The organism is Pseudomonas sp. BCRC 81390, from assembly GCF_030341915.1.
Lineage (GTDB): Bacteria > Pseudomonadota > Gammaproteobacteria > Pseudomonadales > Pseudomonadaceae > Aquipseudomonas.
The window spans coordinates 430060-487730 of sequence record NZ_JATAAG010000066.1 but is presented as its reverse complement, the minus strand read 5'-3'; the positions used below and the strand labels follow the sequence as shown (position 1 = coordinate 487730).

48 protein-coding genes, 2 tRNA genes, 1 pseudogene and 1 riboswitch (2 of these 52 only partly in view) are annotated in these 57671 nt (G+C 63.5%); of the genes and pseudogenes, 13 read left to right on the top strand and 38 right to left on the bottom strand.

Annotated features, from left to right (window positions below; translation table 11 throughout):
• Window positions 1-2348 carry the 3' portion of a hypothetical protein gene (locus tag QSV36_RS18810; RefSeq protein WP_289133703.1) on the top strand. Its footprint begins 1852 nt before the window's first position, so 2348 of the gene's 4200 nt are visible here — the last part of the coding sequence; the start codon falls outside the window, past its left edge; its stop codon occupies window positions 2346-2348.
• Between the two features lie 8 nt (window positions 2349-2356).
• On the opposite strand, the gene QSV36_RS18805 is transcribed toward QSV36_RS18810, so the two are convergent.
• From QSV36_RS18805 to rnr, 8 genes are all read right to left on the bottom strand, one after another.
• On the bottom strand, window positions 2357-4654 hold the full coding sequence (locus QSV36_RS18805) for a YgiQ family radical SAM protein (RefSeq protein WP_225779426.1): 2298 nt from the start codon (window positions 4652-4654) through the stop codon (window positions 2357-2359).
• A gap of 128 nt (window positions 4655-4782) precedes the next feature.
• Window positions 4783-6180 carry a replicative DNA helicase gene (gene dnaB, locus QSV36_RS18800; protein WP_170033000.1) on the bottom strand — a complete coding sequence of 466 codons (1398 nt, stop codon included), beginning with the start codon at window positions 6178-6180 and terminating at the stop codon, window positions 4783-4785.
• Window positions 6181-6293: 113 nt separating this feature from the next.
• Entirely contained in the window at window positions 6294-6740 is a 447-nt protein-coding gene (rplI, locus tag QSV36_RS18795; protein ID WP_003249568.1) for a 50S ribosomal protein L9, read from the bottom strand.
• Between the two features lie 20 nt (window positions 6741-6760).
• On the bottom strand, window positions 6761-7624 hold the full coding sequence (locus tag QSV36_RS18790) for a hypothetical protein (RefSeq protein WP_225779427.1): 864 nt from the start codon (window positions 7622-7624) through the stop codon (window positions 6761-6763).
• A gap of 33 nt (window positions 7625-7657) precedes the next feature.
• Entirely contained in the window at window positions 7658-7888 is a 231-nt protein-coding gene (gene rpsR / locus QSV36_RS18785; RefSeq protein WP_003249563.1) for a 30S ribosomal protein S18, read from the bottom strand.
• A 28-nt stretch (window positions 7889-7916) separates the two neighbouring features.
• Window positions 7917-8342 carry a 30S ribosomal protein S6 gene (gene rpsF / locus QSV36_RS18780; RefSeq protein ID WP_013974420.1) on the bottom strand — a complete coding sequence of 142 codons (426 nt, stop codon included), beginning with the start codon at window positions 8340-8342 and terminating at the stop codon, window positions 7917-7919.
• Window positions 8343-8649: 307 nt separating this feature from the next.
• Window positions 8650-9396, bottom strand: a complete 747-nt coding sequence (gene rlmB / locus QSV36_RS18775; RefSeq protein WP_170033004.1) for a 23S rRNA (guanosine(2251)-2'-O)-methyltransferase RlmB — start codon at window positions 9394-9396, stop codon at window positions 8650-8652.
• On the bottom strand, window positions 9393-11969 hold the full coding sequence (gene rnr / locus QSV36_RS18770; protein WP_289133702.1) for a ribonuclease R: 2577 nt from the start codon (window positions 11967-11969) through the stop codon (window positions 9393-9395). The genes rlmB and rnr overlap by 4 nt, the downstream gene beginning before the upstream one ends.
• A 271-nt stretch (window positions 11970-12240) precedes the next feature.
• On the opposite strand from rnr, the gene QSV36_RS18765 reads away from it, so the two are divergent.
• The 4 genes from QSV36_RS18765 to QSV36_RS18750 all read left to right on the top strand — a co-directional run bounded on the left by QSV36_RS18765 (window position 12241) and on the right by QSV36_RS18750 (window position 15350).
• Window positions 12241-12327: transfer RNA gene (locus tag QSV36_RS18765), tRNA-Leu, on the top strand.
• An 88-nt stretch (window positions 12328-12415) separates the two neighbouring features.
• Window positions 12416-12502: transfer RNA gene (locus QSV36_RS18760), tRNA-Leu, on the top strand.
• 269 nt (window positions 12503-12771) lie between these two features.
• Window positions 12772-13785, top strand: a complete 1014-nt coding sequence (locus QSV36_RS18755; RefSeq protein WP_289133701.1) for an extracellular solute-binding protein — start codon at window positions 12772-12774, stop codon at window positions 13783-13785.
• Entirely contained in the window at window positions 13785-15350 is a 1566-nt protein-coding gene (locus QSV36_RS18750; protein ID WP_289133700.1) for an ABC transporter permease, read from the top strand. Before QSV36_RS18755 ends, QSV36_RS18750 begins: the two co-directional genes overlap by 1 nt.
• Before the next feature lie 32 nt (window positions 15351-15382).
• Here QSV36_RS18750 and QSV36_RS18745 read toward each other — a convergent pair whose 3' ends face one another.
• The 14 genes and pseudogenes from QSV36_RS18745 to QSV36_RS18685 all read right to left on the bottom strand — a co-directional run bounded on the left by QSV36_RS18745 (window position 15383) and on the right by QSV36_RS18685 (window position 30355).
• Window positions 15383-15853: a DUF2867 domain-containing protein gene (locus QSV36_RS18745; RefSeq protein WP_289133699.1), complete on the bottom strand. Its 471-nt coding sequence runs from the start codon at window positions 15851-15853 to the stop codon at window positions 15383-15385.
• A gap of 60 nt (window positions 15854-15913) precedes the next feature.
• A complete protein-coding gene (locus tag QSV36_RS26140) occupies window positions 15914-16618 on the bottom strand; it encodes a methyl-accepting chemotaxis protein (protein WP_502945724.1) in 705 nt (234 codons plus the stop codon).
• A gap of 201 nt (window positions 16619-16819) precedes the next feature.
• Window positions 16820-17032, bottom strand: a pseudogene (locus QSV36_RS26135) (methyl-accepting chemotaxis protein); the annotation flags it as partial.
• A 1036-nt stretch (window positions 17033-18068) separates the two neighbouring features.
• On the bottom strand, window positions 18069-19361 hold the full coding sequence (locus QSV36_RS18735; protein ID WP_170033012.1) for an adenylosuccinate synthase: 1293 nt from the start codon (window positions 19359-19361) through the stop codon (window positions 18069-18071).
• 56 nt (window positions 19362-19417) lie between these two features.
• The gene (locus QSV36_RS18730) at window positions 19418-20605 is read right to left on the bottom strand and encodes an ATP phosphoribosyltransferase regulatory subunit (protein WP_225779432.1); all 1188 of its coding nucleotides are present in this window, start codon (window positions 20603-20605) and stop codon (window positions 19418-19420) included.
• A 302-nt stretch (window positions 20606-20907) separates the two neighbouring features.
• On the bottom strand, window positions 20908-21777 hold the full coding sequence (gene hflC, locus QSV36_RS18725; protein ID WP_225779433.1) for a protease modulator HflC: 870 nt from the start codon (window positions 21775-21777) through the stop codon (window positions 20908-20910).
• The gene (gene hflK, locus QSV36_RS18720) at window positions 21777-22958 is read right to left on the bottom strand and encodes an FtsH protease activity modulator HflK (RefSeq protein WP_225779434.1); all 1182 of its coding nucleotides are present in this window, start codon (window positions 22956-22958) and stop codon (window positions 21777-21779) included. Before hflK ends, hflC begins: the two co-directional genes overlap by 1 nt.
• A 96-nt stretch (window positions 22959-23054) precedes the next feature.
• Window positions 23055-24356 carry a ribosome rescue GTPase HflX gene (gene hflX, locus QSV36_RS18715; protein WP_225779435.1) on the bottom strand — a complete coding sequence of 434 codons (1302 nt, stop codon included), beginning with the start codon at window positions 24354-24356 and terminating at the stop codon, window positions 23055-23057.
• A 12-nt stretch (window positions 24357-24368) separates the two neighbouring features.
• A complete protein-coding gene (hfq, locus tag QSV36_RS18710) occupies window positions 24369-24629 on the bottom strand; it encodes an RNA chaperone Hfq (RefSeq protein ID WP_003258160.1) in 261 nt (86 codons plus the stop codon).
• A gap of 94 nt (window positions 24630-24723) precedes the next feature.
• Window positions 24724-25695 (bottom strand): tRNA (adenosine(37)-N6)-dimethylallyltransferase MiaA, encoded by a 972-nt coding sequence (gene miaA / locus QSV36_RS18705; RefSeq protein ID WP_289133697.1) that lies wholly within the window; start codon window positions 25693-25695, stop codon window positions 24724-24726.
• Between the two features lies 1 nt (window position 25696).
• Window positions 25697-27595, bottom strand: a complete 1899-nt coding sequence (gene mutL / locus QSV36_RS18700) for a DNA mismatch repair endonuclease MutL (RefSeq protein ID WP_289133696.1) — start codon at window positions 27593-27595, stop codon at window positions 25697-25699.
• Window positions 27592-29022, bottom strand: coding sequence for an N-acetylmuramoyl-L-alanine amidase (locus tag QSV36_RS18695; RefSeq protein WP_289133695.1), 1431 nt, complete (start codon window positions 29020-29022; stop codon window positions 27592-27594). Before QSV36_RS18695 ends, mutL begins: the two co-directional genes overlap by 4 nt.
• An 11-nt stretch (window positions 29023-29033) precedes the next feature.
• A complete protein-coding gene (gene tsaE, locus QSV36_RS18690; RefSeq protein WP_502945723.1) occupies window positions 29034-29492 on the bottom strand; it encodes a tRNA (adenosine(37)-N6)-threonylcarbamoyltransferase complex ATPase subunit type 1 TsaE in 459 nt (152 codons plus the stop codon).
• Between the two features lie 2 nt (window positions 29493-29494).
• Window positions 29495-30355 (bottom strand): NAD(P)H-hydrate dehydratase, encoded by an 861-nt coding sequence (locus QSV36_RS18685; protein ID WP_289133693.1) that lies wholly within the window; start codon window positions 30353-30355, stop codon window positions 29495-29497.
• Window positions 30356-30420: 65 nt separating this feature from the next.
• On the opposite strand from QSV36_RS18685, the gene queG reads away from it, so the two are divergent.
• Entirely contained in the window at window positions 30421-31485 is a 1065-nt protein-coding gene (queG, locus tag QSV36_RS18680; RefSeq protein ID WP_289134221.1) for a tRNA epoxyqueuosine(34) reductase QueG, read from the top strand.
• A 15-nt stretch (window positions 31486-31500) separates the two neighbouring features.
• On the opposite strand, the gene QSV36_RS18675 is transcribed toward queG, so the two are convergent.
• Window positions 31501-32112 (bottom strand): trimeric intracellular cation channel family protein, encoded by a 612-nt coding sequence (locus QSV36_RS18675; protein ID WP_170033022.1) that lies wholly within the window; start codon window positions 32110-32112, stop codon window positions 31501-31503.
• A 100-nt stretch (window positions 32113-32212) separates the two neighbouring features.
• The gene (gene orn, locus QSV36_RS18670) at window positions 32213-32755 is read right to left on the bottom strand and encodes an oligoribonuclease (protein ID WP_170033023.1); all 543 of its coding nucleotides are present in this window, start codon (window positions 32753-32755) and stop codon (window positions 32213-32215) included.
• Between the two features lie 144 nt (window positions 32756-32899).
• Between orn and rsgA the strand changes: the two genes are divergently transcribed.
• Window positions 32900-33931 (top strand): small ribosomal subunit biogenesis GTPase RsgA, encoded by a 1032-nt coding sequence (gene rsgA, locus QSV36_RS18665; protein WP_289133692.1) that lies wholly within the window; start codon window positions 32900-32902, stop codon window positions 33929-33931.
• Between the two features lie 148 nt (window positions 33932-34079).
• Here rsgA and motB read toward each other — a convergent pair whose 3' ends face one another.
• On the bottom strand, window positions 34080-35096 hold the full coding sequence (gene motB, locus QSV36_RS18660) for a flagellar motor protein MotB (protein ID WP_289133691.1): 1017 nt from the start codon (window positions 35094-35096) through the stop codon (window positions 34080-34082).
• A 3-nt stretch (window positions 35097-35099) separates the two neighbouring features.
• Window positions 35100-35951, bottom strand: a complete 852-nt coding sequence (gene motA, locus QSV36_RS18655) for a flagellar motor stator protein MotA (RefSeq protein ID WP_289133690.1) — start codon at window positions 35949-35951, stop codon at window positions 35100-35102.
• A gap of 130 nt (window positions 35952-36081) precedes the next feature.
• Between motA and QSV36_RS18650 the strand changes: the two genes are divergently transcribed.
• Genes QSV36_RS18650 through asd form a run of 3 tightly spaced genes read left to right on the top strand, consistent with a single transcriptional unit; the run spans window position 36082 to window position 39343 of the window.
• Window positions 36082-37617 (top strand): HDOD domain-containing protein, encoded by a 1536-nt coding sequence (locus QSV36_RS18650; protein WP_289133689.1) that lies wholly within the window; start codon window positions 36082-36084, stop codon window positions 37615-37617.
• Window positions 37618-37660: 43 nt separating this feature from the next.
• A complete protein-coding gene (locus QSV36_RS18645) occupies window positions 37661-38470 on the top strand; it encodes a rhodanese-like domain-containing protein (protein ID WP_289133688.1) in 810 nt (269 codons plus the stop codon).
• 9 nt (window positions 38471-38479) lie between these two features.
• A complete protein-coding gene (gene asd / locus QSV36_RS18640; protein WP_186672500.1) occupies window positions 38480-39343 on the top strand; it encodes an archaetidylserine decarboxylase in 864 nt (287 codons plus the stop codon).
• Window positions 39344-39475: 132 nt separating this feature from the next.
• Here asd and serB read toward each other — a convergent pair whose 3' ends face one another.
• Complete coding sequence (gene serB / locus QSV36_RS18635; protein WP_186672498.1) at window positions 39476-40690, bottom strand: phosphoserine phosphatase SerB; 1215 nt, start codon at window positions 40688-40690, stop codon at window positions 39476-39478.
• A 134-nt stretch (window positions 40691-40824) separates the two neighbouring features.
• On the opposite strand from serB, the gene QSV36_RS18630 reads away from it, so the two are divergent.
• On the top strand, window positions 40825-42282 hold the full coding sequence (locus tag QSV36_RS18630; RefSeq protein ID WP_289133687.1) for an AhpA/YtjB family protein: 1458 nt from the start codon (window positions 40825-40827) through the stop codon (window positions 42280-42282).
• A 78-nt stretch (window positions 42283-42360) separates the two neighbouring features.
• Here QSV36_RS18630 and QSV36_RS18625 read toward each other — a convergent pair whose 3' ends face one another.
• The 9 genes from QSV36_RS18625 to QSV36_RS18585 all read right to left on the bottom strand — a co-directional run bounded on the left by QSV36_RS18625 (window position 42361) and on the right by QSV36_RS18585 (window position 51651).
• On the bottom strand, window positions 42361-43071 hold the full coding sequence (locus QSV36_RS18625) for a PqiC family protein (protein ID WP_289133686.1): 711 nt from the start codon (window positions 43069-43071) through the stop codon (window positions 42361-42363).
• 172 nt (window positions 43072-43243) lie between these two features.
• Entirely contained in the window at window positions 43244-45502 is a 2259-nt protein-coding gene (parC, locus tag QSV36_RS18620) for a DNA topoisomerase IV subunit A (RefSeq protein WP_289133685.1), read from the bottom strand.
• A gap of 10 nt (window positions 45503-45512) precedes the next feature.
• Window positions 45513-46031: a retropepsin-like aspartic protease family protein gene (locus QSV36_RS18615; protein ID WP_289133684.1), complete on the bottom strand. Its 519-nt coding sequence runs from the start codon at window positions 46029-46031 to the stop codon at window positions 45513-45515.
• Window positions 46028-47014 carry an esterase-like activity of phytase family protein gene (locus QSV36_RS18610; protein ID WP_289133683.1) on the bottom strand — a complete coding sequence of 329 codons (987 nt, stop codon included), beginning with the start codon at window positions 47012-47014 and terminating at the stop codon, window positions 46028-46030. Before QSV36_RS18610 ends, QSV36_RS18615 begins: the two co-directional genes overlap by 4 nt.
• Window positions 47011-48915: a DNA topoisomerase IV subunit B gene (parE, locus tag QSV36_RS18605; RefSeq protein WP_225779454.1), complete on the bottom strand. Its 1905-nt coding sequence runs from the start codon at window positions 48913-48915 to the stop codon at window positions 47011-47013. The genes QSV36_RS18610 and parE overlap by 4 nt, the downstream gene beginning before the upstream one ends.
• Window positions 48916-48950: 35 nt before the next feature.
• Window positions 48951-49559 carry a YqiA/YcfP family alpha/beta fold hydrolase gene (locus QSV36_RS18600; RefSeq protein ID WP_225779455.1) on the bottom strand — a complete coding sequence of 203 codons (609 nt, stop codon included), beginning with the start codon at window positions 49557-49559 and terminating at the stop codon, window positions 48951-48953.
• Window positions 49560-49694: 135 nt separating this feature from the next.
• Window positions 49695-50495, bottom strand: coding sequence for a 3',5'-cyclic-AMP phosphodiesterase (cpdA, locus tag QSV36_RS18595; protein ID WP_289133682.1), 801 nt, complete (start codon window positions 50493-50495; stop codon window positions 49695-49697).
• A gap of 95 nt (window positions 50496-50590) precedes the next feature.
• On the bottom strand, window positions 50591-51043 hold the full coding sequence (locus QSV36_RS18590; RefSeq protein WP_114170587.1) for a DUF1249 domain-containing protein: 453 nt from the start codon (window positions 51041-51043) through the stop codon (window positions 50591-50593).
• Window positions 51034-51651, bottom strand: a complete 618-nt coding sequence (locus QSV36_RS18585; protein WP_289133681.1) for an NUDIX domain-containing protein — start codon at window positions 51649-51651, stop codon at window positions 51034-51036. The genes QSV36_RS18590 and QSV36_RS18585 overlap by 10 nt, the downstream gene beginning before the upstream one ends.
• Window positions 51652-51836: 185 nt before the next feature.
• On the opposite strand from QSV36_RS18585, the gene QSV36_RS18580 reads away from it, so the two are divergent.
• Window positions 51837-52583 (top strand): RsiV family protein, encoded by a 747-nt coding sequence (locus tag QSV36_RS18580; RefSeq protein ID WP_289133680.1) that lies wholly within the window; start codon window positions 51837-51839, stop codon window positions 52581-52583.
• Here QSV36_RS18580 and cytX read toward each other — a convergent pair.
• Window positions 52552-53835, bottom strand: a complete 1284-nt coding sequence (gene cytX, locus QSV36_RS18575; RefSeq protein WP_289133679.1) for a putative hydroxymethylpyrimidine transporter CytX — start codon at window positions 53833-53835, stop codon at window positions 52552-52554. The two genes, QSV36_RS18580 and cytX, sit on opposite strands and share 32 nt — an antisense overlap.
• A gap of 164 nt (window positions 53836-53999) precedes the next feature.
• On the bottom strand, window positions 54000-55880 hold the full coding sequence (gene thiC, locus QSV36_RS18570) for a phosphomethylpyrimidine synthase ThiC (protein ID WP_225779460.1): 1881 nt from the start codon (window positions 55878-55880) through the stop codon (window positions 54000-54002).
• 155 nt (window positions 55881-56035) lie between these two features.
• Window positions 56036-56142, bottom strand: a riboswitch (TPP riboswitch).
• A 162-nt stretch (window positions 56143-56304) separates the two neighbouring features.
• Here thiC and QSV36_RS18565 point away from each other — a divergent pair.
• Window positions 56305-57671, top strand: the 5' portion of a protein-coding gene (locus QSV36_RS18565) for a TolC family outer membrane protein (protein ID WP_289133678.1). 70 nt of this gene lie beyond the right edge of the window; the window shows 1367 of its 1437 coding nt (coding positions 1-1367); it begins with the start codon at window positions 56305-56307; its stop codon lies beyond the right edge, outside the window.

The following is a 57671-nucleotide window of genomic DNA, read 5'->3' as shown; positions in this document are numbered from 1 at the left end:
TGGCCTGCGCAACGCACTTCCTGGCAGACACGGCCAGCCTTCGCCAGCAGGCCAAGGGCATGACCGACAGTGAGGCGCCAAATCGGCTATACACCTTGCTCAAGGCCGCCATTCCATTCTGGAAGCCTGTCGAGGACATCCTCCAGGGAGTCAGGGAAGACCGGCCCGGGCTGGTACGCCAAGGCATCGGAACCGGCCTGATGGACCTGATCATGATTGGAGCGCCTTTGAGACAGATTGGCTCCGCCAGCCGTGTCGCCTTGCAGCAACTGCACGCCGCTGCCTTGCGTACCCTCATCACTGGTTCCCGATCCGGCCTTCGTGCAGCCTATATCAGCGCGCGCCTGTGTATGCCCGCCCTGACGCGGTCATTCACCCGACTGTCGATCGTCGCCAGCCACAACATCGCAGGGATGGTCATTCCGTTTTACGGGCTGGTACACCTGTTGGGCAGCGCTGGACCGAAGATCCTGCAATTGACGGCAAGCGCACTTCGTCAACTGCGTAATGCCGTGAAAACCGTCAGGAAAACATTGGACAGGGTGAACTACAGTGCCGGCATGACGCAGGTAAAGCCCACCCTTGCAGGCGACTACCCGGGAAAACAGCCTGGCTATCAATTACGGCGCGTGGAACAGTGCCCCAGGGTTGTCACCCAATGGGTGCACTCAAGCCAGGAGAGCGCCTCTGCCCTCTACCTGGTTGACCTCCACACAGCCAGGCCCTACGGGCCAAGGCTGGTGGAGATCGACGACTTCGGTAGCCTGAGCCTGAGGCCGCCCGAGGTGTTGCCGATCAATAGCAGTGGGGCAGCGGCGCAGATCGTCGATTCATTGCCTGGCTTGTCCAAGCAGTGGGTGCGCTGGGGGGACGATCTCTTTCTGCAGTCCAACGACTTGTTATACAAACGGGTCGGCATGCAGCTACAGCGAGTCGACCCCGCCTCGCTACAAATCCAGAAACCGCTGGCGAACCTGCCCCGCTGTCGCCGCCCGCGCTATGGCCGAGGCAGGACTGTCTGCCTGATCGGCAGCGGAACGTTTCCCCGCGAGCATACTCCAGGCCGTGATGTCGTGCCGTGGTTCAACGACCGGACAGTACAGACGCGAAACTACAAGTACGTTTTCGACGGCAAGCCATGGCGGCTTCGAAACTTGCGACCAGTACCGAAAAACAGGGCGCTGGGCTATGACCAGTACAACCCCACCCTCGTAGTAGAGGTACTCGGCGGCAACGAGGTGTTCAAGGCGATCAAGATCCGGGGCGGCATTTATACAGGCTTCAGCGAAAGCCACACGCTCTCTGCGGTGCTCGCCCCCCGCCGCTCGGATGGCGTCACATTCCTGGTGACACGTGTCGACCCGGGCGTTTACTACAGCGGGCGCTGGAGCCCGGGCGATGGCGCAGTAACGCTTGTGAAGTTCCGCCCAAGCAGCCCCATCCCGGCATCCCCCGATGAGAACGACACCCTCGCCTTGATCTACGCTGGCAGTTACGACGCCCATGTGAAGATCCTTCCGCTGAGCGCGGAAGAACTGGACGCACAGCTTGCGAAAGTCACCCAACACCTGGCGAACTATCGTGGCCTGCCGCAGTTCGATGTGTTCATGAGCAACCATTTCGACATGGGCACCACGGCAGCACAGGCTGCGCTGTATTGCCACTTTACCCAGCTGCGCCTCAACCAGACTGCGCGAGCCACGGCGACGTCATGGGGTACGGTCAGCCGACACACAGCTAGTCCGGACCTCAACGATATTGCCACCCAACTCAATCGGATTCTCAGCCCACGGCAACGCTGGGACATTGACCGCATAACCCGCCCCACGGCTGTCAGGGCCATTGCCGGGCAACAGAACCTGGCCTACCTGAAACTCACCTTCAATACCACGCCCACCACATCCGCAGTCTATTTCAGCGTGTCGGGACACGCAGGCAACGGGTTCGAAACGAAGCTTACGCGCTTCCTCAAAGGGGCAGATTCGCCAATCTTTTCCGGATGGCGGAGAGAAGGGAACGTCGCGGTCGGCCCGGACGGTACTCGCTATATCGATGCGCAACCAACCCGCGGCGAACTGAGAAGGCGCAAGCCCGCATTTGCGCTTCCCGATACATCGACGCCGTGGAAGTTCGTCAAAAGCAACCCGAACCCCAGAATGCGTGATTCGGAAAACCACATTCTGGAAAGGCTCAAGGCCGATGGCATCGACTTCGAAAGCATCAGTTCAGCAACCTTGTACTCCAAGCTGCCCGTTTGCCCGTCGTGCACCGAAGTGCTGTTCAAGTTGCAGAGCCTGATGCGCAACGGCAGCCTTCGGGTGTTCGAAGGCTTGCCGAATACGCCTTGAACCATTGATCAGCGCGGGATCACGGGCTGCCGCGGCTTCTTGCCCTTGCCGCCCTTGCCCGCTTCCTTGCGCTCCTTGGCCGCCTGCTGGTTACGCGCAAACGCCTCGGCCTTGGCCTTCTCGCGCTTGTCCCACGGCTTGCTGCCATCGCTGCCACGTGGCGGCAGGCCGGTGTGCTGAGTAAGGACCTTCTGCTCCTTGCCCACCTTGTGGCTACCCGCCGGGGTCGAGTTCTTGCGGCGCGCGCTCTGGTAACTGTCGGTCTGTGGCTGGTGCAACGGGATCAGCTGGTGCTTGCCCGGCCCGATCAGGTCGGCGCGGCCCATGCGCTGCAGCGCTTCACGCAGCATCGGCCAGCCCTTCGGGTCGTGGTAGCGCAGGAACGCCTTGTGCAGGCGACGCTGCTCCTCGCTCTTGACGATTTCCACGCCTTCGCTCTTGTAGGTCACCTTGCGCAGCGGGTTCTTGCCCGAGTGGTACATGGCCGTGGCCGAGGCCATCGGCGACGGGTAGAACGCCTGCACCTGGTCAGCGCGGAAGCCATTGCCCTTCAGCCACAGCGCCAGGTTCATCATGTCTTCGTCGGTGGTGCCCGGGTGCGCGGCAATGAAGTACGGGATCAGGTACTGCTCCTTGCCCGCCTCTTTCGAGAACTTCTCGAACATACGCTTGAAGCGGTCGTAGGTACCGATGCCCGGCTTCATCATCTTGTCCAGCGGGCCACGCTCGGTATGCTCCGGGGCGATCTTCAGGTAGCCGCCGACGTGGTGGGTGACCAGCTCCTTGACGTATTCCGGCGACTCCACGGCCAGGTCGTAACGCAGGCCCGAAGCAATCAGGATCTTCTTCACACCTGGCAGGGCACGCGCCTTGCGGTACAGCTCGATCAGCGAGCTGTGGTCGGTGTTGAGGTTCTCGCAGATGCCAGGGAACACGCACGACGGCTTGCGACAGTGCTTCTCGATGTCAGGGCTCTTGCAGGCGATGCGGTACATGTTGGCGGTCGGGCCGCCCAGGTCGGAGACCACGCCGGTAAAGCCCGGCACCTTGTCGCGCATCTCCTCGATCTCGTGCAGGATCGACTCGTGCGAACGGTTCTGGATGATGCGGCCTTCGTGCTCGGTGATCGAGCAGAAGGTGCAGCCACCGAAGCAGCCGCGCATGATGTTCACCGAGAAACGGATCATCTCGTAGGCCGGGATGCGCTCCTTGCCATAGGCCGGGTGAGGCACACGGGCGTACGGCATGCCGAACACGTAGTCCATTTCCTCGGTGGTCATGGGAATGGGTGGCGGGTTGAACCACACATCCACTTCACCATGTTTCTGCACCAGGGCACGGGCGTTGCCGGGGTTGGTTTCCAGGTGCAGCACCCGGTTGGCATGGGCATACAGCACCGGGTCGTTACGCACCTTCTCGAACGACGGCAGGCGGATGACCGACTTGTCGCGGGTCATGCGCGGGCTGTCGAGAATCTGCACCACCTTGGCTTCGTTCGGGTCTTCGACCTCGCCCTTGGCCTGCTCGATGGCGCAGGCCTGGGTGTCCTGGGTGTTCACGTACGGGTTGATGATCTTGTCCACGCGGCCCGGGCGGTCGATGCGCGTGGAATCGATCTCGTACCAGCCTTCGGGAGTATCGCGGCGCACGAAGGCAGTACCGCGTACGTCAGTGATGCTTTCGATCTTCTCGCCACTGGCCAGGCGCTGGGCCACCTCAACCACTGCACGCTCGGCGTTGCCGAACAACAGGATGTCGGCGCTGGCGTCGATCAGGATCGAATGGCGCACCTTGTCCTGCCAGTAGTCGTAGTGGGCGATCCGGCGCAGCGACGCTTCGATGCCACCCAGCACGATCGGAACGTGCTTGTAGGCTTCCTTGCAGCGCTGGCTGTAGACCAGGCTGGCGCGGTCGGGGCGCTTGCCGGCCAGGCCGCCGGGAGTGTAGGCGTCGTCGGAACGAATCTTCTTGTCCGCGGTGTAGCGATTGATCATCGAGTCCATGTTGCCCGCAGCCACGCCGAAGAACAGGTTCGGCTCGCCGAGCTTCATGAAGTCGTCTTTCGACTGCCAGTTCGGCTGGGCGATGATGCCCACGCGGAAGCCCTGGGCCTCCAGCAGGCGGCCGATGATGGCCATGCCGAACGATGGGTGGTCGACGTAGGCATCGCCGGTCACGATGATGATGTCGCAGGAATCCCAGCCGAGCAGATCCATCTCCTCCCTGCTCATTGGCAGGAAAGGTGCTGGCCCGAAGCATTCGGCCCAGTACTTGGGATAGTCGTAGAGTGGTTTGGCTGCTTGCATGTCAGTGACCGGTTCTGGTGTGCAGGAAAATCGCGGGCGCGGAATATAGCACAAATTTTGACCAAATCCGACGATGGTTGTCGGATTCACGGATACCGATGAACAACGCCGCTCCTGCGCGCGCCCCGTTACTCGTCGTCGTCGAAGTTGTACATGCCCGGCGCAAGGTTCTCGAAGCGGGTGTACTTGCCGATGAACGCCAGGCGCACGAAGCCGATGGGGCCGTTACGCTGCTTGCCGATGATGATCTCCGCCACGCCCTTGTGCTCGGTCTCGGGGTGATACACCTCGTCGCGGTAGACGAACATGATCACGTCGGCGTCCTGCTCGATCGCACCGGACTCACGCAAGTCGGAGTTCACCGGGCGTTTGTTCGGGCGCTGTTCCAGGGAGCGGTTCAGCTGCGACAGGGCGATGACCGGGCAGTTGAATTCCTTGGCCAGGGCCTTGAGCGAGCGGGAGATCTCGGAAATCTCGTTGGTACGGTTGTCACCGGCCGACCCGGGGATCTGCATCAGCTGCAGGTAGTCGACCATGATCATGGCGATTTCGCCATGTTCACGAGCCAGGCGCCGGGTGCGCGCGCGCATTTCCGAAGGGCTGATGCCGGCGGTGTCGTCGATGAACAGCTTGCGGTCGTTGAGCAGGTTCACTGCCGAAGTCAGGCGCGGCCAGTCGTCGTCGTCGAGCTGGCCGGAACGCACCTTGGTCTGGTCGATACGGCCCAGCGACGACAGCATACGCATGATCAGCGATTCACCTGGCATCTCGAGGGAGAACACCAGGACCGCCTTGTCGGTACGCAGCACGGCGTTCTCCACCAGGTTCATGGCGAAGGTGGTCTTGCCCATCGACGGACGGCCGGCAACGATGATCAGGTCGGCCGGCTGCAGGCCGCTGGTCTTCTCGTCCAGGTCGGTGAAGCCGGTGGAAACACCGGTGATGTCGCTGTCGGAGTTGAACAGCGTGTCGATACGGTCGATGGCCATGGTCAACAATTCGTTGACCCCTACCGGGCCGCCGGTTTTCGGCCGCGCCTCGGCGATCTGGAAGATCTGCCGCTCGGCATCGTCGAGAATCTCTTCGGCATTGCGCCCCTGCGGGTTGAATGCGTTGTCGGCGATATCGGTACTGATGCTGATCAGCTGACGCAGGGTGGCCCGCTCGCGAATGATCGCGGCGTAGGCCTTGATGTTGGCCACCGACGGGGTGTTCTTGGCCAGTTCGGCCAGGTACGCCAGGCCGCCGACCTGCGAGGACAAGCCTTCCTTGTCCAGCTGCTCATGCAACGTGACCACGTCGAAGGGCTGGTTGGCGTCCGCCAGCTTGTGCACGGCACGGAAGATCAGGCGGTGGTCATGCCGATAGAAATCGCCATCCGACACCTGGTCCAGTACGCGCTCCCAGGCATTGTTATCCAGCATCAAGCCACCGAGCACGGCCTGTTCGGCCTCGATGGAATGCGGCGGCACCTTCAGGGCTGCGGTTTGCAGGTCAAGCTGTTCGGGGGTGGTAATCTCGTTCATGGCCACGAAAGAATTCTTGAGGATGAAAAAGACAAAGGGCACGGCCTGTCAAAAACAGGACCGTGCCCGATGTTAACCGCCCGGCTCACGAGGAGCCAGCCAGTCAGCGCAGCTTAGGCAGCTACGACGACCACACGTACGGTGGCTTCAACGTCGCTGTGCAGGTGCACGGCTACGTCGTATTCGCCAACCTGACGGATGGTGCCGTTCGGCAGACGAACTTCAGCCTTGGCCACTTCAACGCCGGAGGCGGTCAGGGCGTCAGCGATGTCGTGGGTGCCGATCGAACCGAACAGCTTGCCTTCGTCGCCAGCGGTGGCAGTGATGGTCACTTCCAGCTCGGCCAGTTGGGCAGCGCGGCTTTCAGCCGAAGCTTTCTTGTCAGCGGCTGCTTTTTCCAGCTCGGCGCGACGCTCTTCGAACGCAGCCAGGTTGGCGGCGTTGGCAACGGTGGCCTTGCCGAATGGCAGCAGGAAGTTACGGCCGTAACCAGCCTTAACCTTTACTTTGTCGCCCAGGTTGCCCAGGTTAGCGACTTTTTCCAGCAGGATCAGTTCCATTTGGTAAAACCTCTTAACTTTTAACCTTCACCGTTCGCGGAGTCATTCCCCTTGGGGGACTTGCGACCGCGAAAATCAATCAGGCTGTCGACAATGGCCAAAACCACCAGCAACGGATAAATCAGCTGCATGATCAGCGGCAACGTCACGTACATCCCCACCAGCCAGAAACCGGCCAGTCGGCCCTGCGCCACCAGCCCGTGCATCAAGGCGATGCCGGCCAGCACCAGTACCAGGCTCGAGGCTGATGCCAGGACGATGAACTGCGGCCCGATGAACGGGGCCACCACCATCACTGCCACCAAGACCGCCATGGTCTGTTTCGGCAACTTCAGGGCGCGAAACTCGCGACCGAAGCCTCCAGGGTTGTACAACGCTGCCTGCCAGTAACGCGCCAGCACCAGGGCCAACACGCTGAACAATTGCACCGTCACTGCTGTGGAAGCGACCAGCACGGGGCGGATCAGCTCACCGGAAAGCACCGGTTGCCCTTCGATTTTCGGCATGGCGTCGGCAAACGCCTTGGCCAGCCCGTCGAAGGTTTGCGCCAGCGCCAGATCGAGCACGAGGCTGAAAGCCACGGCGAACACGGCACTGACCACCAACACCCGGCTCCAGGGATGCTCGGCACGCAGCAGCGCAGCCAGGCCCAGGGCACCCGCGATCACCAGGAAGGTGATCGGATCGCCCATGACCCACACGGCCAGCCCGGCCAGCAGGCCGCCGGCGATGACCGTTGTAGCATCCTTGAACCCACGCCGCAGCAGCACAAGGCTGCCGGCAGCGGCACTCAACCAGAACAGCAGCGGCAGTACCGCACTGATGACCACCACCAGGGTGGCCTGCACACGACCGCGCATGATGAAACTTGCTAACGCTCGCATGCTAATCCCTTACTGCTTGTCGACGACCCGGTCTCAGCGGCCGTGGCTGTCGGTGTAGGGCAGCAGGGCCAGGAAGCGGGCGCGCTTGATAGCGGTAGCCAGCTGACGCTGATAACGAGCTTTGGTACCGGTGATACGGCTTGGAACGATCTTGCCGGTTTCGGATACGTAAGCTTTCAGGGTGTTGAGATCTTTGAAGTCGATCTCTTTCACGTCTTCAGCAGTGAAGCGGCAGAATTTACGACGACGGAAGAAACGTGCCATTTAATAGGCTCCTCTAAAGGTCCGTGGATTACTCGTCAGCGTTATCGCTGGAGTCGCTGTCATTGCTGTCGTCGCCGTCGGCGGATTCAGCATGCTCAGGACGCTCACGACGCTCACGGCGCTCGCTGCGGTTTTCTTCAGCCTTCAGCATCTCGGACTGGCCGGTAACGGCTTCGTCGCGACGGATGACCAGGTTACGGATAACGGCATCGTTGTAGCGGAAGTTGTCTTCCAGCTCGGCCAGGGCCTTGCCGGTGCACTCAACGTTCAGCATCACGTAGTGAGCCTTGTGAACATTGTTGATTGCGTAGGCCAGTTGACGACGGCCCCAGTCTTCCAGGCGGTGGATCTTGCCACCATCTTCTTCGATCAGCTTGGTGTAACGCTCAACCATGCCGCCGACTTGCTCGCTCTGGTCCGGGTGAACCAGGAAGATGATTTCGTAATGACGCATGAATGCTCCTTACGGGTTAGTAGTCTGCCAGTGGATCTGGTCAGACAAGGAGTGAATGACACTGGTGTGTCTTGCCAGGGAGTAGAGGCACATGCGCACCTGCCAGCTCGGCAAGGGGCGCAATTGTAGAGAAGGCGGGACACACAAGCAAGGAAATTGGCGATTATTTGAACAGCCGGAAATACATTACAGACTGCCGGCCCTTTCGCGGGTAAACCCGCTCCCACAGGGATCGCACAAGGCCTGAGCCCTGCGGAGTACCTGTGGCAGCGGGTCTACCCGCGAAGAGGCCGGTACAGGCCGAAGATCAGCGCTTGGCCTGACGCTGACGCACCGCCTCGAACAGGCACACGCCAGTCGCCACCGACACGTTCAGGCTGCTGACGCTACCGGCCATCGGCAGCTTCACCAGGAAATCGCAATGTTCACGGGTCAGCCGGCGCATGCCCTTGCCTTCCGCGCCCATGATCATCACCAGCGGCCCGGTCAGGTCCTGCTGGTAGATCTCCTGCTCGGCTTCGCCAGCGGTACCGACCACCCACAGGCCTCGCTGCTGCAATTTTTCCAGGGTGCGCGCCAGGTTGGTCACGGCCACCAGCGGGATCACTTCCGCCGCACCGCAGGCCACCTTGCGCACCACCGGGGTCAGGGTTGCGGACTTGTCCTTGGGCACGATCACCGCCGTGGCACCGGCCGCATCGGCAGTACGCAGGCAGGCACCGAGGTTATGCGGGTCGGTGACGCCGTCCAGCACCAGGATCAGCGGCGGCGTTTCGCTGCGTTCGAGCAATTCCTCGAGCATCAGCTCGCCCCACACCTGGCTCGGGCTCACCTCGGCAACCACGCCCTGGTGCACGCCCTCGACCCAGGCATCCAGCTCACGACGCTCGGCCTGGCCAACCGCCACGCGGTTTTCGGCGGCCAGTGCCAGCAACGCCTGGATGCGCGGCTCGCTGCGCCCTTCCGACAGCCAGATCTGCTTGACCCGCTTCGGATGGTGCTGCAGCAACGCCTGCACGGCGTGCACGCCGTAGATCTTTTCCAGCTGACTCATGACTTGTTCTTGCCCTTGCGCGGCGCGCCGGACTTCGGCGGGCCTTTACGGTGCTTGGTCGGCTTGCCAGAGGCCTTGCCGCCCTTGTCCGACTTGCTGCCGGCATGGCCGCTGCTACGCGCCTCGCTCATCAGCGCCTTCTTCATTTCGCGGCTCTTGCGCACTTCGGCGTTACGCTGCACGGCGTCTTTCGGGAAGTATGCCTCGGCAGTCTCGCTCTTGCGGCTGCGCGGTTTCGGCGTGGCCTTGGCCTCGACCGGTGCCTGCTCGGCCTGGGCGGCAGCCGGCGCGGCGCCACGCTGCTTGCGGCCGATCGGTGCGGCAAGGGTGTTTTGCGACACCTCGAAGTCGATCTTGCGCTCGTCAAGGTCGACGCGCATCACCTTGACTTCGATCGTGTCACCCAGGCGGAAGCTGCGCCCGGTACGTTCGCCGGACAGACGGTGGTGCACCGGGTCGAAGTGGTAGTAGTCACCCGGCAGCGCACTGACGTGCACCAGGCCTTCTACATAGATGTCGGTCAGCTCGACGAACAGGCCGAACCCGGTCACTGCAGTGATCACGCCCGGGAAGGTCTCGCCCACGCGGTCTTTCATGAACTCGCACTTGAGCCAGTTGACCACGTCACGGGTGGCTTCGTCGGCCCGGCGCTCGGTCATCGAGCACTGCTCGCCGAGTTGCTCGAGCGTGTTCTCGTCGTACGGGTAGATACGTGCCTTGGGAATGCTCATCGCGCCAGCACGCTTGACGTGCGGTGTATCGACCCGGGAGCGGATGATACTGCGGATGGCGCGGTGCACCAGCAGGTCCGGGTAACGGCGGATCGGCGAGGTGAAGTGGGTGTACGCCTCGTAGTTCAGGCCGAAGTGGCCGTTGTTTTCGGTGCTGTACACCGCCTGGCTCAGCGAGCGCAGCATCACGGTCTGGATCAGGTGGAAGTCCGGGCGCCCGGCGATGCTTGCCAGCAGGGCCTGGTAATCCTTCGGCGACGGGTCCTTGCCCTTGTGCAGGGTCAGGCCCAGCTCGCCGAGGAAGGCGCGCAGCTTTTCCAGGCGTTCCGGCGGCGGGCCGTCGTGCACGCGGTACAACGCAGGCACGCCATGCTTCTGCAGGAATTCGGCGGTGGCCACGTTGGCCGCCAGCATGCACTCCTCGATCAGCTTGTGGGCGTCGTTGCGCACGGTCGGGCGGATTTCCGCGATCTTGCGCTCATCGCCGAAGATGATGCGGGTTTCCTGGGTTTCGAAGTCGATCGCACCTCGGGTGTGGCGGGCAGCTACCAGTACCTTGTAGAGGTTGTACAGGTTCTTCAGGTCCGGCACGACTGCCTTGTACTCCTCGCGCAGCGCCTTGCCCTCACGGGTACGGGAGTGCTCGAGCATGCTGCTGACCTTGTTGTAGGTCAGGCGGGCGTGGGAGTGGATGACGCCTTCGTAGAACTGGTAGTCGACCATCTGCCCGGCCTTGTTCATGGTCATTTCACAGACCATGGCCAGGCGATCGACATGCGGGTTCAGCGAGCACAGGCCGTTCGACAGCTCCTCGGGGAGCATCGGCACCACGCGCTCGGGGAAGTACACCGAGTTGCCGCGCTGCTGGGCTTCGACGTCCAGGGCCGAGCCCAGGCGTACGTAGCTGGACACATCGGCGATGGCCACATACAGGCGCCAGCCGCCGGAGAACAGGCGCAGCTTGCCCAGCGGCTCGCAATACACGGCGTCGTCGAAGTCGCGGGCATCCTCGCCGTCGATGGTAACGAACGGCAGGTGGCGCAGGTCGACCCGCTTCTCCTTGTCCTTCTCTTCGACTTCGGAGCGGAACTTGCGCGCTTCCTTGATCACTTCCTTGGGCCAGACGTGCGGGATGTCGTAGCTGCGCAGGGCAACGTCGATTTCCATGCCCGGCGCCATATAGTTGCCGATGACTTCGACCACATCGCCTTGCGGCTGGAAGCGCGGGGTTGGCCAGTGAGTGATCTTGATCTCGACGAACTGGCCGATCTTCGCGCCACCATTGCGCCCGGCGGTCACCAGCACTTCCTGCTGGATCTTCGGGTTGTCCGGGGTCACGTAGCCGATGCCGCCTTCTTCGAAGTAACGGCCAACCACACTTTCGTGGGCACGGGAAATGATCTCGACCAGCACGCCTTCGCGGCGGCCACGGCGGTCGACGCCAGAAACGCGGGCCAGGCCGCGGTCACCGTCGAATACCAGGCGCATCTGCGCCGGGCTGAGGAACAGGTCTTCGCTGCCGTCATCCGGGATCAGGAAGCCGAAGCCGTCACGGTGGCCAGAGACGCGGCCGCAGATCAGGTCCAGCTTGTCTACCGGGGCATAAGTGCCGCGCCGGGTATAGATAAGCTGGCCGTCACGCTCCATGGCGCGCAGGCGGCGGCGCAGGGCTTCGATCTGGTCTTCGTCATGAAGACCGAACTCGGCCGCCAGCTCCTCGCGCGCGGCCGGTTCGCCACGGTCGGCAAGGCGCTGCAGGATCAGCTCACGGCTGGGAATGGGGTTGTCGTATTTTTCCGCTTCGCGAGCGGCCTCGGGATCGAGGGATTGCCAATCGGCCATCAGAAGGGGTTCACCTTGGGGTATATAGATAGGAATTCTGGCATAGGCGTATTGAAACCGGAAATGTCAGCCTTGGACAGCCCCACCGGCACCTCCGGCGAGCAGGAATAGGCCTGCGGAATCAACAAGTTGAATTTTTTGAAATTTTTTTCGCTCAGGGGGTTTACAGCCCCCCGGACCGTCCGTATAGTGCGCACCACAACGACGGACAACCCCGAAGTTGTAGTAGAGATGAACGACGCTGTAAAGCATCTTTTAATCTCGAATGTGTGCCCAGGTGGCGGAATTGGTAGACGCGCTGGTTTCAGGTATCAGTGGCTTAACGGCCGTGGAAGTTCGAGTCTTCTCCTGGGCACCAAATATTTTCAAGTAATAGATGACCAAGGATCTGTTACTACTGTGTGAAAGCGAACGATAGTCGCCTTCTGCAGATGATGTAAAGCTTTGCCCAGGTGGCGGAATTGGTAGACGCGCTGGTTTCAGGTATCAGTGACTTAACGGTCGTGGAAGTTCGAGTCTTCTCCTGGGCACCATACAAAAACCCACTAGCTTGCTAGTGGGTTTTTTCTTGCCTGCGATTTTTGTGTCGCCCCCTCCTCGCTCGCTGAAATAGCTCCGGCGCCTATGAGATCGAGCGCCGCCCACGCGGCGCTGGATCTCACAGGCACAGCCTGCCTATCGGCAGCATCTTCCAACCCACGCCCAAAGTCTGCCCATGAATTTCTCCTCATCCGGCCACTTGAGAAACGATTTCGTTTACCATTGTTTCCAAATATGTAGCCGTAAGCGAGGAAGTACCCGCATGACGATCCGCCCGCAACCGCTGATGCGTACCTTGGCCGCCGCCGTGCTGGGCCTGGTCATCGGCGCTCCGGCCGCCATGGCAGATGCACCGGTCACCCTGACCATGTACAACGGCCAGCACAAGGAAATCGGCGAAGCCATCGCCAAGGCCTACGAGGCCAAGACCGGTATCCACATCAACATCCGCAAGGGCAGCAGCAACCAGCTGGCCAGCCAGATCATCGAGGAAGGCGACCGCTCACCGGCCGACATCATCTACACCGAAGAGTCCCCGCCGCTGAACAACCTGGGTGAGCTGGGCCTGCTGGCGAAGATCGACGATGCCACGCTGAACATGCTGCCCAAGGAGTACGTTGGCGCCAACGGCACCTGGATGGGCGTCACTGCACGCACCCGCGTCGTCGTGTACAACCCGAAGAAGATCGACGAGAAAGACCTGCCAACCACCGTCATGGATTTTGCCGGCCCTGAATGGGATGGCCGCGTCGGCTATGTACCCACCAGCGGTGCATTCCAGGAACAGGCCGTGGCCATCCTGAAGATGCACGGTCGCGAAGCCACCGAAGAATGGCTGACCGGCCTGAAAGCCTTCGGCAAGACCTACACCAACAACATGGTCGCCCTCAAGGCCGTGGAAAAAGGCGAAGTCGCTGCTGTACTGGTGAACAACTACTACTGGTATGCACTGGAACGCGAGCGCGGCAAGCTCGACTCCAAGTTGTACTACCTCGCCGATGGCGATGCCGGCAACCTGGTAACCATCTCCGGTGCAGCAGCGGTCAAGGCCAGCAAGCACCCGAAGGAAGCCCAGGCCCTGCTCAACTGGATGGCCAGCGAAGAAGGCCAGCGCGTGATCACCCAGACCACCGCCGAATACCCGCTGCACAAGGGCATGGTTTCCGACCGTGGCCTGAAACCGTTCGAAGAGCTGCGCCCGCCGAAGATTTCGCCGGCGGACCTGGGCAATGCCGAGGAAGCCATCGAGCTTGAACGCGAGGTCGGCCTGCTCTGATGACTGCCGCCCTGTCCGAGCCGGTGCCGGTACGCTTCGTACCGCGCCGCAAGCGCCCCTCCATCTGGGTAGTGCTGCCTGTGCTGTTCCTGGTGGCGATGAGCTTGCTGCCACTGCTGTATGTCGCCATCAAAGCCTGGGAAGCCGGCTGGCGCGAGGCGTTGCACCTGCTATGGCGGCCGTTTGTCTGGGGGCTGATGCGCAACACCCTGATGCTGATGGTCGGGGTGACGCTGGCCTGCATGGTGGTCGGCCTGGCCCTGGCCTGGTTGCTGGAGCGCAGCAACCTGGCCGGTCGCAGGCTGTGGGGCGTGGTGCTGTGCCTGCCGTTCGCCGTACCGTCGTTCGTCAGCAGCTTCACCTGGGTATCGCTGAGTTCGGACTTCGAAGGCCTGGGCGGGGCGATCCTGGTCATGGCCCTGTCCAAGTACCCGCTGGTTTTCCTGCCAGTGGCGGCAACCCTGCGCAACCTCGATACCTCGCTGGAGGAATCGGCACGCACCCTGGGTTGCAGCCGCTGGGGCGTATTCGTCAAGGTCACCCTGCCGCTGCTGTGGCCATCGATGCTCGGCGGTGCGCTGTTGATTGCCTTGCACATGCTGGTGGAGTTCGGCGCGCTGTCGATTCTTGGCCTGCAGACCTTCACCACGGCGATCTACCAGCAGTTCGAACTGGAGTTCAGCAATGCCAATGCGGCCATGCTCTCGGCAGTACTGCTGGCGCTGTGCCTGGTGATGCTGTGGCTGGAATTGCGCGTGCGCGGCAAGGCCCGCCACGTGCGCATCGGCCAAGGCGTGGCACGCCGCGCGCAGCCGGTGCGACTACGCGGCTGGGCCGTACTGGCGCAGCTGTTCTGTGTCGCCCTGGCAGTGCTGGGTAGCGGTATTCCGCTGGCCATGCTCGGCTACTGGCTGAGCGTGGGTTCATCAGCGGCCTTCCCGGTAGCGGCCATCTCCAAGGCGCTGTTCACCTCACTGTCGGTGTCGCTCGGTGGTGCCGGCTTCTGCGTGCTCCTGGCCTTGCCGATCAGCTTCCTGGTGGTGCGCTACAAAGGCCGCCTGGCGATCTGGGCCGAACGCCTGCCGTACCTGCTGCACGCCCTGCCCGGCCTGGTGATCGCCCTGACCCTGGTGTTCTTCGCCCTGCACTATGTACCGGCGCTGTACCAGACCACGGCCTTGTTGTTGCTCGCCTACGCGCTGCTGTTCCTGCCACTGGCCCAGTCGCCTGTACGTACTGCGCTGAACAAGGCTTCGCCGACGCTGGAGGAAGCCGCACGCACCTTGGGCGCGAACAGTTTTGCCGCGTTCTGCCGGGTGACCTTGCCGATCATCTTCCCGGCCATGGCCGCGGCCTTTGCCCTGGTGTTTCTGGATGCCATGAAGGAATTGACCGCGACATTGCTGCTCAGCCCTACCGGCATGACCACCCTGGCCACCGAGGTGTGGGCACATACGGCCAACGTCGAGTTCGCGGCAGCAGCGCCTTATGCCGCACTGCTGATCGTGGTGTCAGGGCTCCCGGTCTACCTGCTGACTACGCGGATGTATCTGAACAAGGCGTGACCTGCTTCGCGGGCTTGCCCGCGAAGAGGCCTTCAGGCCAAGTTACGCAGCATGCGCCGCACGATAGGCCCGTGAGCCTTGCCGACCGGCAGCATGTAGAGGCGGCCGAACCTGTTGAAGCACTGCACCGAGGTGGTTACGCGCACGTGTTGCCGCCCCTGCCCTGCTTCCGCCAGGTCCAGGCTGACCATGACCGCCAGGTGCGTGTCGCGCGAAGTCAGGACCAGTTGCTGGTCGCTGATCGCCTCGACAGTGAAGAAATCCAGAAGCTCGCCCACTGCCGGCACCTGCTCGGGGCTGCGTGATGAGAAACCGTGGATGGCGGCAACCTGGAACCGCCGCGAGATGCCATCACGCAGGCGGAAGGCCACGGCCAGCCAGCTCGGAACGTCCGAGGTCATGGCGCAGTAGGCCTGGAAGGCGGTCATTGGCGCAGTGACGATGATGCCATCGCAATGAAGAAAATCCAGCTCCGCCGGGGCGGCGACCAGTGGGGCAGACATTAACAACTCCCTTTGTCATCTGTCGCCGCCATCATAGCAACACCGCCCCTTGCAGGAGCGTCAGGCTCTGAACTGGCCCAGGCTTGCCCGCAGTTGCGCAGCCAGGTCATCCAGCACCTTGCTGCTGGCCGTGGTCTGCATCACCACCTCGGCCGAGCGCTCGGCCTGTGCATGGATGTTCTCCACTCGCCCCCGTACCGCCTGTGCACCATGGGCCTGCTGTTCGGCGGCCCGGGTCGCCAGGCCGATGGCCGCATGCACCTGCTCGACCGCCGCCTGCACTGACTGCTGACGACGTTCATTGTCACGCAGCACCAGCAACCCCTCACTGGCCTTGAGCCCGGCCTGGCTGATGGTCGCCACGGCTTCCTTGGCACCTTTCTGCAAGGCGGCGATATGCGCCTGGATGTCTCCGGTGGAGCTTTGCGTCTTGCTCGCCAACGCCCGCACTTCATCAGCCACAACGGCGAACCCGCGCCCGGTCTCGCCGGCCCGGGCGGCCTCGATGGCAGCGTTGAGGGCCAACAGGTTGGTCTGTTCGGCAATACCGTGGATCACCGTCAGCACCACTTCAATCTGTTCACTCTGCTTGGCCAGCCGCTCGATCACCTGCGAGCCGGTCTCCACCTGCCCGGCCAGGTTCTCGATCAAGCCGGCCAGTTGGGTCGAGGTGCGGCTGTTTTCATCGGTGGCCTGACGAATATCCACGACTTGTTGCAGCGCCGCCTGCATCGCATGGCTTTCGGCCTGCGCTTCATCAGCCATGCTCGACAGGTCGCGCAGGCTGGCCGCCACTTCATCGCGCTGCAGCGCAGCGGCAGCATCGGCGCCGGCATTGCGCTGGGCCATCGCGCCGATCTCGACTCCGGTACGCTGCGCCACCTCGCCGGCCTCGCGGACGATGGGTTGCAGCTTGTCGACGAAGCGGTTAACCGCCGAGGCCATGTCACCGATTTCGTCGCGGCTGTCGAGCGGCACGCGCTTGGTCAGGTCGCCTTCGCCGGCCGCCAGGTCATCGAGGGCGGCAATCAACAGGCGCAACTTGCTCAGCACCCGGCGACCCAGCACCACGGCCACCACCAGCAGAACGCCCAGCCCAACCAGTACCAGGCCCAGACCGATACGCCAGCGCAGCTCGGCAGCGGCATCGCGCACGGTCTGGGCGGTGTTGGCCTGCATGGCAGCGGCACTGCCCTGCGCCTTCTCCAGGCGCTCGCGCAGGGTCTTGCCACTCTCCGCAGCAGCACCGACCAGGCTATCGCCGACCAACTGCTCGCCGCTGGCGATCAGGGCGCTGAAGCGCTGGTCGAGGGCCTTGAGCTCTTGATCGATGCCGGCCGTGGAAACGCCCATGATCACCTTGCCGATTTCCGCGCCATTGGGGCTGATCGAGGCTTCGACGAAGTACACCGCCGGGTCACGTCGGGCGGCATCGATCACCTTGTCCAGCGCGCGCTCGCCCTGGCCTTTGTCCATCAACGCCTGGTTGATCGGGTTTTGCCGGTTCAAATAGCGGGTCAGGTGTTGGCCCTGGGCATCGTCATACACCACAAACAACACGTTGGGGTTGCGCTGGGCACGGCGGGCAAAGTCCGAGAGCACTGGCACATCGTTATCCCAGATCGCCCGCGGGGCGACCGAAGCCAGCAGCTCGGCCATGTCGTTGGCGGAGTCCTTGAGGTTCTTTTCCAGGGTACTGCGCAGTTGCTGCTGTTCGCTTTGCAGACGCGCCGACAAACCGGCGCTCAGGCGCTGGCGAGTGCTGCTGGACAGGCTGTCGAGGCCCGAGCGGACATCTTGCCCGGCTTGCTCGAGGTCGCCGGCGAGTTCGCGACTGTCGTTACCCAGGCGCTCGCCCAGTTCGGCCTCCAGGGCCGTGACCGTGCTGCGGGTGAGCGCAACGGCCACCAGCACCTGCACCAAAAGGGCGATACCAAGGGCAACAAACACAGGCCGCAAAAGGCGGCTTCGTAACAGTGAGAGGATGGCAGACACGGTGAAACCCTCGTGTATTCTGGCGCCACTACTTTGATGGCATCTTCAGAAACTTCTTACAGCAAGGGTTGTGCCGGGGGCAGCAGGGATAAGCGCCAAGGTTCAGCAAGGTTGCCTGGCAGCTCAGCGTGGGTGGTCCCGCTCGCAAGGGCGTGAGCCACAAATGAAAACGCCGCGGCCCCTTTCAGGACCACGGCGTCAGATCAGCCTGGCGGGCAGATCAGGCGAACGGATGACGCAGCACGATGGTCTCGTTGCGGTCCGGGCCGGTGGAGATGATGTCGATCGGTGCACCGATCAGCGCTTCGATGCGCTTGATGTAGGCACGCGCATTGGCTGGCAGTTCTTCCAGGGTTTTGGCGCCCAGGGTCGACTCGCTCCAGCCTGGCATCTCTTCGTACACCGGCTCCAGGCCGATGTAGCTGTCGGCATCGGAAGGCGCGTCGATGACGGCACCATTCTCGTTCTTGTAGCCCACGCAGATGTTGATGGTTTCCAGGCCGTCCAAAACGTCCAGCTTGGTCAGGCAGATGCCCGAGATGCTGTTGACGTCGATAGCGCGACGCAGGATGACGGCATCGAACCAGCCGCAACGGCGGGCACGGCCAGTGGTGGAACCGAACTCGTGGCCACGCTTGGCCAGGGTAGCGCCAGTCTCGTCGAACAGTTCGGTCGGGAACGGGCCGGAACCTACGCGAGTGGTGTAGGCCTTGGTGATACCGAGGATGTAGTCGAGGTACATCGGGCCAACGCCGGAGCCGGTGGAGATACCGCCAGCGGTGGTGTTGGAGCTGGTGACGTACGGGTAGGTACCGTGGTCGATGTCCAGCAACGAGCCCTGGGCGCCTTCGAACATGATGTCCTTGCCGGCGCGGCGCAGGTTGTGCAGCTCGGCAGTAACGTCGAGCATCATCGGCTTGAGCTGTTCGGCGTAGGCCATGCACTCGTCCAGGGTCTGCTGGAAGTCGATGGCCGGCTCTTTGTAGTAGTTCACCAGCTGGAAGTTGTGGTAGTCCAGCAGCTCACCCAGCTTGGCAGCGAAACGCTCGCGGTGGAACAGGTCGCCGACGCGCAGGCCACGACGCGCGACCTTGTCTTCATAGGCTGGGCCGATACCGCGGCCGGTGGTGCCGATCTTGGCTTCGCCACGGGCTTTTTCGCGGGCCTGGTCCAGGGCCACGTGGTACGACAGGATCAGCGGCGCAGCCGGGGAAATGCGCAGGCGCTCACGCACCGGTACGCCCTTCTCTTCCAGCTTGGTGATTTCACGCATCAGCGCGTCCGGTGCAACGACCACGCCGTTGCCGATCAGGCACTGTACGCCTTCACGCAGGATGCCCGAGGGAATCAGGTGCAGAACGGTCTTTTCACCATTGATCACCAGGGTGTGACCCGCGTTGTGGCCACCCTGGTAGCGCACTACGGCGGCAGCATGTTCGGTCAGCAGATCGACGATCTTGCCTTTGCCCTCATCACCCCACTGGGTGCCCAGGACGACGACATTCTTACCCATTACATTGGTCCTCATTCACGCAAACTTGGTTGTCGGCCTGTTGCCGACGCAGAAACTCACTGGGTCAGCGGCAGAACCTGCCAGCGCCCGTCTTGCTGAATCAATTGCCGATCACAATCCGCTTCGAGGGCAGCACTCAACGGCTGGCCAGGCAGGGCCTGGACCACACGCTGGCCCTCGTTGCGCAACTGGCAGACTTGCTGCCAGAGGGCCGCATCGCCACTGTCCGGCATCCAGATGCCGCCAGTTGGCAATACGACCTCCGCTCGCCCCAGTGTGACCAGGGTCTTCAAATCCGTGGAGAAACCGGTAGCCGGGCGCGCCCGGCCAAAGTCGGCGCCGATGTCGTCGTAGCGCCCGCCCTGGGCGATCGATTGGCCTTCGCCAGGCACGAACACGGCGAACACCACGCCGGTGTGGTAGTGGTAACCGCGCAGTTCGCCGAGGTCGAAGTACAACGGCAGCTCGGGGAAACGCGATGCCAGGCGATCGGCGATCGCCAGCAGGTCATCCAGCGCCGCCAGCACGCTGGCCGGGGCTCGGCCCAGGCGCACGCGGGCCTCGGCCAGCACTTCACGACCACCGCACAGCTCGACCAGCGCGCGCAGCATGTTGCCCAGGTCCTTCGGCAGGTCGGCGGTCAACGCCTGGACCTCATCGACGGCCTTGCGCTGCAGGGCATCGAACAGCTGCTGCTCGACCGCACCAGACAGGCCGGCCGCGCGGGCCAGGCCACGGTAGATACCAACGTGGCCGAGGTCCATGTGCACATCCGGCACATCGGTCAGTTGCAGCGTGGCGAGCATCAGGCTGATGACCTCGACATCGCTGGTAGGGCTGGCATCGCCGTACAGCTCGGCACCCAGCTGGATCGGGCTGCGCGAGGTGGACAGGGCACGCGGCTGGGCATGCAGCACGCTGCCGGCATAGCACAGGCGGCTCGGGCCTTCGCGGCGCAGGGTATGGGCATCGATGCGTGCCACCTGCGGGGTGAAGTCGGCGCGGAAGCCCATCAGGCGGCCGGACTGCGGGTCCACCACCTTGAAGGTGCGCTGATCCAGGTCCTGGCCGGCGCCGGTGAGCAGCGACTCCAGGTACTCGATATGCGGGGTGACGACCAGTTCGTAGCCCCAACTCTGGAACAGGTCCAACACCTGGCGGCGCGCGATTTCGATGCGCGCAGCTTCAGGTGGCAGTACTTCCTCGATGCCATCTGGCAGCAGCCAGCGGTCTACCGTTGCCATTACGCCATTTCCCCTCTGGTCCGGGTGGCTTGCCAGCAGGCGAGCCGTCAGTAAAGCCGGTATCGCGCACAGCAGCGGGCAGCACTGATCCCAGCGCAGCCACCGTACCCGATACCCTCGAATTGCCATGCGACCTGACCAAACCGTCAACTGGCGGTTTGCCAATCAACCTTGCAGACGCAAAAAAGCCGGGAAATTTCCCGGCTGCCTCATCATACACCCCTTTTCCACCAGGATGCACCCCGCCAGGCGTTTTAGCTGCCAGGCGGGGTGTCGCTGCATTGAAAATCAGGGCCTGAGCATCACGGCTTGCTCTTGTCCAGGAAGCGGAAGAACTCGTTCTTCGGGTCCAGGACCAGCACGTCGCTCTTGCTCGAGAAGCTCTCGCGGTATGCCTGCAGGCTACGGTAGAACGCATAGAAATCGGCGTCCTGGGTGTAGGCCTTGGCGTAGATGGCAGCCGCCTGGGCGTCGCCGTCACCGCGGGTTTCCTCTGCCTCGCGATAGGCCTCGGCCAGCAGGACACGACGCTGACGGTCGGCATCGGCACGGATACCCTCAGCCAGCTCGTTACCCTTGGCGCGGTGCTCGCGGGCCTCACGCTCACGCTCGGTGCTCATGCGGTCGAACACGCTGCGGTTGACTTCCTTCGGCAGGTCGATGGCCTTGACGCGTACGTCGACCACCTCGATACCCAGCTCCTTGGCGGCCATGCGGTTCAGCGAGGCAGTGATGTCAGCCATCAGCGCGTCACGTTCACCGGAAACCACCTCGTGCAGGGTGCGTTTACCGAACTGGTCACGCAGGCCGCTTTCCAGACGACGCGACAGACGCTCGTCGGCGATCTGCTTCATGCCGGAAGTGGCAGTGTAGAAGCGCTCGGCATCCTTGACGCGCCACTTGGCGTAGGCGTCGACCATCACCGCTTTCTTCTCCAGGGTCAGGAACCGCTGGGTCGGGGCGTCGAGGGTCATCAGGCGGGCGTCGAACTTGCGTACCTGGTTCACGTACGGAATCTTCACGTGCAGGCCCGGCTGGACATCCGCCTGGACCACCTTACCGAAGCGAAGCATTACTGCACGCTCGGTTTGGGCCACGATATAGAAGCTGTTCCAGGCAACGATGGCCAGGACCACGGCGGCGATCAGGGCGATCAGCGATCGGTTGCTCATCAGCGGCTCTCCCTAGTGCGCAGCGGCTGCTGTTGCTGTTGCAGGTCCTGCGCCGCACGGGCGGCCGCATCGTTGACCGATGGCGACACACTGGTGGTTGGCGCGGACGGGTTGCGGCTGCCTTCGACCATCTTGTCCAGCGGCAGGTAGAGCAGGTTGTTCTGCCCATCCTTGGTCGCCACCATGACCTTGCTCGAATTGCTGTAGACCTCCTGCATGGTCTCCAGGTACAGGCGCTGACGGGTCACGTCAGGTGCCTTGCGGTACTCGGCAACCAGCTTGCTGAAGCGGTCGGCCTCACCCTTGGCACGGGCAATGACTTCGTCACGGTAACCGTTGGCATCCTCGATGATGCGCTGGGCCTGGCCACGCGCTTCCGGTACCACGCCGTTGGCGTAGGACTCGGCCTGGTTGCGCGCACGCTGCTCGTCTTCGCGGGCACGGATCACGTCGTCGAAGGCTTCCTGCACTTCACGCGGGGCTGCCGCGCTCTGCACGTTGACCTGGGTAACGGTGATACCCGTGCGGTAGTTGTCGAGGAAGCGCTGCAGGCGTTCGCGGATATCCACGGCCATCTGCTCGCGGCCTTCGGTCAGCACCTGGTCCATCGAGGTGGAACCCACCACGTGGCGCAGGGCACTTTCCGTCGCGTGCTGCAGGCTGACCTCAGGCTGGTCGACGTTGAGCACGAAGTCCTGCAGGTTGCTGATCTTGTACTGCACGGTCAGCGGCACTTCGACGATGTTCTCGTCTTCGGTCAGCATCTGGCCCTGCTTGGTGTAGGCACGCTCACGCGTGACGTTTTCCATGTACTTGCGATCGATCGGCGGGAAGTAGATGTTCAGGCCGGGACCGACCGTTTCATAGTACTTGCCGAAGCGCAGCACCACGGCCTGCTCCTGCTCGTCGACCACATATACGGCGCTGTACAGCCAGATTGCAGCCAGTACCGCCAGGCCGATGCCCAGCAGGCCCAGGCCACCGCCCTTGCCGACATTGCGGTCGCCGCCGCCACGTTTCTTGCCACTGCCGAACATGCCGTTCAGGCTGTCCTGCAATTTGCGGAAGGCCTCGTCCAGATCCGGCGGACCTTTCTTGTCACCACCGCCGCCACCGCCACCACGGCGGCCGCCCCAGGGATCCTGATTGTTCGAGTTGCCACCCGGCTCGTTCCAAGCCATAGCGCTCTCCATCTGATAAAGCAAAGACGCGCCCACGGCGCGCCGTCCAATGCTACAGAATGCCTGTCACTGCTGCCCGGCGACCTCGACGAGCATTTATTGCAAAGTGTGTTGCTCGACAAACACTTGCGGCTCCATGCCTTCGCGGCTGACCAGGCGGTTCAGTTCCACCCTGGGCAGTCGCACGCTCAGCAGGCTGCGCCCTTCTTCATCATGCGCTTCACTCTGCACGGCACCCAGGGCAAAGAATTGCGCGCGCAAGCGGGCAAAACGCTGCTCCAGACACAGGGTACCGACAAACAGATCATCCCCCAGCAACTCGGCAATCGCCTGGCCGACCAGCTCCAGGCCACGCCCATCGCGTGCCGATACCCAGACCCGCTCTGGCTTGCCATCGGCATTGCGCTGGATCTGCGGCTCGACCTCTTCGAGCAAGTCGAGTTTGTTATACACCTCGAGGATCGGCAACCCTTCGGCACCAATCTCGCCCAGCACTGCCAACACCTGCTCGATCTGCTCCATGCGCTCTGGCTCATGGGCGTCGATCACATGCAGCAACAGGTCGGAGTTGCTCGACTCTTCGAGCGTAGCCCGAAATGCCTCGACCAGCTTGTGCGGCAGGTGGCGAATGAAACCCACGGTGTCTGCCAGCACGATCGGCCCCAGGTCGTTCAGCTCGAGCCGACGGAGGGTGGGGTCGAGGGTGGCGAACAGCTGGTCCGCGGCATACACCTCGGATGCGGTGAGGGCATTGAACAGCGTGGATTTGCCGGCGTTGGTATAACCCACCAGCGACACCGACGGGATATCCGCGCGCTTGCGCCCGCGACGTGCCTGCTCGCGCTGGCTGCGCACCTTCTCCAGGCGCGACTTGATCTGGCGGATGCGTACCCGCAACAGACGACGGTCGGTTTCCAGCTGGGTTTCACCCGGGCCACGCAGGCCGATACCACCCTTCTGCCGTTCAAGGTGGGTCCAACCGCGAACCAGCCGCGTGCTCATGTGCTCGAGCTGGGCCAGTTCGACCTGCAGCTTGCCTTCATGGGTACGCGCCCGCTGGGCGAAGATATCGAGGATCAGCCCGGTACGGTCGAGCACACGGCACTCGAACACGCGTTCGAGGTTGCGCTCCTGACTGGGCGTGAGGGTGTGATTGAAAATCACCAGGTCTACCTGTTCGGCATGGACCAGGTCGTGCAACTCTTCGACCTTGCCGCTGCCAATCAGGTATTTGGCGGAAGGCTGATGCCTTGACACCGTGACCAGCGAGACGATGTCGGCACCGGCCGACAATGCCAGCTCCTGAAACTCCTGCGGGTCTTCGCGCGCCTCAGGGTTCTGACCTTCCAAGTGAACGAGCAACGCCCGCTCACCACCACCGTGGCGCTCAAAGAACAATGCAGGCTCCTATCAGGCGTTGCCTGGCTCGCTGTCGCCGTGTTCGGAATCGGACGGGCTTGGCAGGCGAACCGGACGTGCAGGAACCACGGTCGAGATGGCGTGCTTGTAGACCATCTGGCTGACGGTGTTCTTCAGCAGTACCACGAACTGGTCGAAGGATTCGATCGAGCCCTGCAGTTTGATGCCGTTGACCAGGTAAATGGATACCGGGACCTTTTCTTTTCTCAAGGTGTTCAAGTAAGGGTCTTGTAGCGAATGCCCTTTTGACATATGCCGCACTCCTGTAAGGATCAATAATAGAAAATCAAGAAAATCGATAAATTAGGCCGCCCCTTCGCAAGAATAGACGGCAATCAGCAGGGACTCAGCTCAATATGGAGATGGCCCCGAGGTATTTCAAGGTGCGGGACAGATTGTCGCAGGCCAGGCTGTCAAGCCAGTGCACGTCAGGCCAGCCGCGCAACCAGGTAAACTGCCGCTTGGCCAGCTGCCGGGTGGCAATGATACCGCGTTCACGCATCTCATTCTCAGTCAGCTTGCCGTCGAGGTAGTCCCAGACTTGCCGATACCCCACTGCCCGTATAGACGGCAGCCCCGCGTGCAAGTCACTTCTGGCTCGCAGCGATCGGACCTCATCGACAAAGCCCTGTTCCAACATTTGCGAAAATCGTAACGCAATTCGCTGATGCAAAATGTGACGATCTGTAGGAGCAATCGCCAAACTCGCGACAGTATAGGGCAAATGTCCGCCAGCGCCTGCGTCTGCGTCGCGACTTTCCGCGAATTGACGCTGACGGTGGGCTGTCATGCTCTCGCCACTCACCCGGTATACCTCCAGCGCGCGGATCAACCGTTGCGGGTCGTTGGGGTGGATGCGTGCCGCCGATTCCGGGTCGACCTCGGCCAGTTGACGGTGCAGCTCGGCCAGGCCCAGGGCCTCGGCCTGGGCCTCCAGCTCGGCACGTACCGCAGCATCGGCGGCCGGCATGTCGGCCAGGCCATCGATCAACGCCTTGTAATAGAGCATGGTGCCGCCCACCAGCAACGGGATCTTGCCGCGCGCGGTGATTTCGGCCATCGCCTCCAGGGCATCGGCACGGAACTGCGCGGCCGAGTAGCTCTCGGCCGGGTCGCGAATGTCGATCAGCCGGTGCGGATAGGCGGCGAGGATTTCCTTCGATGGCTTGGCCGAACCGATGTCCATGCCACGGTAGACCAGTGCCGAGTCGACGCTGATCAACTCGCAGGGCAGAACCTTGGTCAGTTCGATGGCCAGGTCGGTCTTGCCGGCTGCCGTCGGGCCCATCAGGAATATCGCAGGGGGCTTGCCGCTCATGTCATCGACCGCGCAGGAAGAGTTTGTCCAGGTCGTCCAGGCCCATCTGGGTCCAGGTGGGACGGCCGTGGTTGCACTGGCCGCTGCGCTCGGTGTTTTCCATGTCGCGCAGCAGGGCGTTCATTTCGGGGATCGCCAGGCGCCGGTTGGCGCGCACGGCGCCGTGGCAGGCCATGGTGCCAAGCAGCTCGTTCAGGTGCGCCTGGATGCGGTCGCTGGTGCCGTATTCCATTAGGTCGGCGAGCACATCCTGCACCAGGCGGTTGGCCTCGGCCTGCTTGAGCAAGGCCGGGATCTGGCGGATAGCCAACGTCTCGGGGCCCAGGCGCTGCAGTTCGAAGCCCAGGCGCTGGAACCATTGCGCATGCTCTTCGGCGCAGTCGGCTTCGCGCTGGCTCAGGGCCAGGGTTTCGGGCACCAGCAGCGGCTGGCCACTGAGGCCTTCGCTGGCCATGGCCACCTTCAGGCGTTCGTACATGATGCGTTCGTGGGCTGCGTGCATGTCGACCAGCACCAGGCCAATGGCGTTCTCGGCCAGTATGTAGATACCCTTGAGCTGCGCCAGCGCGTAGCCCAGCGGAGGAATATCCCCCTGGCTTTCGGGCAGCGTCGACGCCGGGACCACGCCTTCATCCAGCGGCTTGTAGAACTCGCGGTACACCGCCTGCGCCTCGGCGGCCGGCAGCGGTTGCGCAGGGCGCGGGGTGTACTGGTACTGGTAACCCGCACCACTGCCGCCACCAGCATAAGACTGCTGCGGGGCACGTGGCTGTTCGAGCACCGGCGAGGCCAGGCGCATTTCGCCCTGTGGGCCGAACTCGCCGGCCTGCGGCCCGGTGGCGCGGATGATTTCAGGCACGGCGGCAGGCGCGGCCAGCTGGTCTTCCGGGCGCACGTCGGCCAAGGCGCGATGCAGGGTGCCATAGAGGAAATCGTGCACCGAGCGCCCTTCGCGGAAACGCACTTCGTGCTTGGTCGGGTGCACGTTGACGTCGACGCCGTTGGGCTCCAGCTCCAGGAACAGCACGAAGGTCGGGTGTCGACCATTGAACAGCACATCGCGGTAGGCCTGGCGCACGGCATGGGCGACCAGCTTGTCGCGCACTGCACGGCCATTGACGAAGAAATACTGCAGGTCGGCCTGGCTGCGCGAGAAAGTCGGCAGGCCGACCCAGCCCCACAGGCGCAGGCCATTGCGCTCCACATCGATCGGCAGCGCCTGCTCCATGAAGCCCGGGCCGCAGATGGCGCCGACCCGCCGCGCCCGGGCGGTTTCGTCGTGAGCCTCATGCAGGCTGAGGACGCTCTTGCCGTTGTGGCGCAGGTGGAAGCCGACATCGAAGCGCGCCAGTGCCAGGCGCCGGATGACTTCCTGCAAGTGGTCGAATTCGGTTTTCTCGGCCTTGAGGAACTTGCGCCGGGCCGGGGTGTTGAAGAACAGGTCGCGCACCTCCACCGACGTGCCTACCGGATGTGCCGCCGGCTGCACCCGCGGGGTCATGTCCCGGCCTTCGGTTTCCACCTGCCAGGCCTCGGTCGCGCCGGCGGTACGTGAAGTCAGGGTCAGGCGCGCCACCGAGCTGATCGAGGCCAGGGCCTCGCCGCGAAAGCCCAGGCTCAACACCCCTTCGAGGTCTTCCAGTTCGCGGATCTTGCTGGTGGCGTGGCGGGCCAGGGCCAGCGGCAGGTCGTCGGCGGAAATACCACTGCCATCGTCACGCACCCGCAGCAGCTTGACGCCACCCTGCTCCACCTCCACGTCAATGCGTCGGGCGCCGGAGTCCAGGCTGTTTTCCAGCAGTTCCTTGGCCACCGAGGCCGGCCGCTCGACAACTTCGCCGGCGGCAATCTGGTTGGCCAGCCGCGGGCTGAGCAGCTGGATGCGCGAACCACCACTCATTGCGAGGCCAATGTGGTGGCAGGGATATCGAGGCGCTGGCCAACCTTCAGCTCATCGGACTTGAGGCTGTTGCTACTGCGCAGGCTGGCCACGCTGACCTGGTAGCGGACCGCGATCATCGCCAGGGTCTCGCCAGGGCGCACCGTGTGCTCACGCGGGCCTGCGGCGATCTTGCCAGTGTCGCGCAGCCAGGCGATGTAGGTGCCAGGCGGCGGGTTCTGCTGGAAGTACTGGCGCACACCCGTATGGATCGAACGGGCGAGGGCCTGCTGGTGGCTCGCGGTGGCAAGCTTGGCCGCTTCGTTGTTGTTCGAGATGAACCCGGTTTCAACGAGGATCGACGGAATATCCGGCGACTTCAGCACCATGAAGCCAGCCTGCTCCACGCGCTGCTTGTGCAGCGAGGTGATACGCCCCATGTTGCCCAGCACCTTCTGCCCGACGTTGAGGCTGGAGCTGAGCGTGGCAGTCATCGACAGGTCGAGCAGCACCCCGGCGAGCATGCGGTCCTTGTCGTCGAGGCTGACGTTACCGGCGCCACCGATCAGGTCGGAGCGGTTTTCCGTATCAGCCAGCCAGCGCGCGGTCTCGGAGGTGGCGCCGCGGTCGGACAGGGCGAATACCGAGGCGCCAAAGGCGGCACGCGACGGCGCGGCATCGGCATGGATCGAGATGAACAGGTCGGCGCCCTTCTTGCGGGCGATTTCCGTACGCTTGCGCAGCGGGATGAAATAGTCGCCGGTGCGGGTCAGCTCGGCACGGAAGCCTTTTTCACTGTTGATCTGGCGCTGCAGCTCCTTGGCGATCTGCAGCACGATGTCCTTCTCATGCTGGCCACGCGAGCCGGAGGCACCCGGGTCTTCGCCACCGTGACCGGCGTCGATGGCCACCACGATGTCGCGCTTGCCGTTGGGTACCGGCGGCAGTTTGATCGCGGGTTGGGCCGGAGTGACCGGCACGGCCGGCGTGGTTGCAGGCGTTTGTACCGGCGCCGGTGGCGGGGTTGGCGCACTGGCGGCAATGGCGTCGGCTTCCTGGTCGTACAGGTCGACCACCAGGCGGTTGCCGTACTGGGCATTGGGCGCCAGGGTGAAGCTTTTCGGGGTGACCGACTTTTTCAGGTCGACCACCACACGCAGGTCGGTCGGGGTACGCTGGGCCGAACGCACGCTGCTGATCGGCGTGTTGGAGGTGGCCACGTTCAACGGCGCAGCCAGGGTCGCGCCATTGATGTCGATAACCAGACGATCCGGTGCGCTCAGGGTGAAGACGCTATGCTGCACAGGGCCAGACAGGTCGAAGACCAGCCGCGTGTTGTCTGGCGCGCGCCACAGGCGCATGCTCTTGACTTGAGTGACGGCCAGAGCGTCAACGGTCACCGTTGTCAGCAGCAGCCCAACGATGGCGACCAGTGCGCGTATGCGCATACCTACCCCACTTACTGTTTAGAATGTTCGGCCAGTGCCACGCACCAGGCCTCGCCGCGAGCCCCCTGCGGCGAAAGGTTCAGCGAGCGTCCGCCCGCTTGGGGGCTTATGGTAATGGTCAGGTCAGGCTTTGGCAAAACGCCCGCACCCTTTTGTGGCCACTCGAACAGGCACAGCGGGTCGCCCTCGAAATAGTCACGAATCCCCATGAACTCCAGCTCTTCCGGATCGACGAGGCGGTACAGGTCGAAGTGGAAAGCGCGCACCTCACCGATTTCGTAGGGTTCGACCACGGTGAAGGTCGGGCTTTTCACTGCACCAGTATGCCCCAGGCCCCGGATCAGGCCACGCGACAGCGTGGTTTTGCCCGCGCCCAGGTCACCCTCCAGAAAGATCACGCCGTGACCGCCGGTCACCTCGGCCAGTTGTGCGCCGAAGGCGACCGTGGCCGCTTCATCGGCCAGAAACAGGTTTAAGCCAGACACGCAGAATGCTCCTCCAACAACTCACGAATGACCGGTGCCAGATCGCTGGCGGCCAGGCCTCTACCTTTGCTTCCCAAGCGCTCGCCCGCACAGGCGTGCAGCCATACTCCCAGCCCCGCTGCCTGCCAGGCATCCAGGCCTTGGGCCAACAGCGCCGCCAGCACGCCCGTCAGCACATCGCCCAGCCCGGCACCGGCCATGGCCGGGTGGCCACGTTCGCACAGCAGCAGCTGCCCGGCCGGGTCGGCGACCAGCGTGCCAGCCCCCTTGAGCACGCAGACACTGTTGTAGCGCCGCGCCAGCTTGCGCGCGGCGCCTTGGCGGTCGACCTGCACCGCCTCGGTGGAAATGCCCAATAGCCGCGCCGCTTCCCCCGGGTGCGGAGTGAGAATGCTGCCACTGGGCAGGGCCAGCGGGGTGCGCGCCAGCAAGTTCAGGGCATCGGCATCCCACACCTGCGGGCGCTCGGCATTGGCCACCGCCGACAGCAGGCTGCGGCCCCAGGCCGCCTGGCCCAGGCCCGGGCCGACCACCAGTACCGAAGCACGCTCCAGCACCGCCATCAACTGGTTGGCCGATTCGACACCCAGGCACATGGTCTCGGGCATGCGGGTCAGGCCGGCAGCAACGTGTTCAGGGCGGGTTGCCACACTGACCAGGCCGGCACCGCAGCGCAGCGCGGCTTCGGCGCTGAGCAACACGGCGCCACCGGTGCCGAGGTCGCCACCGACCACCAGCACATGGCCGAAGTCGCCTTTGTGAGCCTGCGCCTGCCGCGCCGGCAGGCGGGCGACACTCACGCTGCTGAGCAGTTGCGGGGCATGGCTGGGGTGTTTGGTCTGCGGCATGCGGTCAAAGGCTCCAATGTCTGGCAGAATTATACGCACCTGAGCCCGTAATGCCTTGCCCATCCATGTCCGCTTGTACGCCTGACCTCGCCCAACTGGCCCAATCCATCAAGATTTGGGGCCAAGAACTCGGTTTTGCCCACGTTGGCATCGCCGGGGTCGACCTTGGCGAACACGAACACCACCTGCAACGCTGGCTTGATGCCGGCTACCAGGGCGAGATGGAGTACCTGGGCGCCCACGGCAGCAAGCGCGCGCACCCGGAGCAACTGATCCCCGGCACCGTGCGCGTGGTATCGCTGCGCATGGACTACCTGCCCGGCGACACGCAGATGGCGCAGCGCCTGGCGCAGCCGGAAAAGGCCTACGTTTCGCGCTACGCGCTGGGGCGGGATTACCACAAGCTGGTGCGCAAGCGCGTGCAATTCCTGGCCGACCGTATTCAGGAGGCCATCGGCCCGTTCGGCTACCGCGCCTTCGTCGACAGCGCCCCCGTGCTGGAAAAGGCCCTGGCCGAGCAGGCCGGGCTGGGTTGGATCGGCAAGAACACGCTGTTGCTCAACCGCAAGGCAGGCAGCTACTTCTTCCTCGCCGAACTGTTCGTCGACCTGCCGCTGCCGGTGGACGAAGCCACTAGCAGCGAGCATTGCGGGCGCTGCCAGGCGTGCCTGGACATCTGCCCGACCCAGGCCTTCGTCGGGCCCTATGTGCTGGATGCGCGCCGTTGCATCTCGTACCTGACCATCGAACTGAGGGGGCCGATCCCCGTCGAGCTGCGCGCCAAGATGGGTAACCGGGTGTTCGGTTGCGATGATTGCCAGATCGTCTGCCCGTGGAACCGCTTTGCCAGGCCCAGCCAGGAACAGGACTTCCAGCCACGTCATGGCCTGGAAAATGCCGAGCTGGCCGAGATGTTCCTGTGGGATGAAAGGACCTTCCTGCGCAAGACCGAGGGCGGGCCGTTGCGCCGGGCCGGGTATGAGCGCTGGTTGCGCAACCTCGCGGTAGGGCTGGGCAATGCACCATCGACGATTCCGGTGATCGAGGCGCTGAAGGCGCGGCGCGAGGATGCCTCGGCACTGGTGCGCGAACACGTGGAGTGGGCGCTGGCGCAGCACGGCGTTGGATAGCGGGACCGCTTCAGCTCACTGCTGGTCGTTGTAGTGGAACTTGGGCATTTCCCAGTGGAAACGGATCGCCAGCAGGCGCAACAGGAAACCGCCGAACAACGTCAGTAGCATCGCCTGCTCCGCCGGCACCTTGAAGTACACGCAGCCCAGGTAGAACCAGGCCGCCGCAAACGAGACGCTGGCGTACAACTCGCGACGGAACACCAAGGGAATGTCGTTGCAAAAGATATCCCGCAGGATCCCGCCAAATACCCCGGTAATCACTCCGCTCAGGGATGCCACCAGCATGCCCTGGCCCATCTCCAGCGCAGTCATGCAGCCAATCAGGGTAAAGGCCACCAGCCCCAGGGCATCGAGCACCAGGAACAGCGAGCGCAGGCGGCGCATCATCGGCGCGATGAAAATGGTCAACAACGCTGCACAACTGGTCAGTACCAGATACTCCGGATGCTTTACCCAGGTCAGCGGGTAGTGCCCGAGCAGCACGTCACGCACCGAACCGCCACCCAGGGCAGTGACACAGGCAATCAGCACCACGCCGAACCAGTCCATGCCGCGACGGCCGGCAGACAGCGCGCCAGTCATGGCTTCGGCAGTGATGGCAATCAGGTAAAGCATCAACAACATGGCGCGGGGTCCGTGCGGGCAGGCGAGAAAGGCGCGCAGTCTAACCAGTTGCACATGGCACCAAAAGGGGGCGCAGAGAGAATATCTGCGCCTTTTCGGCTCACAGCTTGATGAAGTGCTCGCGGTAGTGGCGCAGCTCGGCGATCGACTCGCGGATGTCGTCCAGCGCCAGGTGGGTGTTGCCTTTCTTGAAGCTGTCACGCACCGATGGCGCCCAGCGTGCAGCGAGCTCCTTCAAGGTCGAGACATCCAGGTTGCGGTAGTGGAAGTAGTTTTCCAGGTTGCGCATGTGGCGATAGAGAAAGCGGCGGTCCTGGCAGATGCTGTTGCCGCAGATCGGCGACTTGCCTTTTGGCACCCACTGTTCGAGGAAGGCGATGGTCTGCGCCTCGGCTTCAGCCATGCCAACCTTGCTCTCGCGCACGCGCTGGGTCAGGCCCGACGCACCATGGGTGCGGGTGTTCCACTCATCCATGCGTGCCAACACTTCATCACTGTGGTGGATGGCAATCACCGGCCCTTCGGCCAGGGTGTTCAGCTCGCTGTCGGTAACGATGGTGGCCATCTCGATGATGACGTCGCTGTCCGGATCCAGGCCGGTCATTTCCAGGTCGATCCAGATCAGGTTCTGTGGGTTTTGCATGCAGGGGCTCCTCGTATAGGCGTTCATAGTAGCGTAGTGGCCAGGGCACGCCCATTCACGGCACGAAGGCCAGCGAAATGATCCGCTGCCTGGCGTGCTAAACTGCCTGCCGTTTTCAACCGCCCCACCACGCACGGAACCTTCATGGCCAAACGCCAGCTCAACCGCCGCCAGAACTGGCGCATCGAAAAAATCCAGAACGAGCGCGCCGCGCGTGCGGCCAAACGCGAGCAACACGTGCTGCAGGAACTGGAGGGTGGCGACCTGGGGCCAGAGCAGTTGGGCCTGGTGATCGCCCACTTCGGTGTGCAGGTAGAAGTGGAGGCCCAGGACGGCGAAACCGCAGGCCAGGTGTTCCGCTGCCACTTGCGCGCCAACCTGCCGGCCCTGGTCACCGGCGACCGGGTGGTCTGGCGCGCGGGCAACCAGGGCATCGGCGTGATCGTCGCGCAGATGCCGCGCAGCACCGAGCTGTGCCGGCCGAACAACCATGGCCAGCTGAAGCCGGTGGCGGCCAACGTCGACCTGATCGTGATCGTCTTCGCCCCGGCCCCCGAACCGCACCCCAACCTGATCGACCGTTACCTGGTCGCAGCCGAGCATGCCGGCATTCGCCCGCTGCTGCTGCTGAACAAGGCCGACCTGATCGATGACCAGAACGGCCCGGGCCTGCATGCGCTACTTGAGGTCTACCGCGAGCTGGGCTACCCGCTGCTGGAAGTATCGGCGCACCACGGTGACGGCATGCAACGTCTGCAGCAGATGCTCGACGGCCACATCAGCGTGTTCGTTGGTCAGTCGGGGGTGGGCAAATCGTCGCTGGTGAACAGCCTGCTGCCGGACGCCGGCACTCGCGTCGGCGACTTGTCGGAATGGTCTGGCCAGGGCACCCACACCACCACCACTGCGCGGCTGTACCACTTCCCAAATGGCGGTGACCTGATCGACTCGCCGGGCATCCGCGAATTTGGCCTTGGCCACGTCAGCCGCAGCGATGTGGAAGATGGCTTCATCGAGTTCCGCGACCTGTTCGGCACCTGCCGCTTCCGTGATTGCAAGCATGACCGTGAACCCGGCTGTGCGCTGCTCAAGGCGCTGGACGAGGGGCGTATCAAACCGCAACGGATGAACAGCTACCGCTCGATCATCGCCAGCCTGCCGGAAGACGCTTACTGAAGTACACGGCTGCAGGCGCGGCCTTGTGTCGCGAAAGGGCCGCAATGCGGCCCCGGCGAAAATAGCATCAATGCTGATAGCTGGGGCCGTTGCGCGCCCCTTCGCGACGCAAGGTCGCTCCTACAAGGGGACGCGCAGGCGTGGGGGCTTACTGCTCCTTGGACTCATCCATCTTCAGGGTGCCTTCCTCGAAGATGTTCAGCTTCTGGCGCAGCTCACGTGGCTGCATCGGGGCCTGTTCGGTCGCATCTGATGCAGCCGGGGTCGCCGGTGCAGCCGGAGTGGCCGGTGCGGCAGCCGGTTTCTCCGGGGTGCCTTGTTCACCTTCAATGTTACGCTGGGCCTTCTTGGTCAGCACGATGATGTCGATGCGGCGGTTGACCGGGTTGAACGGGTTGTTGCGGTCGAACAGCGACGACGAGGCATAACCCACCACCCGCGCCACCTGGCCATCCGGATAGCCACCAGCCACCAGCGCACGACGCGCGGCGTTGGCCCGGTTGGCCGACAGCTCCCAGTTGCCGAACTCACCACTGCCCGCATAAGGCTTGGCATCGGTGTGGCCACTGATGCTGATCTTGTTCGGCACCGCCTTGATGGTGTCGGCCATGGCCAGCAGGATGTCTTCGAAGTAAGGCTGCAGGCGCGCACTGCCGATGTCGAACATTGGCCGGTTCTCGGCATCCATGATCTGGATGCGCAAGCCGTCCTGGGTGATCTCGAACAGGATCTGATCCTTGAACTTCTGCAGTTGCGGGTTTTCCTCAACCTTGTTCTGCAGCTCTTGCAGCAACAGCTCCAGACGCTCGCGCTCGACCTGTTCGGCCATGGTCTCCACCTGATCCTTGTCCAGCTGGATGCTGGTATCAGGCGTCGGCTCCGATTTGGCCTCCGGGTTGATGGTCTTTTCCGGGGCCAGCTGCGGTGAGCCACCCAGGTCGATGATGTACGGCGTACCGCTTTCCGAAAAGCCGATCGGATCCTTGAAGTAGCCGGCAATGGCGATCTTCTGCTCCGGCGTGGCCGTGGACAACAACCACAGCACCAGGAAGAACGCCATCATCGCCGTGGCGAAGTCGGCGAAGGCGATTTTCCAGGCGCCGCCGTGATGGCCGCCGCCATAGCGCTTGACGCGCTTGACGATGATGGGCTGATTGTTCTCCATGACTCAGCGACCGCGAACCGCTTGTTCCAGTTCGGCAAAGCTTGGGCGGTGCTTGGGGTACAGCACCTTGCGCCCGAATTCCACCGCCAGCGAAGGCGGCATGCCCGAGGCCGAGGCCACCAGCGAAGCCTTGATCGATTCGTAGAGGTTCAGTTCTTCCTTGGCATCGTGCTCCAGGCACTTGGCCAACGGCCCAAAGAAGCCGTAGGCGGCCAGAATACCGAAGAAGGTGCCTACCAGCGCCGCACCCACATGGAGGCCGATGGAGGCCTGGTCACCATCGCCGAGCGAGGCCATGGTCACCACGATACCCAGTACCGCCGCAACGATACCAAACCCTGGCATGCCGTCGGCGATGCCGGTTACCGCGTGGGACGGGTGCTCCAGCTCTTCCTTCATGCTCAACAGTTCCATGTCGAACAGGCCTTCGAGCTCGTGCGGCGCCATGTTGCCGGTGGACATGATGCGCAGGTAGTCGCAGACGAACGCGGTCATGCGCTCGTCGGCCAGCACAGTCGGGTACTTGGCAAAGATCGGGCTGGCTGCGGCGTCCTCGATATCGGCCTCGATGGCCATCATGCCTTCGCGACGGCTCTTGTTGAGGATCTCGTACACCAGGCCCAGTACTTCCAGGTAGAAAGCATGGCTGAAGCGCGAGCCGAACATCTTCATCGACTTCTTGATGACGTGCATGGTCATGTAGCCAGGGTTGGCCTGCAGGAACGCACCAAAGGCCGCACCGCCGATGATCAGTACTTCGAACGGCTGGATCAGCGCCGCGATCTTGCCGTGGGAGAGCACGTATCCGCCGAGCACGCTCGCGAATACGACGATGATGCCGATAATTTTAGCCATAGGTTCAAAGCACTTGCTGTCGTGGTCAGGGGAAGAGACGGGAGCCTGAAAACTCTTCTTCTACTTATCGGCAGAACTGCGCCAGACTATAGCCACTCATTGCGAAAAGCCAGTTCGGACTGATGTCAAAATGACAATTGAAACCAAGGTGCCCGCTCAGGCCCCACGTACACTAGAGGCCTGGGTAAAGCTGCTCGAGAGTGTTCGCATCCCGGTGCCGAAGCACAGCTACGACCGGGTCATGGCCGCGATCCACGATAGCCGCCGCTCGCTGCGCGATATCGCCGAACTGATGCAGGATAGCCCGGCGCTGGTGCTGTCGGTGATGCGCGAAGCCAATCACCCCACCAATGCCAGCCTGGCCGAGCCGGCCGAGAGCTTGGAGGTCGCCCTCAACCGGCTGGGCCTGGAGCGCAGCGAACAACTGCTCAAGCGTCTGCCTGCGCTGCCTGCCGAAGAGATCCCGCCGGTACTGTGCCAATTCCAGCTGATCAGCCAGCACGCCTCGCAGCAGGCCAGCGGCCTGTTCGCCAGCCGCCTGGCACGCCTGTGGCAGGAAATTCACTGGGGCAGCCTACTGTTCCTGGCACCACTGTGGCCGCTGGCGCTGGCCTACCCCAAGCTGCTCGACACCTGGGAATTGCGGGTTATCCACAAGGGTGAAGACGCCGCCCATGTCGAGGAGCAGCTGTTTGGCGTGCGCATCATGACGCTGTGCCAGACCATGGCAGAGTACTGGCGCCTGCCACAGTGGGTGACCCAGGGTTATCGCCTGCTGCTGGAAGAGCGCGAACAACTGGCCCAGGTGCTCAACATCGCCCGCGATCCGGACCTGCTCAGCCAGCAACATCGCCTGGATGCCGAGCCCGGCCTGCGTCGCTGGTTCAACCAACCGGCCAATACCGTGCTTTTGGCCAACAACCTGGCCCTGGCAGCACAGGTGGGCTGGGACAACCCGCACCTGCTGCGCTGGCAGCTGTTGACCGCGCTGTACCTGCAGACTTCGCTGGAAGACGTACAGCAGCAGGTGCACCAGCAGGCAGCGGCCAGTGCCCGCCGCCATGCCCAGCACGCCCTGTTCCACCCGGCCGAAGCGCTGATCTGGCCTTGGCACCAGCGCCGCCCGCATCCGGACATGCTGGCACCGCCACCGCCCAGCAACGACGAACTGGCGCGCTGGCGCAAGCTGTGTCAGCACCTGCTGGCCCAACCCAGCCCGTTCACCAACAGCGTGCACCTGGCCACCCAGGCCCTCGAAGCCCTGTTGGCCTGCGGCATGCAGCGCGTCCTGCTGTTGAGCCTGGACAAGGCCAACGATCAACTGCGCGTGCAGCAGTTCGCCGGGTTGCCCAAGGAGGCCGGGGCCCTCACCCTGCAGGTGTCGCAAAACAAACTGCTGCAAAAGCTGCTGGCCCAGGCCGGCCAACTGCGCATCACCCCGGAAAACCATAGCCAGTTCTCGGCGCTGCTGCCGGCCCCGCTGCGGGCCTTGTTCAGCAGCGAGCACGTGCTGCTGCGCTCGCTGGCGGTGAACGACCAGGTGTTGATGCTGATGGTGGCCGACCAAGGTAGCCGACCGCTGGCCGAGGTCAGCGTGCAGGCTTTCGCCAAGACCGCACAATGCACCGAGCGGGCGCTGTCGGTGTTTGCCAACCGCAAGGCCTGAGCCTTGCGCTACAATCGCCCCTCTTTGCAACTGGAGACCGTGGATGACTGACTTTTCCGGCCTGCCCCTGGTAATAGAAGCTGCAGACTTGCTGCCACGCCTCGGTTCGCCACAGCTGATCCTGGTCGACTTGAGCAGTAGCAACCGCTATACCAGCGGGCACATCCCCGGTGCACGCTTCGTCGAAGGCAAGCGCACCCAGCTTGGCCAACCGCCTGCGCCCGGCCTGCTGCCGGCCCAGGCCGATCTGGAGAAGCTGTTCAGTGAACTCGGCCACCGCGACGATGCGGTGTATGTGGTTTACGACGATGAAGGTGGCGGCTGGGCCGGGCGCTTCATCTGGCTGCTCGATGTGATCGGCCACAAGCACTACCACTACCTGAACGGCGGCATCCAGGCGTGGCCGGCCGACAAGCTCTCCACCGAAGTGCCCGCCAGCGGTAATACCCCCGTGCAGCTGCGCATCGACACGGCGCCCACAGCCACCCGCGAATACCTGCAAAGCCGCCTGGGCGCGGAAGACCTGGTCATCTGGGATGCCCGGGGCCCGCAGGAATTCCGCGGCGAGAAAGTGCTGGCAGCCAGGGGCGGCCACATTCCCGGTGCAATCAACTTCGAGTGGACGGCCGGCATGGACCTCAACGACCACCTGCGCATCCGCCCGGACATCGCCGAAGTCCTGCAGAAACTGGGTATCACCCCTGACAAGGAAGTGATCACCCATTGCCAATCCCACCGCCGCTCCGGTTTCACCTACCTGGTGGCCAAGGCCCTCGGCTACCCACGCGTCAAGGCCTACGCCGGCTCGTGGAGCGAATGGGGCAACCACCCGGACACGCCTGTAGAAGTCTAAGGAACCTGCATGAAATCCCGTTTGTTCATCATCAGCCAGTACTTGCTGCCGCACCATCTGCTGTCGCGCCTGGCCGGCTGCATCGCCGAATGCCGTGTGCGCTGGTTCAAGAACGCCTTTACCGCCTGGTTCGCCAAGCGCTACCAGGTGAACATGGCCGAAGCTTTGGTCGAAGACCTGAGCGCCTACGAGCACTTCAATGCGTTTTTCACCCGCGCCCTGAAGCCTGGCGCGCGCCCACTGGACGAAACCCCGGGCGCCATCCTGTGCCCGGCCGACGGTGCCGTCAGCCAGCTGGGTCCGATCGAGCACGGCCGCATCTTCCAGGCCAAGGGCCACGGCTTCAGCGCCCAGGAACTGCTGGGCGGTGACCCGGCGATGGCCGCACCGTTCATGGGCGGCGAGTTCGCCACCATCTACCTGTCGCCGAAGGACTACCACCGCGTACACATGCCGCTGGCCGGTACCCTGCGCGAAATGGTCTATGTGCCGGGCCGCCTGTTCTCGGTCAACCAGACTACCGCCGAAAACGTCCCCGAGCTGTTCGCCCGCAACGAACGCGTGGTGTGCCTGTTCGATACCGAACGTGGGCCGATGGCCGTGGTACTGGTGGGTGCGATGATCGTCGCCTCGATCGAGACCGTGTGGGCCGGGCTGGTGACGCCGCCCAAGCGCGAATTGAAGACCTTCCGTTACGACGAAGCCAGCCGCGCACCGATCCACCTGGAAAAAGGGGCGGAGCTGGGCCGCTTCAAGCTGGGCTCGACTGCTATCGTGCTGTTCGGGCCAGAGCAGGTGAAATGGGCCGAGACGCTGGGTGCTGGCTCTGCGGTACGCATGGGGCAGCAGCTGGCGATGCCCGTGCAGGCTTGACTGCCTGATATATCGCTGGGGCCGCTTTGCGGCCCATCGCGACACAAGGCCGCTCCCACAGGAGGTATGCGATTACCTGTGGGAGCGGCCTTGTGTCGCGAAAAGGCTGCGAAGCAGCCGCGAATTTGCAGATCAGCCGCGCGCGTCGCGGTCACGCACACCCAGCAGGTACAAGACCCCATCCAGCCCCAGGGTGGAAATCGCCTGCTTGGCCGACTGGCGGACCAGCGGCTTGGCGCGGAACGCCACGCCCAGGCCAGCCAGTGACAGCATCGGCAGGTCGTTGGCACCATCGCCCACGGCAATGGTCTGCTCCAGCTCCAGGCCTTCTTCGCTGGCCAGCTTCTGCAGCAGCTCGGCCTTGCGCTGGGCATCAACGATGGGTTCCACGGCCACGCCGGTGACCTTGCCATCGACCACTTCCAGCTCGTTGGCGAACACGTAATCGATACCCAGGCGCGCCTGTACCTGGCGCGCAAAATAAGTGAAGCCACCGGACAGGATCGCGGTCTTGTAGCCCAGGCGCTTGAGCTCGGCGAACAAATTCTCGGCCCCCTCGGTCAGGCGCAGCGAAGCGCCGATTTCGTCCAACACCCCGACATCCAGCCCTTTGAGCAGCGCCATGCGCTCCTTGAAGCTGGCGCGGAAGTCCAGCTCGCCGCGCATGGCGCGCTCGGTGATTGCCGCCACCTGTTCGCCCACACCGGCGGCCTTGGCCAGTTCATCGATGACTTCGGCTTCGATCAGCGTCGAGTCCATGTCGAACACCGCCAGGCGACGGTTGCGGCGGAACAGGTCGTCCTTCTGAAAAGCGATATCAATGCTCAGTTCCTCGGCCAGTGCGAAGAAATCGGCACGCAGGGCCTGGCCATCGCTCGGCACACCACGCACGGAGATCTCGATGGCCGCCTTGCCTTTGCCGGTCTGGGCATCCAGCGCGACACGGGCCGACAGGCGCTCGATACGCTCGATGGTCAGGCCATACTGGCTGATTACCGCACTCACCCGCTGCAGTTGCTCGGGGGTGATCTTGCGGCTGAGCAGGGTGACGATGTGGCGCGCCTCGCCCTGGCCGTCGGCCCAGTGCTGGTAGTCGGCCTCGGAAATCGGCGTGTAGCGGGCCTGCAGGTTCAGCTCGTGGGCCTTGGCCTGCACGCTTTGCAGCAAGGCAGTCGCCACTTCGTTGTCCGGAATGTCGACCAGGATGCCGAACGACAGGGTGCCGTGCATGACGGCCAGGCCAATGTCGAGGATACTCACACCGCCCTGCAGCAGGACGCCGGTGATGGCCGCAGTGAGACCGGGACGGTCCTCACCGGTGATGTTTATCAGGACGATTTCGCGCACAACCTGGCTCCGACTTCGATGAAAAATGCGCATTCTACCGATTTTCCGTGACCATCGGGCGCCGACGATACTTTGCCGACAAAACCCGGCTCGCTATACTCCCCACACTTTCATGCCATTAAGAGCCGAGCTCAGTGAACCGGCCCACGCCCGTCAAACCAGACAACTTCTTCCTGATGATCTATCGCGCCCTGAGTCAACGTCGCGTGCCGCTGGCACTGCGCATCGCCTGCACCAACATTTTCCTGGTGGCGCTGGCGCTGGTGATCTACGCCTGCGTGATGGGCCTGCAATTCAAGCAGGCCATGCACGAGCAGGCTGATGCCCTGGGCCAGAGCCTGACCACCCAGACCGCCACCTCGGCGACCGAACTGCTGGTGGCCAACGATATCCTCAGCCTCAACGTGCTGCTGGGTAACCTGGTGAAGAACCCGCTGGTAGCCCATGCCGCCATCTATAGCGTGGACAACCGCATTCTCGCCGAAGCCGGCCAGCGCCCGCGCAACAGCCTGCTGGGTGAGGCCGAAGGCCTGTACCAGACCAAGATCACCTTCCAGGACGTGACTGCCGGGCAACTGCGCATCAGTCTGGACATGAGCCAGTTCCAGCAGCCGATGCTGATCAGCTTGCAGAGCATGGGCATCCTCGCCGGCATTCTGCTGGTGCTGGCCCTGACCCTGAGCCTGCGCCAGGGCCGCTTCATCACCTTGCCGCTGCTGCAATTGCGGGTCTGGCTGCGCGACCCGCAGCCCTATACGCCGGCTACCGACCGTCAGGACGAGATCGGCGATATCGCCCGCCAGCTGCATGCACGCCTGGCGCCACCACCACCACCGGAGCCGGAGCTGGAGGAAGAGGACGACGAGCATTTCCACGACGTGCAGGACGCCCCTCTCGCCGCGAAAGCCGCACCACGCGTGCAGGTTGCCGTCCAGGCCGATGAAGATGACGACGAGGCCTTTGCCGGCCTGCTGGACGACGACAACACCCCCAAGGCTACCGTAGTCGAGTCCGACGAGCCGCAGTTCACCGCCGTGCTTGCCGTACAGCTGGGTTCCCAGGAACAGCTGCGTCGCCTGCCGCGCACGCGCCTGACCGAGCTGACCGAGCGCTACCGCGACTGCCTGGAGCACGCGGCCTCGCTCTACGACGGCGAAACCCACACCCTCAACGACGGTAGCACCCTGGTGCTGTTCCACAGCCGCGACTGCGGCGAGGACTACCTGACCAACGCCATCTGCTGCGGCGAGCTGCTGCGTGCCCTGGGCCATGCCCTGCAGATCGAAGTGGCGGACAGCGGCATCACCTTGCAGCTGCAATTGGGCCTGGCCTTGGGTAACGACCTGCAAGGCCTGGAGCTGGTAGACCTGTTGATGACCGAGAAGGCCCAGGACGCGCTGGCGCTGTCGCAACACAGCCGCAACCTGTTGCTGGTGGAGCGGCAGATCAGCGACGACACGCTGATTCGCCAGCGCGCCCGCATTCGCCCGATTGCCAGCCCGGAAGGCGCCTGTTGCGTGGAGCGGTTGATGGAGCCCTACCCATCGATGCTGGAACGGCAGTTGGCGCGGATGCACGAGCGTAGGGCCTGATGATGTAGGAGCGGCACCGACCTTGCAGCCACAAAAAAGCCCGCAACAATGCGGGCTTTTTTGTGGCTGGCGGTTCGATCAGAACCGATAGACTTCCATATCGGTACGAATCGGCGCAGCCATCGGGATCTTGGATTTCTCCGGAGCCTTTTTCACCTGTACCGGCGCAGCTGGCTTCTTGGGCGTTTCTTCGGCAAACGCAGGCTGGTTGGCCAGCGGTTTCACTGCGGTGCTCAGCTGTTCGGCCAGCTTCTGCAGCAATTGACCCTGGGCCTGCACCTGCGATGCCTCGCTGCCCTCGTGCTGTTGCTCAAGGTGAACAATGCGGTTGTCGCGCACATGGCCACGGCGGTCCAGCAGGCGCCACTGGGCATCCAGGATGGCCGGCTGGTCCTTGCCCGAGTCCAGGCGAGTGATCGATAGCAGCACTTGTACATCCGGGGTGAAGCCGGCAGTCGCCGGCGCCAGCACCACGCGCTGGCTGTCCAGGCGCCAGGCAAGCTGGCGCACCAGCAGCTGGTCGATATCCGCCGAAAGGCTACCAGCCCAACGACCGTCGGTCGCCGAGCTCAGGCTGCCGTCGGCCTGACGCTGCAGGAATGTCTCGCGTTGCAGGTAATCGGCTACCGATACCGGACCGAGTACCACGGCCATGCCTGCACTCTGCGAAGGCTGGCCAGGATCACCACTGTCGAGCTGGTACAGGGCAACCGGCTGGTGCATGGTGCACCCGCCAAGGCCCAGCAGGCCAGTCATCAACAGCGCAAATGGAAGGCGCAGAAGTTTCATCATCCCATCCAGGCGGTCGCCAACAGGCCAACCGCAGTGATACACGTAGATTCAAACGGGCACACGGCCACGCCGGCACCGCAAGGGCCATATCATCCGCGAAATAACCGTCCGACTCCAGCATTTCTGCCCGGAACGGCGCTGAAATTGCCGTTCCAGACATTTCAACCGGTCAAGCCGGCACTTCCACCTGCAATCCGTCGACTCGCTGGAACCCGCGCGGCAGCTTGCTGCCACGCCGTCCACGCTCGCCCTTGTAATGCTCCAGATCGTCCGCTTTCAGGGATAGGGTACGCTTGCCGGCTTGCAATACAAGTGTCGCACCCTCGCCAATCACGGCAATATCGGTAACAAACTCTTCACGGCTGGCCACCCGATCACCGGGTATACCGATGATCTTGTTGCCCTTGCCTTTACCCAGCTGAGGTAGATCGCTGACCTTGAATACCAGCAGACGGCCTTCGGTGGTCACCGCCGCCAGCCAATCCTGTTCGCGGTTGGCCACCAGGCGTGGGGTCATGACCTTGGCGCCGTTGGGCAGGCTGAGCAAACCCTTGCCGGCCTTGTTCTTGGCTTGCAGGTCCTCACCCTTGACCACGAAGCCGTAGCCGGCATCCGAAGCTACCACGTACAGCGCCTCGTCATCAGGCAGCAGCACGCATTCAAACGTGGCCCCCGGTGGTGGCGTCAGGCGCCCGGTCAGCGGCTCACCCTGGCCACGCGCCGACGGCAGGCTGTGGGCGGCCAGCGAATAGCTGCGGCCAGTGGAGTCGATCAGCACGGCGAACTGGTTGGAGCGCCCGATGGCTGCTGCCTTGAAGCCATCGCCCGCCTTGTACGACAGGCCGGTGGCGTCGATGTCGTGGCCCTTGGCGCAGCGAACCCAGCCCTTTTCCGACAGCACCACGGTGACCGGCTCGGTCGGCATCAGCTCGTTTTCCGACAGGGCCTTGGCTTCGGCGCGCTCGACGATCGGCGAGCGGCGGTCGTCGCCATAGGTTTCGGCATCCTTGATCAACTCGCTGCGGACCAGCTTGCGCAGCTTGGCGTCGCTACCCAGCAGCGCCAGCAGTTTGGCCTGCTCCTTCAGCAGTTCTTCCTGCTCGCCACGGATCTTCATCTCTTCCAGACGCGCCAGCTGCCGCAGGCGAGTCTCGAGGATGTAGTCAGCCTGGACCTCGGTCAGGCCGAAACGGGCGATCAGCGCCTGCCTGGGCTGGTCCTCGGTACGGATGATGTGGATTACCTCGTCCAGGTTAAGGAACGCGGTCAGCAAACCTTGCAACAGGTGCAGGCGCTTCTCCACCTTGTCCAGACGGTGCTGCAGACGCCGACGAACGGTAGCGGTGCGGAACTCCAGCCACTCCAGCAGCAACGCACGCAGGTTCTTCAGTTGTGGCCGGCCGTCCAGGCCGATGATGTTGACGTTGACCCGGTAGGTACTCTCCAGGTCGGTGGTGGCGAACAGGTGCTGCATCAGTTCGTCGACGTCGACGCGGTTGGAGCGCGGGATGATGACGATGCGGCACGGGTTCTCATGGTCCGACTCGTCGCGCAGGTCGGCGACCATCGGCAGCTTCTTGGCCTGCATCTGCGCAGCGATCTGCTCAAGCACCTTGGCCCCGGAAACCTGGTGCGGCAGCGCGGTGACGACAATATCGCCGTCTTCCACCCGGTACACCGCACGCATGCGGATCGAGCCGCGGCCGCTTTCGTACATCTTGAGGATTTCTGCCCGCGGCGTGACGATCTCGGCCTCGGTCGGGTAGTCCGGTCCCTGGATGTGCTCGCACAGCTGTTCGATGCTGGCCTTGGGCTCGTCAAGCAGGCGCACACAGGCCGTAGCCACTTCCCGCAGGTTGTGCGGCGGTACGTCGGTGGCCATGCCCACGGCAATACCAGTGGTGCCATTGAGCAGGATGTTCGGCAGGCGCGCCGGCAGCACGGCCGGCTCTTGCAAGGTACCGTCGAAATTCGGCACCCAGTCCACGGTGCCCTGGCCGACTTCGCTGAGCAGCACTTCGGCATAGCGCGACAGCCGCGCTTCGGTGTAGCGCATGGCGGCGAACGACTTCGGATCGTCCGGCGCACCCCAGTTGCCCTGGCCGTCGACCAGGGTGTAGCGGTAGCTGAACGGCTGCGCCATCAGCACCATGGCCTCGTAGCAGGCCGAGTCGCCGTGGGGGTGGAACTTGCCGAGCACGTCACCGACAGTACGCGCCGATTTCTTGTGCTTGGCGTCGGCATCGAGCCCCAACTCGCTCATGGCGTAGACGATGCGTCGTTGCACCGGCTTCAGGCCATCGCCGATGTGCGGCAGGGCGCGGTCCATGATCACGTACATGGAATAGTTGAGGTAGGCCTGTTCGGTGAAGTCAGCCAGCGAGCGGCGTTCGACGCCGTCCAGGCTGAGTTCCAGTGAGTCGCTCATGCGGGCCTCGTCATTTCAGGTTCTGGCGCAGCAGCATGGTGCCGCCGCGCTGGGTAAATTCAAGTTGTTTCAGGGCACTCATGCCCAGCAATACGGTTTGTCCGTCCAGGCCCGGCACCACAATGGCGCGCACGTCCTGCAGGCGGATGTCACCCAGCTGCAGGCTGGCCAGGCGCGTCCGGTAGCCTTCGGTGCGGCCGTTGGCGGTACTGAGCTGCACCGGGCTACCACGTTCCAGGCCCAGCTCGCGGCCGAGCGCCTCGGGGATAGCCACATCGGTGGCGCCGGTGTCGAGCATGAAGTGCACGACCTGGCCGTTGATCGCGCCATCCATCACGAAGTGGCCCTGGCCATTACCCAGCAGGCGCACTTCGATAAAGCCTTCGCCATGCGACGACTGCACCTGGGCATTGGGGTTGCGCTGACGGTCCTCCCATTGACCGAAGAAGCGCGTGGCAAGGAACAGCGCCGCCGCCCAGGCGACGAACATCAGTACCTTGCCAGCCCGCCTGCCCGCTGCCTGGCTCATGGCTTGGCGCTCCAGCCGCCTTGCGGCGCGTCGAAACGCCAGACGATCGGCCGTGTCTCGCCATCGGCACGCGCGCCGTTGTTGTTATCCACGCCGATCCAGGCGCCCTCGGCGTCGATCACCAGGGCCTCGGCCAGACCATACGGCTGCTGATAGCGGCGCGACTCGGTCAAGGCGTCGGCAGCGAACGACCAGCAGCGTTCGACCGCACCGCTGTCGGCATCACGCCGGCAAACCCGGTAGGCGTTGCGCTCGAGGGTGAACAGCTTGCCCTCGAACCAGGCCAGGTCGGCAAAGTCGCGCGACAGGGCCCGGGCATCGGGCATTTGCGCCGGTTGCATCTCGACCCCGGCTTCGCTGAGCAGGACACAGCTGCGGCCACAGGACCACACCGACTGCTGGCGCTCGATCGCCACCAGCCCACGGCGCTCGCGCTCGGCAGCCAGCCACAGGCGGTCGCCCGCCGGGTTGATGGCCAGGCCTTCGAACAAGGCATTGAAGTTCAGCAGCATGCCGCTGGCCCGGGCCTGGCGCACCATGGCCGGGTCGATCCTCAACCAGCCCGCCTGGCCATCCGGTGGCAGTTGCAGTACGCCGGCATTAGCCTCGCTGACCAGGTACAGGTTGCCGGCCTGGTCGCAGGTGATGCCTTCCCAGTCCAGTTCGCCCCCGCGGATATACGACGCCGCCCAGTTGCGCGACTTCAGGCCCCACGGCAGGCCGCTATCCGGCGCTGGCGGCGGGGTGAAGATGAGCGGCTGCGCGCGCCAGGCCGGGTCCTGCCGCTCGAAGCGGTAGATGCGGTCGTCGTCGCGGTCGGACACGCCCCATAACCCGCCCCGGCATTCCACCAGGCCAGACAGGTTGCCCCCGCGCATGCCGTCGATGGGGTATTCGGCCCTCAGCTTCAGCTCTGGCCAGTCGCCCGCCAGGCTTGGCAGGGCAACCAGCATCAGGCAGGCAGCCAGAAGCCGCCGAATCAAACCATGACCTCGGCCAGGTTGCCCTTGGTTTCCAGCCAGCTCTTGCGATCGCCCGCGCGCTTCTTGGCCAGCAGCTTGTCCATCAGCTCGCAGGTGGCCTGCACATCGTCCAGGGTCAGTTGCACCAGGCGCCGGGTATTCGGGTCCATGGTGGTTTCACGCAGCTGGGGCGGGTTCATCTCGCCCAGGCCCTTGAAGCGGGTGACCTGCGGCTTGCCGCGCTTCTTCTCGGCCACCAGGCGGTCGAGGATGCCATCGCGCTCGGCTTCGTCGAGGGCGTAGTAGATTTCCTTGCCCAGGTCGATGCGGTACAGCGGCGGCATGGCCACGTACACATGCCCGGCCTCGACCAGGGCGCGAAAATGCTGGACGAACAGCGCGCAGAGCAGCGTGGCGATATGCAGGCCGTCGGAGTCGGCGTCGGCGAGAATGCAGATCTTGCCGTAGCGCAGTTGTGCCAGGTCGCTGGCCCCTGGGTCAACGCCGATGGCCACTGCGATGTTATGCACTTCCTGGCTGGCCAGCACTTCACCGCCGTCGACTTCCCAGGTGTTGAGGATCTTGCCGCGCAGCGGCAGGATCGCCTGGAACTCCTTGTCGCGCGCCTGCTTGGCCGAACCACCGGCCGAGTCACCTTCGACCAGGAACAGCTCGGCGCGCATCGGGTCCTGACCGGCGCAGTCGGCCAGCTTGCCGGGTAGCGCCGGGCCTTGGGTGATGCGCTTGCGCTCGACCTTCTTGCTGGCCTTGAGGCGGCGCCCGGCGTTGCTGATTGCCAGCTCCGCCAGTTGCATGCCCAGTTCGGGATGGGCGTTCAGCCACAGGCTGAAGGCATCCTTGACCACGCCGGACACGAACGCCGCCGCCTCGCGCGAGGACAGGCGCTCTTTGGTCTGCCCGGAGAACTGCGGGTCCTGCATCTTCATCGACAGCACGAAGGTGATGCGTTCCCAGACGTCTTCCGGCGCCAGCTTCACACCGCGCGGCAGCAGGTTGCGAAATTCGCAGAACTCGCGCATGGCATCCAGCAGGCCCTGGCGCAGGCCGTTGACGTGGGTGCCGCCCTGGGCGGTGGGGATCAGGTTGACGTAGCTTTCCTGGATGCTGTCACCGCCTTCGGGCAGCCACAGCAAGGCCCAGTCGACGGCTTCCTTGTTACCGGCCAGGCTGCCGCAGAACGGCTCGTCGGGCAGGCGCTGGAATTCGTTGACCGAGTCGACCAGGTAGGAACGCAGGCCATCCTCATAGTGCCACTCGACCTTTTCGCCGCTGGCCTTGTCCTCGAAACTGACCAGCAGGCCCGGGCACAGCACGGCCTTGGCCTTGAGCACGTGCTTGAGGCGGCTGATGGAGAACTTCGGCGAATCGAAGTACTTGGGGTCGGGGCTGAAGTACACGCTGGTGCCGGTATTGCGCTTGCCGACCGAGCCGATCACTTCCAGCTCGCTGGCCTTGAAACCGTCGGCGAAGGTCATCTGGTATTCGTTACCGTCACGTTTGACGCGCACACGCACCTGGGTCGACAGGGCATTGACCACCGAGATGCCCACCCCGTGCAGACCACCGGAAAACTGGTAGTTCTTGTTGGAGAACTTGCCGCCGGCGTGCAGCTTTGTGAGGATCAGCTCCACCCCGGACACGCCTTCTTCCGGGTGGATGTCCACAGGCATGCCACGGCCGTCATCGCTGACTTCCAGCGAGTGGTCGGCATGGAGGATGACCTGCACCGAACGGGCGTGCCCGGCCAAGGCTTCGTCGACACTGTTGTCGATGACTTCCTGGGCCAGGTGGTTGGGGCGGCTGGTGTCGGTGTACATGCCCGGCCGCTTGCGGACCGGGTCAAGGCCCGAGAGGACTTCGATGGCGTCTGCGTTATAGGCGCTAGCGCTGGGATTGGCCATGGGGTCTCGTCGTCAGTCTGGTGAATGCAAGAAAGTCAAAATACAGAAAAATCGAGCGCCGCATACTGCCCGCGGGCAATGCCGGCGAAGGCCAGCAGTGCCGGCAGGCGCTCGGCAAAGCCCTGGAAACTGTGGTCACCGCCAGCCTGGATGCGCAGGGCACAGCCACGGTAATAGCGCTCGGCGTGACGATAGTCCAGGGTTTCATCGGCGGTCTGCAGCCACACTTGATAGCGGCTGGGGTCCACCGGGGCCGGTACTTCCAGCTCGGCCAGCGCCTGCACGTGGTCGTGGGTCAACTCCCAGGTTTCACCACTGTAGTGATTGCGCTGGGTGCCCAGGTACCCGTCGAAATGCTTGTGCGGCGTTACCGCCGGATTGACCAGCAGAGCCTTGAGGCCATGGCGCTCGGCCAGATGGGTGGCATAGTAGCCGCCGAGCGAACTGCCTACCAGCAGTGGCGCACCCAGCTCGGCGATAGCCGCTTCAAGCTGGGCGATGGCCTGGCGCGGGTGGTGGTGCAGGGCGGGCACGCGCAACTGCTCGGCCATGCCCAGCTGCTGCATGGCCGCCTCGAGCTGGCGTGCCTTGGTCGAAAGCGGCGAGCTGTTGAAGCCATGGATATAGAGGATGGAACCCGACATGCTGCCCCCGGTAATCTGTGGCTTGGCGCCTGATGATGCGGGCGCAGGGACGCGCAGTGTAGCGCGTTCGGCGGGTTTTGACGCAGTGTCACGGGTTTCGCAACAATTTTGCCAGCCCCGCCTGGCTGACGCGGCTCAGTACCCCGGGCTGTCGAAGTCGAGCTTCACCTCGAAGTCCAACGCCCGCTCCACGCCGGTTTCCAGCCGCCCGTCGGCGTGCAGGCGCAACCAACGGTAGCCCGGCTGTTCTTCACTGACCTTGAAGTCCTCGCTGCCTGCCGCGAACTGAATGCAGGTGGACGGCGTGGCCAGCAGACGGCGCCCTGCGCGCATTTCATCCCATGGCTGGTGCACATGCCCCCAGAGCAACGCCCGTACCTGTGGATAAGCGTCGACGATAGCGAACAGCGCCTGCGCGTTGCGCAAGCCGATCGGCGCGATCCAGGCGCAGCCGATGTCCACTGGCTGATGGTGGAAACACACCAGGCAGTGCCGGTCGCCCGCCGACTCCAGGGCCGCTTTCAGCTCCGCCAGCTGCTCATCCTGCAACCACCCGTGGGTCGCTCCGGGCACCGCTGTGTCGAGCATGACGATGCGCCACGCACCGATATCGGTCACTGCCTGTAGCAATTCGGGGGCAACCTGCGCCATCACCCGCGCCTCGTCATGGTTGCCTGGCAACCAGCGAGTGGGCACGGCGAACGGCGCGGTAAGCTCGCGAAACGCTTCATACGACGCCACGCTGGCATCCTGAGACAGATCACCGGTACACAGCAGCAGGTCGACAGGTGTTTGCTCGCGGCGTACCTGGGCTACCACATGGCGCAGGCTGTCACGGGTATTGAGCCCCAGCATGCTGCCGGCCGGGTCAGCGAACAGGTGGGCATCGGTCAGTTGCACCACATGCACGGGGCGCGATTGGTCTGGCTGCGGCAACGGCCGTCTCCTCTAGCGGATTCAGCACGAATTATGGCTGCACAACGGTTGCGAGCAAACACCCGCAGCCGACCCACGTCACAATTCCGCGATCGTCAGCGAACGCTGGCCAGTTCGTGGCCGCAGGCCAGGCAGTGGCTCAGCCATTCGCCCAGGAACAGGTTGAGCTGGGCCTTTTCGTCCGGCTGGTGCATGGCCGCGTTGGGATAAGGGTAGATGCTGCGCAGGCGCCGGGCATGCTCGGCACTGACCACTTCGGCCATGCGGGCATCGTGGTATACCTGCACTTCCAGGTGCGGCACCGGCAGCCATGGCAGGCTGTGCTCCTGGCGCACATGCAGGGTGGTGGTGTACGGGCAGGCGAGCACCACGTCAAGCACCAGAACGCCAAGCATCTGGTCGCCCTGGGTCATGCCGATGCGGCGCGAGCTCTGGGTGGTGCGCATGTCTGGCAACAGGCGCATCAACCGGGCGTAGTTGGCCTCGCAGGCTGCCTGCAGCCCGACCAGGTCCACCCGATAACGCTCGCGCAACAGGTTCACTTCCACATACCTCGTACTTCGTCACGGTTCAGCGCCAGCCATTGCAGGCCAATGATGGTGGCCGCGTTGCAGACACGCCCGTCGCGCACGGCTTGCATGGCATCTTCGAACGACCACACCCGCACGCGGATGTCTTCACCCTCTTCCTCCAGGCCATGCAGGCCACCTGCGCCTTCGCTGCTGCAGCGGCCGAGGAACAGGTGTACGTATTCATCACTGCCGCCAGGCGACGGGAAGTAACGGGTCATCGGCCACAGCGCGCTGAAGACCAGGCCGGCCTCCTCTTCGGCTTCGCGGTGGGCGACTTCCTCGGGTTGCTCATCCTTGTCGATCAACCCGGCGACCAACTCGATCAGCCAGGGGTTGTCGGTCTTGCCCATGGCCCCTACCCGGAACTGCTCGATCAGCACCACTTCATCGCGTTGCGGATCATAGGGCAGCACGCACACCGCATCATGGCGCACGAACAGTTCGCGGCTGATCTCGCGGCCCATGCCTCCTGCGAACAACTCGTGACGCAGGTGCACCTTGTCGAGCCGATAGAAGCCCTGGAAGCAGTTATCCCGCTTGACGATCTCGACCGCCCTGGGCGCTGAGTTCAACGTATCTGACATGGGAATCCTCATTACCTCGTTTACAGCATCGCGCCATCCTACTCTGCACGCCAGCGGGTTTCACCCCTTTCCGGTTACCGTTCGCGCAGTCGGGACAGCGCGCCCGCTCTCTGTTAGCTTAGTGGCGAACTGAAGGCCGCGCAGACGGTCAAAGGCCGACTTTTCCCTGTTCTGCAAGGATCACCATGACACTTGTCAAACTGACTTCCGTGGCCGTGCTGGCCCTGGCCCTGGGCGCCTGCCAGAGCCTGTTCACGCCCAACTACCGGGCGCCGCTCGAGGTCAAACGCGAAGCCTGGGAACATGTCAAACCCGGCTGCAGCGAAAGTGACTGCCCGCTGGTGAACATTGACACCATCCACTTCCCGGCCCTGCCGAAGCTCGACGGCATCGTCGAGAAACGCCTGCTGCAGTTGACCGAAGACAACCAGCGCGGCAACACGCCAACCACCCTGCAAGCCTACGAGCAGCAGTACCTGGCCAGCGCCGACAAGCGCAACAGCAGCTACCTGCAGGCCAAGGTACGCGAGCAGCATGACGGCTTGGTGATCATCGAGCTGTCCAGCTACCTGGACAGCGGCGGCGCTCACGGCATGCCCGGGCGCGGCTTCATCAACTATTCGCGCAAGCTGGACAAGGTGCTGTCCCTGCAGGACATGCTGCTGCCCGGCCAGGAAGACACTTTCTGGAAAACCGTCGAGGAATCGCACCGCGCCTGGCTGATGAGCGTGGGCATGGACAAGGACGCCGAATTCCTCAAGACCTGGCCGTTCAAGCAGTCACCGCACATCGCCCTGACCTACGGCGCGGTGGTGGTGAAGTACGAGGTCTACGCCATCGCGCCCTATTCCATGGGCCACGTGGAACTGAAAATTCCTTACCCACGCCTGAATGGCGTGCTCAAGCCTGAGCTGTTTCCCGGCCGCGGCTGAAACCCAGCAGCCCATGCACCAGTCCGGCCAGTAGCAATGCCGGCAGGGTCGCCCCCAGGTCAGGGGCCTGCGTGGCGATGCCATGATAAGCCGCCACGCCCACCACCCAGGCCAGCAGCGCCTGCCAGTGCAAGCCACTCACTTGCGCTGGCAAGCGGCGACGACGGATCAGGTAGTGGTCCACCAGCACCACGCCGAACAGCGGCGCGAACACTGAGCCGATCAGCAACAGGAAGTTCTCGTACTGTGCCAGCGGCGCCAGCAGGGCGATCAGCGTGCACAGCACACCAATGGCCAGCGCCAGGTGTTCGACCTTCAGGCGTACCAGCACGCCGCTGGAAACGGCCGCCGAATGGATGTCGGCGAAAGCCTTTTCCGACTCGTCGAGCAGAATCAGCAGCAGTGGAATGCCCATGCCTGCGCCCGCCAGGGCCAGCAGCAAGGCGTTGACTTCGCCACTGGCGGCGAAGGCCAAGGTGTAGGCCACGCCCAGGCTCATCAGCCAGGTATTGCCGATGAAATAGCCGATTACCGTACCGCCGAATACAGGCTTGCCATTGCGGGCGAAACGCGAGTAGTCGGCGATCAGGGGCAGCCAGGACAGCGGCATGGCAATGACGATGTCAAAGCCCACGGCCAGCGACATCGAACCGTCCCCGGCGCGACCCCACAACCCAGCCAGGTCAGCCTTGGCAAACAGGTTCCAGGTCAGCCACAGGCATGCGCCCAACAATAGCCAGATGCCCCACGCCCGCAGCACCTTGCGTACGAACGCCAGTGGCCCGCTGACTGCCAGCAAGGTGGCCAGGGCGCCGAAGCACAGGGTCCAGAGCAGCGGGCTGTTCCAGGCGCTGGCTTCACCGAACGCCCGCGCGCCCAGCAGGCTGGCGGCATCGCGCATGACGACGATTTCGAACGCGCCCCAGCCCACCAGTTGCAGCAGGTTGAGTAGCGCTGGCAGGCGTGCACCATGGTTGCCCAGGCTGAGTTTCAGGGTGCCCATGGCCGACAGGCCGGTATCGCTACCGATGACACCGGCAGCGCCCAGCAGCAGCACGCCCACACCCGTACCCAGCGCAATGGCCAGCACCGCGCCGGCAAGGCCCAGACCAGGCGCCAGCATGGCGCCGACCTGCAGCACCATCAGGCCGATGCCGAGGGAGAACCACAGCGAGAACAGGTCGCGGGCACCGAAGATGCGCTGGGCGGTGGGGACCGGGTGGTCGGGGGAAAATTGGCTGGGTGATGTCATGGTTGGCGCTCGCCGGCAATGTTGTAGAGGTTCCTGGCGAGGACTTCGTCCTCGTATCGCGGCACAAGGCCGCTCCCACAGGAGCCGCGCAGGCATCAAGCTTGCGCGGTTCTTGTGGGCGCGGCCTTGCGTCGCGAAAGGGCCGCCAAGCGGCCCCGGCGTTATCAGACCTTGTGGTACAGCTGGCTGCCTTCCTGGCGGAACCGCTCGGCCTGCTCGCGCATGCCCTGCTCGACCGTCACGTCCACGGTCTCGATCTTGGCAGCGTACTCACGTACCTCCTGGGTGATCTTCATCGAACAGAACTTCGGCCCGCACATCGAGCAGAAGTGCGCGACCTTGGCCGATTCCTTCGGCAGGGTCTCGTCGTGGAAGGCACGGGCGGTGTCCGGGTCAAGGCCCAGGTTGAACTGGTCTTCCCAACGGAACTCGAAGCGCGCCTTGGACAAGGCATTGTCACGAATCTGCGCGCCCGGATGGCCCTTGGCAAGGTCGGCAGCATGCGCGGCGATCTTGTAGGTGATGATGCCGGTCTTCACGTCATCCTTGTTCGGCAGGCCCAGGTGCTCCTTGGGCGTGACGTAGCAGAGCATGGCGCAACCGAACCAGCCGATCATCGCCGCACCGATACCCGAGGTGATGTGGTCGTAGCCTGGGGCGATATCGGTGGTCAGTGGGCCGAGCGTGTAGAACGGCGCCTCGTCGCAGCACTCCAGCTGCTTGTCCATGTTTTCCTTGATCAGCTGCATCGGCACGTGGCCGGGGCCTTCGATCATGCACTGCACGTCGTGCTTCCAGGCGATCTTGGTCAGCTCACCGAGGGTTTCCAGTTCACCGAACTGCGCGGCATCGTTGGCGTCGGCAATCGAGCCCGGGCGCAGGCCGTCACCCAGCGAGAAGCTGACGTCGTAGGCCTTCATGATCTCGCAGATCTCTTCGAAATGCGTGTACAGGAAGTTTTCCTTGTGATGCGCCAGGCACCACTTGGCCATGATCGAGCCACCGCGGCTGACGATACCGGTGACGCGCTTGGCAGTCAGCGGCACATAACGCAGCAGTACGCCGGCGTGGATGGTGAAGTAGTCCACGCCCTGCTCGGCCTGCTCGATCAAGGTGTCGCGGAACAGCTCCCAGGTCAGGTCTTCGGCTACACCATTGACCTTTTCCAGGGCCTGGTAGATCGGCACGGTACCAATCGGCACCGGCGAGTTGCGGATGATCCACTCGCGGGTTTCGTGGATGTGCTTGCCGGTGGACAGGTCCATGACCGTGTCCGAACCCCAGCGGATACCCCAGGTCAGCTTGGCCACTTCTTCCTCGATCGAGGAACCCAGGGCGCTGTTGCCGATGTTGCCGTTGATCTTCACCAGGAAGTTGCGGCCGATGATCATCGGCTCCAGCTCCGGGTGGTTGATGTTTGCCGGGATGATCGCGCGACCACGGGCGATTTCCTGGCGAACGAACTCGGGAGTGATTTCCTTCGGGATATTGGCGCCGAAGCTGTGGCCAGCGTGCTGCTCGTTCAGCAGGCCGGCAGCGCGAGCCTCTTGCAACTTCATGTTTTCACGGATGGCCACGTATTCCATCTCGGCGGTGATGATGCCTTTGCGGGCGTAGTGCATCTGCGAGACGTTGGCGCCCGCCTTGGCACGGCGCGGGTTGCGCACATGGGCGAATCGCAGCTTGGCCAGTTCGGCATCGTTCAGGCGCTGCTGACCGAAGTGGGAACTCAGGCCATCCAGGCGTTCGGTATCACCGCGGGCTTCGATCCACGCCGAACGCACATCGGCCAGGCCCTTGCGCACATCGATGACCACGTTGGGGTCGGTGTACGGGCCGGACGTATCGTAGACCAGAACCGGGGCATTGGCCTCGCCACCGAAGTCGGTCGGGGTATCGTCCAGGCTGATTTCACGCATGGGCACGCGGATGTCGGGGCGCGAGCCTTCGACATACACCTTGCGCGAACGCGGGAAGGGTTGCACGGACTGCTGATCGACTTGTGCCGATTCGCTGAGGTTTATCGCTTTTTCTTGTTTGGTCATCACAGGCTCTCCAGACGGCTTCCTAGCAGTGGAATGTCGGGGTGAACCTGAAAGGCGCGGACGCACCCCTTCATGGGTGCAGTGCCGGATATGGGGGTGCCTGAAGCTGCATGCAGCTGCGACATTCCCGGACCTGGCACAAGAGGCTGGCCGGGAAGGCGAGCAATCTTGTTCCCTACGCAGGCGCTAACCTGATCAGGTTCAACGGGATCCGCAACTTTGCGATCTCAGCCTTTGCTTCAAGGCACCCCGACAAGAACATGCGCAGTCTAGACTGGAGTGGTCGGCAAAGCCAAGCAGGTAAATGCGCGGATGATGAAAGGCACACCGAGCGATTGTTGCCGGGTGCGCATGGCACTACACTGGCCCGTCGCCCGATACTCAACAGTTCAGTAATTCAATTTTTCGTACAAGGATTGCCTCTATGCTGCGCAAACTCTCACTGGCAATAGCCGTGTCTTGTGCGTCCAACGGAGTGGTCTGGGCAGCGGACGTGCCCACTACAGTGAAAACCGACCTGGTCAGCGTCTATCAGGAGGCGGTGGACAACAACGCAGACCTGGCCGCCGCCCGCGCCGATTACGGCGCCCGCCGCGAAGTGGTGCCGCAGGCCCGTGCCGGGTTGCTACCGAACCTGTCGGCCGGTGCCGAAATGATGAACACCCGCACCAAGCTGGATGAACCCTCGACCACCAGCAACCGCAGCGGCAATACCTGGAGCGCGACCCTCGCCCAGCCGATCTTCCGTGCCGACCGCTGGTTCCAGTTGCAGGCGGCCGAAGCAGTCAACGAACAGGCGGCCCTGGAGCTGTCGGCGACCGAGCAGAACCTGATCCTGCAAACCGCACAGAGCTACTTTGCCGTGCTCCGCGCCCAGGACAACCTGGCCGCAACCAAAGCCGAAGAAGCCGCATTCAAGCGCCAGCTGGACCAGTCCAACGAACGGTTCGACGTCGGCCTGTCCGACAAGACCGACGTGCTGCAATCCCAGGCCAGCTACGATACCGCCCGGGCCAACCGGATCATCGCCGAACGCCAGGTTCAGGATGCCTTCGAGGCACTGGTGACCCTGACCAACCGGGAATACACCTCGATCCAGGGCGTGGTGCATACCCTGCCGGTGCAGGTGCCCACGCCCAACGACGCCAAGGCCTGGGTCGAAACCGCCGGGCGCCAGAACCTCAACCTGCTGGCCACCAACCACGCGGTCACCGCTGCCGAAGAAACCCTGCGCCAGCGCAAGGCCGGCCATGCGCCAACCCTGGATGCCGTTGCCAAGTACCAGAAAGGCGACAACGACAACCTAGGCTTCACCAACTCGGCTGCGTTGCCAACCGTGCATTACAGCGGCGATGTCGAGCAGACCAGCATCGGCTTGCAACTGAACATTCCGATCTACAGCGGCGGCCTGACCAGTTCGCAGGTACGCGAGGCCTACCAGCGCCTGAGCCAGAGCGAGCAGCAACGCGAAAGCCTGCGCCGCCAGGTGGTTGAGAACACCCGCAACCTGCACCGCGCGGTGAACACCGACGTGGAACAGGTACAGGCGCGCAAGCAGTCGATCATTTCCAACCAGAGCGCACTGGAAGCCACGGAAATCGGCTACCAGGTAGGTACCCGCAACATCGTCGACGTACTCGACGCCCAACGCCAGCTGTACACCTCGGTGCGCGACTACAACAACAGCCGCTATGACTACATTCTCGACAACCTGAGCCTGAAGCAGGCGGCCGGCACGTTGAGCCCGCAGGACCTGCAGGACCTCAGGCAGTACTTGAAACCGGATTACAA

Excerpts from the sequence above, each read along its gene's own strand:
- QSV36_RS18790 (WP_225779427.1), bottom strand. The coding sequence starts at position 7,624 with ATGCGAGCGTTAGCAAGTTTCATCATGCGCGGTCGTGTGCAGGCCACC.
- miaA (WP_289133697.1), bottom strand. The coding sequence starts at position 25,695 with ATGAGCGGCAAGCCCCCTGCGATATTCCTGATGGGCCCGACGGCAGCC.
- QSV36_RS18650 (WP_289133689.1), top strand. The coding sequence starts at position 36,082 with ATGACAATTGAAACCAAGGTGCCCGCTCAGGCCCCACGTACACTAGAG.
- parE (WP_225779454.1), bottom strand. The coding sequence starts at position 48,915 with ATGGCCAATCCCAGCGCTAGCGCCTATAACGCAGACGCCATCGAAGTC.
- mutL (WP_289133696.1), bottom strand. The coding sequence starts at position 27,595 with ATGAGTGGTGGTTCGCGCATCCAGCTGCTCAGCCCGCGGCTGGCCAAC.
- QSV36_RS18805 (WP_225779426.1), bottom strand. The coding sequence starts at position 4,654 with ATGCAAGCAGCCAAACCACTCTACGACTATCCCAAGTACTGGGCCGAA.
- QSV36_RS18695 (WP_289133695.1), bottom strand. The coding sequence starts at position 29,022 with ATGCGCATACGCGCACTGGTCGCCATCGTTGGGCTGCTGCTGACAACG.
- QSV36_RS18615 (WP_289133684.1), bottom strand. The coding sequence starts at position 46,031 with ATGAGCCAGGCAGCGGGCAGGCGGGCTGGCAAGGTACTGATGTTCGTC.
- QSV36_RS18685 (WP_289133693.1), bottom strand. The coding sequence starts at position 30,355 with ATGCCGCAGACCAAACACCCCAGCCATGCCCCGCAACTGCTCAGCAGC.
- motB (WP_289133691.1), bottom strand. The coding sequence starts at position 35,096 with ATGGAGAACAATCAGCCCATCATCGTCAAGCGCGTCAAGCGCTATGGC.
- QSV36_RS18745 (WP_289133699.1), bottom strand. The coding sequence starts at position 15,853 with ATGTCTGCCCCACTGGTCGCCGCCCCGGCGGAGCTGGATTTTCTTCAT.
- QSV36_RS18580 (WP_289133680.1), top strand. The coding sequence starts at position 51,837 with ATGACACTTGTCAAACTGACTTCCGTGGCCGTGCTGGCCCTGGCCCTG.
- motA (WP_289133690.1), bottom strand. The coding sequence starts at position 35,951 with ATGGCTAAAATTATCGGCATCATCGTCGTATTCGCGAGCGTGCTCGGC.
- rnr (WP_289133702.1), bottom strand. The coding sequence starts at position 11,969 with ATGGCCGATTGGCAATCCCTCGATCCCGAGGCCGCTCGCGAAGCGGAA.
- QSV36_RS26140 (WP_502945724.1), bottom strand. The coding sequence starts at position 16,618 with ATGGCTGATGAAGCGCAGGCCGAAAGCCATGCGATGCAGGCGGCGCTG.
- queG (WP_289134221.1), top strand. The coding sequence starts at position 30,421 with ATGTCCGCTTGTACGCCTGACCTCGCCCAACTGGCCCAATCCATCAAG.
- parC (WP_289133685.1), bottom strand. The coding sequence starts at position 45,502 with ATGAGCGACTCACTGGAACTCAGCCTGGACGGCGTCGAACGCCGCTCG.
- orn (WP_170033023.1), bottom strand. The coding sequence starts at position 32,755 with ATGCAAAACCCACAGAACCTGATCTGGATCGACCTGGAAATGACCGGC.
- QSV36_RS18730 (WP_225779432.1), bottom strand. The coding sequence starts at position 20,605 with ATGGCAACGGTAGACCGCTGGCTGCTGCCAGATGGCATCGAGGAAGTA.
- rpsF (WP_013974420.1), bottom strand. The coding sequence starts at position 8,342 with ATGCGTCATTACGAAATCATCTTCCTGGTTCACCCGGACCAGAGCGAG.
- asd (WP_186672500.1), top strand. The coding sequence starts at position 38,480 with ATGAAATCCCGTTTGTTCATCATCAGCCAGTACTTGCTGCCGCACCAT.
- QSV36_RS18645 (WP_289133688.1), top strand. The coding sequence starts at position 37,661 with ATGACTGACTTTTCCGGCCTGCCCCTGGTAATAGAAGCTGCAGACTTG.
- rpsR (WP_003249563.1), bottom strand. The coding sequence starts at position 7,888 with ATGGCACGTTTCTTCCGTCGTCGTAAATTCTGCCGCTTCACTGCTGAA.
- QSV36_RS18755 (WP_289133701.1), top strand. The coding sequence starts at position 12,772 with ATGACGATCCGCCCGCAACCGCTGATGCGTACCTTGGCCGCCGCCGTG.
- rlmB (WP_170033004.1), bottom strand. The coding sequence starts at position 9,396 with ATGAGTCAGCTGGAAAAGATCTACGGCGTGCACGCCGTGCAGGCGTTG.
- rsgA (WP_289133692.1), top strand. The coding sequence starts at position 32,900 with ATGGCCAAACGCCAGCTCAACCGCCGCCAGAACTGGCGCATCGAAAAA.
- QSV36_RS18750 (WP_289133700.1), top strand. The coding sequence starts at position 13,785 with ATGACTGCCGCCCTGTCCGAGCCGGTGCCGGTACGCTTCGTACCGCGC.
- QSV36_RS18735 (WP_170033012.1), bottom strand. The coding sequence starts at position 19,361 with ATGGGTAAGAATGTCGTCGTCCTGGGCACCCAGTGGGGTGATGAGGGC.
- cytX (WP_289133679.1), bottom strand. The coding sequence starts at position 53,835 with ATGACATCACCCAGCCAATTTTCCCCCGACCACCCGGTCCCCACCGCC.
- hflC (WP_225779433.1), bottom strand. The coding sequence starts at position 21,777 with ATGAGCAACCGATCGCTGATCGCCCTGATCGCCGCCGTGGTCCTGGCC.
- dnaB (WP_170033000.1), bottom strand. The coding sequence starts at position 6,180 with ATGAACGAGATTACCACCCCCGAACAGCTTGACCTGCAAACCGCAGCC.
- rplI (WP_003249568.1), bottom strand. The coding sequence starts at position 6,740 with ATGGAACTGATCCTGCTGGAAAAAGTCGCTAACCTGGGCAACCTGGGC.
- QSV36_RS18675 (WP_170033022.1), bottom strand. The coding sequence starts at position 32,112 with ATGTTGTTGATGCTTTACCTGATTGCCATCACTGCCGAAGCCATGACT.
- QSV36_RS18585 (WP_289133681.1), bottom strand. The coding sequence starts at position 51,651 with ATGTCAGATACGTTGAACTCAGCGCCCAGGGCGGTCGAGATCGTCAAG.
- hflK (WP_225779434.1), bottom strand. The coding sequence starts at position 22,958 with ATGGCTTGGAACGAGCCGGGTGGCAACTCGAACAATCAGGATCCCTGG.
- hfq (WP_003258160.1), bottom strand. The coding sequence starts at position 24,629 with ATGTCAAAAGGGCATTCGCTACAAGACCCTTACTTGAACACCTTGAGA.
- QSV36_RS18600 (WP_225779455.1), bottom strand. The coding sequence starts at position 49,559 with ATGTCGGGTTCCATCCTCTATATCCATGGCTTCAACAGCTCGCCGCTT.
- thiC (WP_225779460.1), bottom strand. The coding sequence starts at position 55,880 with ATGACCAAACAAGAAAAAGCGATAAACCTCAGCGAATCGGCACAAGTC.
- QSV36_RS18625 (WP_289133686.1), bottom strand. The coding sequence starts at position 43,071 with ATGAAACTTCTGCGCCTTCCATTTGCGCTGTTGATGACTGGCCTGCTG.